This window comes from Sphingopyxis sp. Geo25, assembly GCF_949769135.1.
Taxonomy (GTDB): Bacteria; Pseudomonadota; Alphaproteobacteria; order Sphingomonadales; family Sphingomonadaceae; genus Sphingopyxis.
On record NZ_CATKOZ010000002.1, the window covers coordinates 475,727 to 529,424 of the forward strand.

The 53,698-nt window shown below is 65.7% G+C and carries 60 protein-coding genes and 1 tRNA gene (1 of these 61 only partly in view); 38 read left to right on the forward strand and 23 right to left on the reverse strand.

Annotated features, from left to right (window positions below; translation table 11 throughout):
- Positions 1–35: 35 nt before the first annotated feature.
- The 4 genes from QOL68_RS09490 to QOL68_RS09505 form a co-directional block, all read right to left on the reverse strand.
- Positions 36–185, reverse strand: coding sequence for a hypothetical protein (locus QOL68_RS09490; protein ID WP_282948623.1), 150 nt, complete (start codon positions 183–185; stop codon positions 36–38).
- A gap of 116 nt (positions 186–301) precedes the next feature.
- On the reverse strand, positions 302–991 hold the full coding sequence (locus tag QOL68_RS09495) for a response regulator transcription factor (protein ID WP_082657649.1): 690 nt from the start codon (positions 989–991) through the stop codon (positions 302–304).
- Positions 985–1,347: a response regulator transcription factor gene (locus QOL68_RS09500; protein ID WP_282948621.1), complete on the reverse strand. Its 363-nt coding sequence runs from the start codon at positions 1,345–1,347 to the stop codon at positions 985–987. The genes QOL68_RS09495 and QOL68_RS09500 overlap by 7 nt, the downstream gene beginning before the upstream one ends.
- Positions 1,348–1,458: 111 nt before the next feature.
- Positions 1,459–3,336, reverse strand: coding sequence for a PAS domain-containing sensor histidine kinase (locus QOL68_RS09505; protein ID WP_282948619.1), 1,878 nt, complete (start codon positions 3,334–3,336; stop codon positions 1,459–1,461).
- A gap of 162 nt (positions 3,337–3,498) precedes the next feature.
- On the opposite strand from QOL68_RS09505, the gene QOL68_RS09510 reads away from it, so the two are divergent.
- Positions 3,499–4,446, forward strand: a complete 948-nt coding sequence (locus QOL68_RS09510; protein ID WP_282948617.1) for an MBL fold metallo-hydrolase — start codon at positions 3,499–3,501, stop codon at positions 4,444–4,446.
- Between the two features lie 52 nt (positions 4,447–4,498).
- Here QOL68_RS09510 and ybaK read toward each other — a convergent pair whose 3' ends face one another.
- A complete protein-coding gene (gene ybaK / locus QOL68_RS09515) occupies positions 4,499–4,972 on the reverse strand; it encodes a Cys-tRNA(Pro) deacylase (RefSeq protein ID WP_282948616.1) in 474 nt (157 codons plus the stop codon).
- A gap of 200 nt (positions 4,973–5,172) precedes the next feature.
- On the opposite strand from ybaK, the gene QOL68_RS09520 reads away from it, so the two are divergent.
- The 6 genes from QOL68_RS09520 to QOL68_RS09545 all read left to right on the forward strand — a co-directional run bounded on the left by QOL68_RS09520 (position 5,173) and on the right by QOL68_RS09545 (position 12,773).
- Positions 5,173–6,369 carry a bifunctional alpha/beta hydrolase/OsmC family protein gene (locus QOL68_RS09520; RefSeq protein ID WP_282948615.1) on the forward strand — a complete coding sequence of 399 codons (1,197 nt, stop codon included), beginning with the start codon at positions 5,173–5,175 and terminating at the stop codon, positions 6,367–6,369.
- 638 nt (positions 6,370–7,007) lie between these two features.
- Complete coding sequence (locus QOL68_RS09525; RefSeq protein ID WP_282948613.1) at positions 7,008–7,910, forward strand: oxygenase MpaB family protein; 903 nt, start codon at positions 7,008–7,010, stop codon at positions 7,908–7,910.
- A 121-nt stretch (positions 7,911–8,031) separates the two neighbouring features.
- Positions 8,032–9,063, forward strand: coding sequence for a formylglycine-generating enzyme family protein (locus tag QOL68_RS09530; RefSeq protein WP_282948611.1), 1,032 nt, complete (start codon positions 8,032–8,034; stop codon positions 9,061–9,063).
- A gap of 248 nt (positions 9,064–9,311) precedes the next feature.
- Positions 9,312–10,088, forward strand: coding sequence for an SDR family NAD(P)-dependent oxidoreductase (locus tag QOL68_RS09535; RefSeq protein WP_282948609.1), 777 nt, complete (start codon positions 9,312–9,314; stop codon positions 10,086–10,088).
- The gene (locus tag QOL68_RS09540; RefSeq protein WP_282948608.1) at positions 10,085–10,876 is read left to right on the forward strand and encodes an enoyl-CoA hydratase/isomerase family protein; all 792 of its coding nucleotides are present in this window, start codon (positions 10,085–10,087) and stop codon (positions 10,874–10,876) included. Before QOL68_RS09535 ends, QOL68_RS09540 begins: the two co-directional genes overlap by 4 nt.
- 166 nt (positions 10,877–11,042) lie before the next feature.
- Positions 11,043–12,773: an arylsulfatase gene (locus tag QOL68_RS09545; protein ID WP_282948606.1), complete on the forward strand. Its 1,731-nt coding sequence runs from the start codon at positions 11,043–11,045 to the stop codon at positions 12,771–12,773.
- Positions 12,774–12,783: 10 nt separating this feature from the next.
- Here the strand turns inward: QOL68_RS09545 and QOL68_RS09550 are convergent, their stop codons facing one another.
- Positions 12,784–13,401, reverse strand: coding sequence for a TetR/AcrR family transcriptional regulator (locus QOL68_RS09550; RefSeq protein WP_282948604.1), 618 nt, complete (start codon positions 13,399–13,401; stop codon positions 12,784–12,786).
- A gap of 122 nt (positions 13,402–13,523) precedes the next feature.
- Between QOL68_RS09550 and QOL68_RS09555 the strand changes: the two genes are divergently transcribed.
- Together QOL68_RS09555 and QOL68_RS09560 are read left to right on the forward strand one after the other, a co-directional pair.
- Positions 13,524–14,183, forward strand: a complete 660-nt coding sequence (locus QOL68_RS09555) for a hypothetical protein (RefSeq protein WP_282948602.1) — start codon at positions 13,524–13,526, stop codon at positions 14,181–14,183.
- On the forward strand, positions 14,180–15,814 hold the full coding sequence (locus QOL68_RS09560; protein ID WP_282948600.1) for a sulfatase-like hydrolase/transferase: 1,635 nt from the start codon (positions 14,180–14,182) through the stop codon (positions 15,812–15,814). Before QOL68_RS09555 ends, QOL68_RS09560 begins: the two co-directional genes overlap by 4 nt.
- On the opposite strand, the gene QOL68_RS09565 is transcribed toward QOL68_RS09560, so the two are convergent.
- From QOL68_RS09565 to hutI, 5 genes are read right to left on the reverse strand one after another with little or no spacing between them, the layout of a single operon-like run.
- Positions 15,799–16,362: a HutD/Ves family protein gene (locus QOL68_RS09565; protein ID WP_282948599.1), complete on the reverse strand. Its 564-nt coding sequence runs from the start codon at positions 16,360–16,362 to the stop codon at positions 15,799–15,801. The two genes, QOL68_RS09560 and QOL68_RS09565, sit on opposite strands and share 16 nt — an antisense overlap.
- Positions 16,362–18,026: a urocanate hydratase gene (gene hutU / locus QOL68_RS09570; RefSeq protein ID WP_282948597.1), complete on the reverse strand. Its 1,665-nt coding sequence runs from the start codon at positions 18,024–18,026 to the stop codon at positions 16,362–16,364. Before hutU ends, QOL68_RS09565 begins: the two co-directional genes overlap by 1 nt.
- Positions 18,023–18,826: an N-formylglutamate deformylase gene (gene hutG / locus QOL68_RS09575; RefSeq protein ID WP_282948596.1), complete on the reverse strand. Its 804-nt coding sequence runs from the start codon at positions 18,824–18,826 to the stop codon at positions 18,023–18,025. The genes hutU and hutG overlap by 4 nt, the downstream gene beginning before the upstream one ends.
- A complete protein-coding gene (gene hutH / locus QOL68_RS09580) occupies positions 18,826–20,355 on the reverse strand; it encodes a histidine ammonia-lyase (protein WP_282948595.1) in 1,530 nt (509 codons plus the stop codon). Before hutH ends, hutG begins: the two co-directional genes overlap by 1 nt.
- Positions 20,352–21,551 (reverse strand): imidazolonepropionase, encoded by a 1,200-nt coding sequence (gene hutI / locus QOL68_RS09585; protein WP_282948594.1) that lies wholly within the window; start codon positions 21,549–21,551, stop codon positions 20,352–20,354. The genes hutH and hutI overlap by 4 nt, the downstream gene beginning before the upstream one ends.
- 86 nt (positions 21,552–21,637) lie before the next feature.
- Here hutI and QOL68_RS09590 point away from each other — a divergent pair, with 86 nt between their 5' ends.
- From QOL68_RS09590 to QOL68_RS09600, 3 genes are read left to right on the forward strand one after another with little or no spacing between them, the layout of a single operon-like run.
- A complete protein-coding gene (locus QOL68_RS09590; protein WP_282948593.1) occupies positions 21,638–22,993 on the forward strand; it encodes a formimidoylglutamate deiminase in 1,356 nt (451 codons plus the stop codon).
- Positions 22,990–23,694, forward strand: a complete 705-nt coding sequence (hutC, locus tag QOL68_RS09595) for a histidine utilization transcriptional repressor HutC (protein WP_058457105.1) — start codon at positions 22,990–22,992, stop codon at positions 23,692–23,694. The genes QOL68_RS09590 and hutC overlap by 4 nt, the downstream gene beginning before the upstream one ends.
- A 14-nt stretch (positions 23,695–23,708) precedes the next feature.
- The gene (locus tag QOL68_RS09600) at positions 23,709–24,800 is read left to right on the forward strand and encodes an alpha/beta fold hydrolase (protein WP_282948592.1); all 1,092 of its coding nucleotides are present in this window, start codon (positions 23,709–23,711) and stop codon (positions 24,798–24,800) included.
- A 5-nt stretch (positions 24,801–24,805) separates the two neighbouring features.
- Here the strand turns inward: QOL68_RS09600 and QOL68_RS09605 are convergent.
- A tRNA-Thr gene (locus tag QOL68_RS09605) sits at positions 24,806–24,881 on the reverse strand.
- Between the two features lie 18 nt (positions 24,882–24,899).
- The gene (locus QOL68_RS09610; protein ID WP_282948591.1) at positions 24,900–25,772 is read right to left on the reverse strand and encodes a hypothetical protein; all 873 of its coding nucleotides are present in this window, start codon (positions 25,770–25,772) and stop codon (positions 24,900–24,902) included.
- 63 nt (positions 25,773–25,835) lie between these two features.
- Between QOL68_RS09610 and QOL68_RS09615 the strand changes: the two genes are divergently transcribed.
- The 9 genes from QOL68_RS09615 (at position 25,836) to QOL68_RS09655 (ending at position 32,586) form a co-directional block, all read left to right on the forward strand.
- On the forward strand, positions 25,836–26,414 hold the full coding sequence (locus tag QOL68_RS09615; protein WP_282948590.1) for a NifU family protein: 579 nt from the start codon (positions 25,836–25,838) through the stop codon (positions 26,412–26,414).
- 21 nt (positions 26,415–26,435) lie between these two features.
- Complete coding sequence (locus tag QOL68_RS09620; RefSeq protein ID WP_282948589.1) at positions 26,436–27,029, forward strand: malonic semialdehyde reductase; 594 nt, start codon at positions 26,436–26,438, stop codon at positions 27,027–27,029.
- The gene (gene tsaB, locus QOL68_RS09625; RefSeq protein ID WP_282948588.1) at positions 27,022–27,648 is read left to right on the forward strand and encodes a tRNA (adenosine(37)-N6)-threonylcarbamoyltransferase complex dimerization subunit type 1 TsaB; all 627 of its coding nucleotides are present in this window, start codon (positions 27,022–27,024) and stop codon (positions 27,646–27,648) included. The genes QOL68_RS09620 and tsaB overlap by 8 nt, the downstream gene beginning before the upstream one ends.
- Positions 27,645–28,106 (forward strand): GNAT family N-acetyltransferase, encoded by a 462-nt coding sequence (locus QOL68_RS09630; protein WP_282948586.1) that lies wholly within the window; start codon positions 27,645–27,647, stop codon positions 28,104–28,106. Before tsaB ends, QOL68_RS09630 begins: the two co-directional genes overlap by 4 nt.
- Positions 28,107–28,241: 135 nt before the next feature.
- On the forward strand, positions 28,242–28,673 hold the full coding sequence (locus QOL68_RS09635) for a Ros/MucR family transcriptional regulator (RefSeq protein WP_058457112.1): 432 nt from the start codon (positions 28,242–28,244) through the stop codon (positions 28,671–28,673).
- Between the two features lie 123 nt (positions 28,674–28,796).
- Positions 28,797–29,219, forward strand: coding sequence for a Fur family transcriptional regulator (locus tag QOL68_RS09640; RefSeq protein WP_058457113.1), 423 nt, complete (start codon positions 28,797–28,799; stop codon positions 29,217–29,219).
- Positions 29,191–30,078, forward strand: coding sequence for a lysophospholipid acyltransferase family protein (locus QOL68_RS09645; protein ID WP_282948583.1), 888 nt, complete (start codon positions 29,191–29,193; stop codon positions 30,076–30,078). The genes QOL68_RS09640 and QOL68_RS09645 overlap by 29 nt, the downstream gene beginning before the upstream one ends.
- 49 nt (positions 30,079–30,127) lie before the next feature.
- Entirely contained in the window at positions 30,128–31,468 is a 1,341-nt protein-coding gene (gene miaB / locus QOL68_RS09650) for a tRNA (N6-isopentenyl adenosine(37)-C2)-methylthiotransferase MiaB (protein ID WP_282948581.1), read from the forward strand.
- 125 nt (positions 31,469–31,593) lie between these two features.
- Positions 31,594–32,586, forward strand: a complete 993-nt coding sequence (locus QOL68_RS09655; RefSeq protein WP_231729088.1) for a PhoH family protein — start codon at positions 31,594–31,596, stop codon at positions 32,584–32,586.
- On the opposite strand, the gene QOL68_RS09660 is transcribed toward QOL68_RS09655, so the two are convergent.
- Together QOL68_RS09660 and QOL68_RS09665 are read right to left on the reverse strand one after the other, a co-directional pair.
- Complete coding sequence (locus QOL68_RS09660; protein ID WP_282948579.1) at positions 32,583–33,554, reverse strand: hypothetical protein; 972 nt, start codon at positions 33,552–33,554, stop codon at positions 32,583–32,585. The genes QOL68_RS09655 and QOL68_RS09660 overlap by 4 nt on opposite strands.
- A gap of 1 nt (position 33,555) precedes the next feature.
- A complete protein-coding gene (locus tag QOL68_RS09665) occupies positions 33,556–34,530 on the reverse strand; it encodes a toll/interleukin-1 receptor domain-containing protein (RefSeq protein WP_282948577.1) in 975 nt (324 codons plus the stop codon).
- A gap of 425 nt (positions 34,531–34,955) precedes the next feature.
- On the opposite strand from QOL68_RS09665, the gene QOL68_RS09670 reads away from it, so the two are divergent.
- Positions 34,956–35,774 (forward strand): ferredoxin--NADP reductase, encoded by an 819-nt coding sequence (locus QOL68_RS09670; protein WP_282948576.1) that lies wholly within the window; start codon positions 34,956–34,958, stop codon positions 35,772–35,774.
- Here QOL68_RS09670 and QOL68_RS09675 read toward each other — a convergent pair.
- The gene (locus QOL68_RS09675; protein ID WP_282948574.1) at positions 35,771–37,183 is read right to left on the reverse strand and encodes a M20/M25/M40 family metallo-hydrolase; all 1,413 of its coding nucleotides are present in this window, start codon (positions 37,181–37,183) and stop codon (positions 35,771–35,773) included. The genes QOL68_RS09670 and QOL68_RS09675 overlap by 4 nt on opposite strands.
- Before the next feature lie 106 nt (positions 37,184–37,289).
- Here QOL68_RS09675 and QOL68_RS09680 point away from each other — a divergent pair, with 106 nt between their 5' ends.
- From QOL68_RS09680 to QOL68_RS09690, 3 genes are read left to right on the forward strand one after another with little or no spacing between them, the layout of a single operon-like run.
- Positions 37,290–37,907 carry a lysophospholipid acyltransferase family protein gene (locus QOL68_RS09680; RefSeq protein WP_282948572.1) on the forward strand — a complete coding sequence of 206 codons (618 nt, stop codon included), beginning with the start codon at positions 37,290–37,292 and terminating at the stop codon, positions 37,905–37,907.
- An 11-nt stretch (positions 37,908–37,918) separates the two neighbouring features.
- Positions 37,919–38,734 carry a DUF1295 domain-containing protein gene (locus QOL68_RS09685; RefSeq protein ID WP_282948571.1) on the forward strand — a complete coding sequence of 272 codons (816 nt, stop codon included), beginning with the start codon at positions 37,919–37,921 and terminating at the stop codon, positions 38,732–38,734.
- Positions 38,710–39,114, forward strand: a complete 405-nt coding sequence (locus QOL68_RS09690; protein ID WP_282948570.1) for a ribose-phosphate pyrophosphokinase — start codon at positions 38,710–38,712, stop codon at positions 39,112–39,114. Before QOL68_RS09685 ends, QOL68_RS09690 begins: the two co-directional genes overlap by 25 nt.
- A 6-nt stretch (positions 39,115–39,120) precedes the next feature.
- On the opposite strand, the gene QOL68_RS09695 is transcribed toward QOL68_RS09690, so the two are convergent.
- Positions 39,121–40,074 carry a YVTN family beta-propeller repeat protein gene (locus QOL68_RS09695; RefSeq protein WP_282948568.1) on the reverse strand — a complete coding sequence of 318 codons (954 nt, stop codon included), beginning with the start codon at positions 40,072–40,074 and terminating at the stop codon, positions 39,121–39,123.
- A 173-nt stretch (positions 40,075–40,247) separates the two neighbouring features.
- Here QOL68_RS09695 and QOL68_RS09700 point away from each other — a divergent pair, with 173 nt between their 5' ends.
- The 7 genes from QOL68_RS09700 to QOL68_RS09730 all read left to right on the forward strand — a co-directional run bounded on the left by QOL68_RS09700 (position 40,248) and on the right by QOL68_RS09730 (position 46,487).
- Positions 40,248–40,394, forward strand: coding sequence for a hypothetical protein (locus tag QOL68_RS09700; RefSeq protein ID WP_282948567.1), 147 nt, complete (start codon positions 40,248–40,250; stop codon positions 40,392–40,394).
- Positions 40,395–40,445: 51 nt separating this feature from the next.
- Complete coding sequence (locus QOL68_RS09705) at positions 40,446–41,426, forward strand: HEAT repeat domain-containing protein (protein WP_282948565.1); 981 nt, start codon at positions 40,446–40,448, stop codon at positions 41,424–41,426.
- Positions 41,414–42,292 carry a transposase gene (locus QOL68_RS09710; protein WP_282948563.1) on the forward strand — a complete coding sequence of 293 codons (879 nt, stop codon included), beginning with the start codon at positions 41,414–41,416 and terminating at the stop codon, positions 42,290–42,292. Before QOL68_RS09705 ends, QOL68_RS09710 begins: the two co-directional genes overlap by 13 nt.
- Before the next feature lie 44 nt (positions 42,293–42,336).
- Entirely contained in the window at positions 42,337–44,160 is a 1,824-nt protein-coding gene (gene lepA / locus QOL68_RS09715) for a translation elongation factor 4 (RefSeq protein ID WP_058457125.1), read from the forward strand.
- Between the two features lie 106 nt (positions 44,161–44,266).
- Positions 44,267–44,767, forward strand: coding sequence for a DUF488 domain-containing protein (locus QOL68_RS09720; RefSeq protein ID WP_282948561.1), 501 nt, complete (start codon positions 44,267–44,269; stop codon positions 44,765–44,767).
- Positions 44,730–45,518: a DUF8758 domain-containing protein gene (locus QOL68_RS09725; protein ID WP_282948560.1), complete on the forward strand. Its 789-nt coding sequence runs from the start codon at positions 44,730–44,732 to the stop codon at positions 45,516–45,518. Before QOL68_RS09720 ends, QOL68_RS09725 begins: the two co-directional genes overlap by 38 nt.
- Before the next feature lie 216 nt (positions 45,519–45,734).
- On the forward strand, positions 45,735–46,487 hold the full coding sequence (locus QOL68_RS09730) for a hypothetical protein (protein WP_282948558.1): 753 nt from the start codon (positions 45,735–45,737) through the stop codon (positions 46,485–46,487).
- Here QOL68_RS09730 and QOL68_RS09735 read toward each other — a convergent pair.
- The 3 genes from QOL68_RS09735 to QOL68_RS09745 form a co-directional block, all read right to left on the reverse strand.
- A complete protein-coding gene (locus QOL68_RS09735) occupies positions 46,484–46,783 on the reverse strand; it encodes a hypothetical protein (RefSeq protein ID WP_282948556.1) in 300 nt (99 codons plus the stop codon). The genes QOL68_RS09730 and QOL68_RS09735 overlap by 4 nt on opposite strands.
- A complete protein-coding gene (locus QOL68_RS09740; protein WP_282948554.1) occupies positions 46,780–48,072 on the reverse strand; it encodes a hypothetical protein in 1,293 nt (430 codons plus the stop codon). Before QOL68_RS09740 ends, QOL68_RS09735 begins: the two co-directional genes overlap by 4 nt.
- Positions 48,073–48,152: 80 nt before the next feature.
- Positions 48,153–48,845 carry a hypothetical protein gene (locus QOL68_RS09745; protein ID WP_282948552.1) on the reverse strand — a complete coding sequence of 231 codons (693 nt, stop codon included), beginning with the start codon at positions 48,843–48,845 and terminating at the stop codon, positions 48,153–48,155.
- On the opposite strand from QOL68_RS09745, the gene QOL68_RS09750 reads away from it, so the two are divergent.
- Both QOL68_RS09750 and QOL68_RS09755 read left to right on the forward strand, forming a co-directional pair.
- Complete coding sequence (locus tag QOL68_RS09750) at positions 48,844–49,038, forward strand: hypothetical protein (protein ID WP_282948550.1); 195 nt, start codon at positions 48,844–48,846, stop codon at positions 49,036–49,038. The two genes, QOL68_RS09745 and QOL68_RS09750, sit on opposite strands and share 2 nt — an antisense overlap.
- Before the next feature lie 35 nt (positions 49,039–49,073).
- Positions 49,074–49,685, forward strand: coding sequence for a GNAT family N-acetyltransferase (locus QOL68_RS09755; protein WP_282948548.1), 612 nt, complete (start codon positions 49,074–49,076; stop codon positions 49,683–49,685).
- 219 nt (positions 49,686–49,904) lie between these two features.
- On the opposite strand, the gene QOL68_RS09760 is transcribed toward QOL68_RS09755, so the two are convergent.
- From QOL68_RS09760 to QOL68_RS09770, 3 genes are all read right to left on the reverse strand, one after another.
- Positions 49,905–50,189 (reverse strand): hypothetical protein, encoded by a 285-nt coding sequence (locus tag QOL68_RS09760; RefSeq protein WP_058457133.1) that lies wholly within the window; start codon positions 50,187–50,189, stop codon positions 49,905–49,907.
- 154 nt (positions 50,190–50,343) lie between these two features.
- Entirely contained in the window at positions 50,344–50,643 is a 300-nt protein-coding gene (gene sciP / locus QOL68_RS09765) for a CtrA inhibitor SciP (RefSeq protein ID WP_041383255.1), read from the reverse strand.
- A gap of 10 nt (positions 50,644–50,653) precedes the next feature.
- On the reverse strand, positions 50,654–51,028 hold the full coding sequence (locus QOL68_RS09770) for a hypothetical protein (protein ID WP_058457134.1): 375 nt from the start codon (positions 51,026–51,028) through the stop codon (positions 50,654–50,656).
- A 144-nt stretch (positions 51,029–51,172) separates the two neighbouring features.
- Between QOL68_RS09770 and mnmA the strand changes: the two genes are divergently transcribed.
- The 4 genes from mnmA to QOL68_RS09790 form a co-directional block, all read left to right on the forward strand.
- Positions 51,173–52,309 (forward strand): tRNA 2-thiouridine(34) synthase MnmA, encoded by a 1,137-nt coding sequence (gene mnmA / locus QOL68_RS09775; protein WP_058457142.1) that lies wholly within the window; start codon positions 51,173–51,175, stop codon positions 52,307–52,309.
- Between the two features lie 54 nt (positions 52,310–52,363).
- Entirely contained in the window at positions 52,364–52,792 is a 429-nt protein-coding gene (locus tag QOL68_RS09780) for a hypothetical protein (protein ID WP_282948542.1), read from the forward strand.
- A gap of 89 nt (positions 52,793–52,881) precedes the next feature.
- Positions 52,882–53,022: a hypothetical protein gene (locus QOL68_RS09785; protein ID WP_204991735.1), complete on the forward strand. Its 141-nt coding sequence runs from the start codon at positions 52,882–52,884 to the stop codon at positions 53,020–53,022.
- Between the two features lie 61 nt (positions 53,023–53,083).
- Positions 53,084–53,698 carry the 5' portion of a DsbA family oxidoreductase gene (locus QOL68_RS09790; RefSeq protein WP_282948539.1) on the forward strand. Its footprint extends 75 nt past the window's final position, so 615 of the gene's 690 nt are visible here — the first part of the coding sequence; its start codon is at positions 53,084–53,086; the stop codon falls past the right edge of the window.

Genomic DNA, 53,698 nt, shown 5'->3' on the forward strand with positions numbered 1-53,698 from the left:
CATCATTCTTAGGTTTTAATTATCGCTCGGCGCGCTCAGTCGAAGATGTTCGCCGCGGGCGGGTCGCTCGCCGGAAAACTGTCTTCGAGCGCATGATCGATGCGTTCCTCGGTCACGGCACGCGGATCGGGTGCCGGCGCGGCTTCGGCGTCGGGGCGCTGGCTTGCGGTATCGGATTTCGACATGATCTGTCTCCACGGCGGACACGGCTGTGCCGCTTGCGGAGCGAAGATAGGATCGCCGCACGCCATGATGATTCACATCTTGGTATGACTGGACGGCCCTGACGCCGTGCGCAGGATCAGCGGTTGAAGCGGCTCGCCGACGCCTCGCGCGCGCCCAGCTCCTCGGCCATCCGGACGAGGTCGGCGAGCGAGTCGGCCTGCATCTTGCGGGTCATGTTTCCACGGTGGATCTTCACCGTGATCTCGCTGAGCCCGAGACGCGCGGCGATCTGCTTGTTCATCAGGCCGGCGGTCACCAGTCCCATGATTTCACGCTCGCGGTTGGTGAGCGCGTTGTAGCGCTGGCGGGTGCCGTCGAGTGCTGCGCTCGCGGCGCGCCGGACTTCGTCCTTGCGGATTGCATCCGAAACTGCTGCCAGAAGCACATCGTCGGAAAGCGGCTTGGCGAGGAAATCGAGCGCTCCCGCCCGCATGCCGCGCACGGTCATCGGGATGTCGCCATAGCCGCTCATCAGGATGACCGGCACGGGGATCTCGTTGCCGGCGAGCTCTTCCTGGAAGTCGAGGCCGTTGGCATCGCCGAGGTTGATGTCGAGAAGCAGGCACGCCGCACGATCGACGCTGTCGCACATGACGAATTCCGAGGTCGAGGCGTAGGTCTGGACCGAGAACCCCTCAGCGCGCAGCAGGCTCTCGATGCTGCCGCGGATATCGGGATCGTCGTCGAGCACGCACACGAGCGGCGGCAGCGGCGGCGCGTTTTCGGGCGCCGTCTCGGCGCCGCCGCGGTTTTGCCTGATCAGCATAACACATCCTCCAGCTTGTCGATGAGAAGGTCGCCGTCGATCGGCTTCACGAAGAAGCCGGCCACGCCCTGTTCCTTGGCGTCCTGGCGGACGACGTCGGTCGGAAAGGCCGTCATGAGGATCACCGGGAGAGACGGCCGGTCGCGCGCGATCTTCCGGTGGAGTTCAAGGCCGTTCAGCCCGGGCATATTGAAGTCGGTGAGAAGGCAATCGATGATGTCGCGGTGTGACGAGGCAAGGAAGCTTTCCGCGCTGCGAAAGCAGAACGGGCGATAGCCCGCCGATCGCAGCAGGCTCTCGATGCTGGTGCGGACATCTTCATCGTCGTCGACGACGCCCACCAATTTACTCGGCACGTCACTTCTCCTGACAGGAAGCCCCGCAACAGCAGCTGCGCGGCCCCGCCGCCATCATACCTAAGGATGATGTGGGCCCGGTATAGCATGGCTGCGGCGTCTCCCGCCCGCCTAAACCGCGACCGGGATGGTGAAGCTGATCGTTGCCCCGCCACCGGGATTGTTGGCGGCGGAAATGCGCCCGCCATGCGCCTCGACGATCGATCGCGAAATCGACAGCCCCATGCCCATTCCGTCGGGTTTCGTCGTGTAAAAGGCGTCGAACAGGGCATGCGGTTCGATCCCGACGATACCGCTGCCGCGATCCGCGACAGCGATGTGCGCCATGCCTTCCGTATCGATCGTAGCCGTAATCGATATGTCGCCACCCGGTTCGGCCCCCGCGCTCGCGTGGATCGCGTTCATGACGAGGTTCACCATGATCTGCTGGATCTGGATACGGTCGGCCGCGATGCTGATGTCCGAGGGCTCGATTTCGGTGCGGATCGTGATGCGCGCCGCGCACGCCTCGCGATCGACCAGCGCCAGCGCTTCGTCAACGAGCTCGGCGAGGGAGATCGCTTCGATCTGGGCGCTGCCCTTGCGCGCGAGGTTCCGGACCCTCGCGATGATCGTGCCCGCGCGCTCGCTGTTCGCGTCGATCCGCTCGATGCAGTTCGCCACTTCGTCAAGGTCGGGCGTGTCGCGCTTGAGCCAGCGGCGTGCCGATTTCGCATAGGTCATGATCGCCGACAGCGGCTGATTGACCTCATGGGCGATGGAGGCCGCAAGCTGACCGAGAATCGACACGCGCGACGCATGGGCGAGTTCGATCATGTTGCGTTCGAGCCGCGCGCGGTCCTCGTTTCGTTCGGTCATGTCGATGGCCATGATGAGGACGCGCGACCAGGGTTCGCCCTCGGGAACGAGTCTCACGCGCAGGACTACGTCGATCGGCTTGCCCTTGAGATTGGTTATCCGCGTCTCGACCTCGACCAAATCCTCGCCGCCTGCCAGCCGCGCGAAAAGCGTCGCAAGCGCGAGGCCGTTCGTCTCGGGATAGCGTGCGATGACATTCTTCCCGATCAATTCGCTCCGATCGGCAACGCCGAAGAGCGTCGCGGCCGCTTGGTTAGCCTCATGGATATGCGGCGTTGCCGCCACCTTCCGGAGCAGGTCCGGATTGGCGATGAGATAGGCTTCCAGATTTTCGCCATCGGGAGCGATCGTCGCGAGGAGCTGCCGCACCCCGGTCCAGTCGGTCTCCCACGCGGCGAACCCTGCGGCATCGAAAATGGCCTGGTAGCGATTTTCGGAGGCGCGACGAGCCGCATCGGCCCGGCGCTGCTCCGACAAATCGATGCTTGCCTCGATCAGCCCGTCGGGCGCGCCGGCGAGATTGCGACGGCGCACCATGCGCGTCGATACCACAAAAGGCGCGCAGTCCTTCCCCACGCCCGCCATCTCTTCGGTAAGGTCGCCGCTCTGCTCGAGCCGTTGTTTCGCGGCCTCGCGCGGGGCATCGAGCGTGATGAGGTCGTCATAGGCCCGGCCGACCGCCTCCTCCGCGGACCAGCCATAAATCCGCGCCGCGCCTTCGTTCCAGCCCGCCACGCGGTCATGACGATCGAGAACGATCACGCTGTCGTGCGTCAACGCGAGGATATTGGCCTGTTCGCTGCAAAGCTTCCTCGTGCTGAGAATGCCATAGGAAAGGATGGTGGTGACACCGATCGCGGCGAGGCTGACGCCGAGCCGGACATGCGCGGCGCCGACCGGCTCGCCCCAATGACCGGCAAGGAAGGCAATCATTGCCGCAATCGCGGCGACTATGCCGCCCAGCGCGACCATGACCGGTCTGCCGCCCCGCGTCAGCAGGATGATGCAGACCGTATATAATACGGCGATTGCCCCGCCGAGCGGGCTGAACATGTCGACCGCGAAGATGCCGATGCCGAGCGCCAATGCGAGCAGCGCGAACGCGGTTGACCCTGTAAGCCTTGTCCCCATCGGCCCCCTCCGGACGGACAGCATATGTGCTGCTGTCTGCCGCCATCGCACCGGACCCGAGCCCCGAGCAAGCGCAATCGGCGGGTCTAAACCTTCATATTAGTTACTCGCCCTCTCAACTGACCGATGATCGGCTCCTCGCAACAGCATCGGAGTCATATCATGAGCAATATTCTGATTCGCCGCCCGGGTCTGGCCTCGAGCGCCCTCCTTGCATTGGCTCTTGCCGTCGGCGCACCGGCGCATGCCGAAGAGGCTGCCAAAACTCCCTATGACATCATCAATACGGCGACCGCGGCCTCGCCGGTCACGCCCACCGCGCTGCGCGGCAATGTGACCGTGCTCGACGGAGCCGGCGGTTCGATCGTCGCGCTCGCGGGCCCGCAGGGGCTGCTGCTCGTCGACGACGGCATCGCGGTGTCGCGCGCGAAGATCGAAGAGGTGCTGACCGGCCTGCGTCCCGGTGGCCTCAACTTCGTCATCAATACGCATTGGCACTGGGACCACACCGACGGCAACGGCTGGGCGCATGAAGATGGCGCGACGATCATCGCGCATCGCAACACCGCCGCTCACCTCGATAAGTCGATCCGCGTCGTGGAATGGGGGCACACCTTCGATCCGGTGCCTGCGGGATACCGTCCGGCGATGCTCGTCGATCAAGAGAAGGTCATGACCTTCAATGGCGAGACCGTCGAAATCCGCCATTATATGCCCTCGCATACCGACGGCGACCTTTCGGTCTATTTCCGCAAGGCGAATGTTCTCGCGACCGGCGATACCTGGTGGAACGGCGTCTATCCGTTCATCGACTATGTCGCGGGCGGCAGCATCGACGGCATGATCCGTGCGGCCAACTGGAACATCGAGAAGTCCGGGGCGGAAACGATCGTCGTGCCTGGCCACGGCCCGGTCGGATCGCGCGCCGATCTCGTAGCCTTCCGGGACATGCTGGTCACGATCCGCAACCGTGTCGCGGCGTTGAAGGCACAGGGCAAGTCGCTCGACGAGACGATCGCCGCCAAGCCGTCGGCCGAATTCGACGCGAAATGGGGCGGCGGGGTGATCAACCCGGCGCTGTTCACCCAACTCGTCTACCGCGGCGTCTGAACCCTCTCTCCCCCCTGGGCGGCGACCGGAGCCGGGTCGCCGCCTTCTTTTTTCAAGCGACGAGTGGTGCGGCGATCCCTTTGATCGCCGATATTGCCGCCATGGGTTCGAGCCGAAGCTGAAGTCCGCGCTGGCCCCCATTCACATAGACATAAGGCTCGGCAAGCGCGCTCTCTTCGATCGCAGTCGGCACCTGCTTGCGCTGTCCGAAAGGGCTGATGCCGCCGACATGATAGCCGGTCAGGCGCTCGGCATCTGCCGGCGCCATCATCGCGGCCGATTTGCCGCCGAGCGCGGCGGCGAGCTTTTTCATCGACACCTCGCGATCTGACGGGACGATTACGCAGACCGGCTTGCCATCGACTTTCGCCATCAACGTCTTCAGTACCCGCCGGGGCTCCTCTCCAAGCGCTTCGGCAGCCTGGACGCCGATGCGATCCGCGCCCGGATCATAGTCGTAAGTGCGGGTCTCAAAGGCGATTCCCGCCTTTTCGAGCGCCCTCGTCGCTGGCGTGGTCCGTGCCATGCCCTCTCTCCATCAATGTGCCCACCGCGTGATTACGGTTTCTGTCGGTTGGCGCATCGGCGCCCGAACCGGGCAGCGCGGTTAGTCCAAGTCACGGTGCGGGCAAATTCGTACCTAGGTATGAATAGCGCCTCGGTCATCCGCGATGAACAATGATCGCACATCGGCCGCGCGCGGCGCGGCGGGAAGGAGCCCGACCAATGGCGCAACCCTTTGATTTTCACGGCGCGCGCGGCAACCACCTGTCGGGGCTTGTCGATCGACCCGCGGCGACACCGCGTGGATGGGCGATCTTCGCGCATTGCTTTACCTGCGGAAAGGACAGCCTTGCAGCAGTCCGGATCGCGCGCGCGCTCGCGCGGCAGGGAATCGGTGTAATGCGGTTTGACTTTGCCGGCCTCGGATCGAGCGAAGGTGCGTTCGGCGAGACACGCTTCGCGGACCATGCCGATGACCTGATAGCGGCCGGCGAGGCCATGGAAGCAGCAGGGATGCCGCCAGCTCTCCTCATCGGCCACAGCTTCGGAGGGGCGGCAGCTCTTGCCGCCGCGGGCGCGATGCCGGGGATCAAGGCGATCGCGACGATCGCAGCACCCGCAGAGGTCCGCCATGTGCTGCACGTCGTCGACCCGACAAGCCTTGAGCAGATCGATGCCGAGGGACGCGCCGACGTCCTTCTCGTCGGTCGGCACTTTTCCCTCGATCGCACCTTCGTGGCGGACGCGCGTCAGCAGGATTTGCTGCCGCGCGTCGCGACGCTGCACCGGCCGCTCCTGATTCTCCATGCCCCTCGCGACGAACTCGTCGGGATTGACAATGCTTCGGCGCTGTTCGGCGCCGCGAAGCACCCCAAGAGCTTCGTCTCGCTGGGCGAGGCGGATCATCTTCTCACCGGTCCCGGCGATGCGGAATTCGCCGCGGCCATGATTGCCGCGTGGGCGCCTCGATATTTGCCAATCCTGGAGGCCGACCTGGAAGCGCCCGACGGCGGCGGTGTTGTCGCTGAAGAAACTCTTGGTGGCAAATTTCAGCTGGCGGTGCGGAGCGGGTCGCACAACTTCTTCGCCGACGAACCGATTTCCGAAGGTGGACTGGATTCCGGGTTGGCGCCCTATGAACTGGTATCGGCAGGGCTGGCAGCTTGTACGACGATGACAATGCGTCTCTATGCCGATCGCAAGGGCTTCGGGCTTGCCAAAGCGAGGACGATCGTAATGCATGACAAGCGCAGCGGCCAAACCCCGCAAGACGTGTTCACGCGAACGATCGAGCTCGAAGGAAGTTTGTCGGAGGAGGAGCGCGAAAAGATCCTGGCGATCGCGGAGCGGTGCCCTGTAGATCTGACGCTGGTCCGCGGATCGGAAGTCGTCACACGCCTGGCCACGGGGCGATACTGACGACGCACCGACGTTCATCAGGGATGTCGGCAGACCCTCACCGGCGCCGCGTGGAGAGTATTTTCCCGCTCGGTTTGTTCCAAACTGGTCGGTCCTTCTGGCGCTCCGCAGTGGAAATTTATGGTCGAGCGATAGGCTTCGCTTTGTCGGAGTTCCTCCTGCCGTGAGAGGTGAACGCCTTGTCGATTTTGGACACGCGGTCGCAAAATGCCTCGCTGAAGCCCACAAAAATTAGGGCTAAAGCACGGGTATACTCACTAAGTATCGACACAATATGATTTTTTAACAACGGTTTAAGTTGGCCGAAAACATCTGCCGCCCCAGCCAGCCGGTGTTTTCAGAAGCGCGCTTCAGTTCTCGCGGCTTCTCAGTAAATCAACGAAAACAGTTCCTTACCTTGATATGGAATCGCAGCTCCGTTCAGGCTGTCCTCTTTCAGCCCGTCAATACCAGCCAGGGGGCGAAGAGCGAGGGCGGATGGTCGGCGTCGCTGTGGGCGAAGAATCTGTTCAACGGCAATATTGGTCGGTGGTCGCGAGCAATGCCATGTCGTGGTACGTTCCCCGAACCCGCCGCGCAGCTATGGGCTGAGGCTGGGCTTCGACTTCTGAGCCATCGCGGGAAGGGCGCGGGCGGCTATGCAGGACAAGTATCTGGGCACGACAATCGACTTCGCATCTCCCGCCGGGGAGCCGGCCCTGCTTGCCCCCGACAGCGTCCAGTGGCGCGTATACAAGAACCCGGTCGCGCTCGGCATCGGTGGTATAGCGGCGGTGCTGCTGGAATTTGCCGAGCCGCGCATCCGGACGGGCGTCTGGGATCATTCGACATACAAGGCCGATCCGATCGGTCGCTCGCGCCGCACCGGACTCGTCGCGATGCTTGCCTGCTACGGTCCGGCGAGCATGGCGAAAGAGGTCATCGGCAAGGTCAATCGCATGCACGGCGCGGTGAAGGGCGCGACCCCGGCCGGCGAAAAATATCGCGCGCTCGACCCAATCCTGCTCGATTGGGTCGCAGCCACCGCCTCCTACGGCTTCCTGACGGCCTATGATCGTTTCGTCCATCGGCTGAGCGCCGCCGACAAGGATCGCTTCATGCGCGACGGCGACGCGATCGGCCGCGAATTCGGCGCCCGGCGCCTGCCGCAGACGATCGATGCCTTCATGGCGATGATGGCGCAGCTTGCACCGCGCTTCGAACCGCACCCGATCATCTTCGAATTTCTCGACATCATCGAGTCCGGCTGCGCTGCACCGGGCGTGCCGCGCTTCCTGCACCGCGCGGTAGCCCGCGCGTCGGTGTCGCTGCTGCCCGAGTCTGTCCGGCAGCAGCTCGATCTTGGTCCTCGCTATGATCTGACGCCGATCGACCGCCTGATGCTCAGGGCCGCGGGTCGCCTTGCCGACCGGCGCATCGACCGCAATTCGCCCGCGTACCAGGCGAGTATACGGCTTGGCCTGCCCCATGATTTTCTCTTTCGATCGAACGGCGAGAAAATCCGGATGCTGGCAAATCAGAAAGTGGAGCCAGGGTCCTGACCCTGGGCGTTACCGGCCCGTCGTCGCGCGCTGCGGTCGGTTTTGGCGGCATCCGCCCATTGACCGGTGCGCGCGGGGCGTTCAGCTTCGCTTGCTGCGGCAACTCGATCAAGGTTTACCGATGGCGATTTCCATTCTCCGACGATCTTCCCTGCCCATCGGTACGCTCGGCACGGCGCTTTTGCTGCTTGCGCTCGCCGCCTGCAACGATGGTGCGCCGGGCGAAAAGGCCGCGGCGGTCGGCGCGCCGCGCCAGTGCCCCCGAATCGCGGACGCGCCCGTGAAGCTGGCGGGCGGCACCTTCGATATGGGCGAGGATGATGTGTATGACGAGGAAGGGCCGGTGCGGAGGACGACGGTCCACGGCTTCTGGATCGACCCGCACGAGGTGACGAACCGCCAGTTCGCGGCGTTCGTGAAAGCAACCGGCTATGTCACGGTGGCCGAGAAGCCCGTCGATCCCAAACAGTTCAAGGTGCCCGCCGACCGGATTCCGCCCGACATGCTGAAGCCAGGATCGGCGGTCTTCACGCCCCCCGACTTTCCATCGAACCGCTACACCGACTGGTGGAAATATGTCCCCGGCGCGAGCTGGAAAAAGCCCTATGGGCCGCAGGGCCCCGATCAGGTGCCGGACGAGCCGGTCGTCCATCTCGCGTGGGATGACATGATCGCCTACGCGAAATGGGCGGGGGGACGCATCCCGACCGAAGCCGAATGGGAATATGCCGCGAGCGCGGGGAAGCGGTCGAAGAATGTCCAGCCCGACGAGGCGAACAGCTGGCAGGGTGCCTTCCCGAACTACAATGCCGAAAGCGACGGCTTCAAGGGCGTTGCGCCCGTCGGCTGCTACAAGCCGAACGCCAACGGCCTGTACGACATGGTCGGCAATGTCTGGGAAGTGACGGCCGACTTCTTCCGTCCGGGTCACGACCCGAAGGACAGCGACGACCCGAAGGGACCCGACGAGGGCAGCGCCTATGACCCGCTCAATCCGGGGATGCCATCGCGCACGGTAAAGGGCGGCAGCTATTTATGCGCCCCAAATTACTGCCAGCGCTATCGCCCCGCCTCGCGGCAGGGGCGCGATCCCGGGATGGGCACCAGCAATGTCGGCTTCCGCCTGGTCTATGACAAGGCACCGGCCGGCTGATGCCGGGCAGGCCGGTCCGCGCGTTACTCTCGATGTCGGCGAAAGGAAGGGCGATCCGAAATACCGCGCCTTTATCCCCCGTCCGCCGCGCTTGGCGGCCGCGACGGGGGAACAGGTTGTTCGTGCACGAAAAGAACAATAGGTGAACAAAACTCCTTTGTCAACAGGGCTTGATGGCTCGCGAGCCGGTTGACGGTACCCGCACTATGCTGCCTAGCTGCAGTGAATGCCAAAAGAAGGGATGAGGAATGACGCCGCAAATCAGTTTCGATCTTACGGGGCGCGTCGCGCTCGTCACCGGCGCCTCGTCGGGTCTCGGCGCCGGCTTTGCCAAGGTGCTTGCGGCGGCCGGCGCCAAGGTGGTCCTCGCGGCGCGCCGCGCCGACCGGCTCGCCGAACAGGTGGCCGAGATCGAGGCGGCCGGCGGGGAAGCGATTGCCGTCAGCCTCGACGTTACCGACGAAGCGTCGACGAAAGCGGCTTACGACGCCGCCGAAGCCGCGTTCGGGACGGTCGACACGATCATTGCCAATGCGGGCGTCGCAACCGAAAAAATGGCGTTCGGGCTGAGCGTCGAGGAGGTTGACGGGCTGTTGGCGGCGAACGTCCGCGGCGTTTTCCTGACAGTCACCGAGGGCGCAAAGCGGCTCGACGCCGCAGGCAGCCGCGACAAGCAGAACGGGCGCATCGTCATCATCGGATCGATCACCGCGGAGAAGGTTTTTCCCGCGACCTCGGTCTATGGCGCGACCAAGGCGGCGGTGCGGCATCTCGGCAAGGCACTGGCGCGCGAATGGGCGCGGCGCGGGATCAGCGTCAATGTGATCCAGCCCGGCTATTTCGAATCCGAAATGACCGCCGCGCTCTTCGAGAGCGAGGTCGGGGCGCAGATGGTCAAGAGCTTCCCGCGTCAGCGGATGCGGCCGCCGAGCGACCTGCATGCGCCGCTGTTGATGCTCTGCTCGGACGCGGCGCTCGGGATCACCGGCACCGTGATCACCGTCGACGACGGACAGACGCTGTGAGCGGCGAACTGCTGATTGAGGCGCGGGGGGCGGTCGAGATCGCGACGCTGAACCGGCCCGAACGGCTCAATGCGCTGAACGAGGGACTGGTCGACGAACTGAACGCCTATTTCGGCGGGCTCGCCGACCGCAAGGATGTGCGCGTCGTCATCCTGCGCGGTGCGGGGCGCGGCTTTTGCGCCGGGCTCGACATCCAGGAGGATCGGTCGAGCGAGGAAACCCCGGTGCTGCGCACGCTCCGCACCCAGACGAACATCGGCAATATCTATCGCAAGATGCGTGCCTGTCCGCAGCCGATCGTCGCGCTCGGGCACGGCGCCGCGGCGGGCGGCGGATTGTCGCTGCTGCTCGCGTCCGACGTGCGCTATGCGACGCCCGATTTCCGCTGCAACGCCGCCTATATCCGCATCGGGCTTGGCGGTTGCGACATGGCGTCGAGCTATTTCCTGCCGCGCCTTGTCGGCGCCAGCCTCGCCTCGGAGATGATCCTGACCGGACGCTTTATTGATGCCGAGCGAGCCCTGCGCGCGGGACTCGTTAGCGAGATCGTCGGGCGGGACGAACTGCTGGATCGCGGGCTGGCGCTCGCCGACGAGATGCTGGCGACAAGCCCGTACGGACTGCGGCTGTCGAAGCAGGCGCTGAACCTCAATATCGACGCGCAAAGCCTCGACGCCGCGATGGCGATCGAGGACCGGCAACAGGTGATCCTCTCGGTAACCGAGGACCATCGCGAGGCGCTGGCTGCCTTCCTCGAAAAGCGCGCCCCCGAATATCGCGAACGCTAGATCGCGCCCATTGACTCCCCGATATATTGACATATCAAGTGCCAATATAAAGGCGGGGAGAGAAGCAATGGCGGTGCCTGTCCGGGCCAGAGGGGTGCCGGGTCGCAAAGGCAGGTCCGGATACGCTGCCAGTGTCGTTTCAGCTGCCCTGCTCGCGGCGGCGCCGATGGCGGTCCATGCCACTCCGGCGCCGCCGCGCCATCCCAATATCGTGATCCTGCTTGCCGACGACTGGGGGTTCAGCGACGTCGGTTCGTTCGGGGCCGAAATCGCGACCCCGAACATCGACGCGCTCGCGATGGCAGGGATGCGCTTCTCGAACTTTCACGTCGCCGGATCCTGCTCGCCGACGCGCGCGATGCTGCAGACGGGGGTGATGAATCACAGGAACGGCCTCGGCAACATGCCCGAGACGATCCCCGACGCGCATCGCGGCAAGCCCGGCTACGACACGGTGATGAATTTCCGCGTCGTGACGGTCGCGCAATTGTTGAAGGCGGCGGGATATCGCACCTACCTGACCGGAAAATGGCATCTCGGCAGCGATGCGAAGCGGTTGCCGCACGCCCGCGGCTATGATCGCGCCTATAGCCTCGCCGATGCCGGCGCCGACAATTTCGAACAGCGGCCGATCGAGGGTATGTACGCGACCGCGGCGTGGACCGAAAATGGCAAGCCCGCGACTTTGCCCAGGGATTATTATTCGTCGCGCTTCGTCGTCCAGAAGATGATCGATTATATCGAGGCCGACCGGGCAAGCGGCAAACCCTTCCTCGCCTCGGTCAATTTCCTCGCCAATCATATTCCGGTGCAGGCGCCCGACAGCGACATCGCGCGCTATGCCGCGATGTACAAGGAGGGCTGGGCCGCACTGCGCGAGGCGCGGGCGAAGCGCGCGGCGGCGCTCGGCGTCGTGCCGCACGGCGCATCGATGGTGACGATGGCCACCACGGCCGACTGGGCGAAGCTCGACGCAGAGGAACGCGCCGCGCAGGTCCGCGTGATGCAGGCCTATGGCGGCATGGCGACCGCGATGGATCGCGAAATCGGCCGACTCGTGACCCATCTCAAGGCAACGGGCGACTATGAGAATACCATCTTCGTCTTCCTGTCGGACAATGGTCCCGAGCCGACCAATCCGTTCGCGCGGACGATCAACCGGCTGTTCCTCAACAGCAAATATGACACCTCGACCGCGAATATCGGCAGGCGGGGCAGTTTCAGCGCGATCGGACCGGGCTGGGCGAGCGCATCGGCTTCGCCGCTGTCGGGCTATAAATTCACCGCGTCAGAGGGCGGGCTTCGCGTTCCGCTGATTATCGCATGGCCCGGCCATCCGCAAATTCGCGCGGGGACTATCAACGACGGCTTCGCGCACGTCACCGATATACTGCCGACCTTGCTCGATCTCGCCGGCGTGGCGGGGCCGCAGGGCACATGGGAGGGCCGGCCGGTGGAGAGCATCGTCGGACGCAGCCTGGTGCCGATGCTGGCGGGCACCGAGGGCAGCGTCCATGGCGACACGCCGCTCGGTTATGAACTGTCGGGCAATGCCGCGCTGTTCCGCGGCGATTACAAGCTGGTGCGCAACCTCGCGCCGACCGGGGACGGAATGTGGCGATTGTTCAACCTCAAGGCCGATCCCGGCGAGACGAACGACCTGTCGGCGGCGATGCCTGACCGCTTCGCCGCGATGCGCGCCGACTATGCCAGCTATGCCAAGGCGAACGGCGTGCTGGAGATGCCCGCGGGCTATACCGCCGACGAGCAGATCAACCGCTATGCGTTCGAACGGCAGGGCAAGCCGCGCCTCATTCGCTTTGCGACATGGGCGGGCGGGATCATTGTCCTGCTCGCTGCATTGCTGTGGTGGCGGCGCCGGCGGCGGCGTGTCTAGGGACCTGACCCTAGGCCAGGCTCGCGACCAGCGCTTCGACCGTCCGCTCGACCACTGCGCTCGCATCCTCGACCGAGAGTGCCTGGTCCTGCCGGATCGCGCGCCAGCTCTGGAACGACAGCGCCGAGCACAAAGCCTCGACGAAATAGCGATCGCCACTCACCTCGGCGGGCAGCAGGCGCAGCACGAACTCGCGCTCCAGCGCCACCACTTGCCCATATTGCGCCATCAGATAGGGCGATTGGTAGCGTTTGATGTTTGCGGCGAGGCGGAAGGGCAGCATCAACTCGAACACCCGCGCGCGCCGCCGCGTCAGATCGCGCAGCTTGGCGCGCCAGTCATCGCCGCGATGGGGTTCGCTGATGACCGGCCAGATGCGCTCGCCGACGATCTTCGAAATCTCGCGATAGAGCGCGTCCATATCGTCGAAGTGACGGAAAACGGTGCGCAGGCCGACGCCCGCCTCTTCGGCGACGCGCGCCGCGCTGGGGGTCAGGTCGCCGCTTTCGATAAGCGCCATCATCGCGGCGACGATCCGCTTGTGGTTCGACCGGCCGCGCTCGCGCCGGCCATCGACGCGCGGTTCGGCCGCGCCGACGATCCGTTCGATTTTGGTCCTGTCCCCCATGCCTCCTCCGCTGGACCAGCTTGAACAGCGGGTCAATGGCCGTGTTTAACCATCTTGCGCGTCCATTAATATAGTGACACATATAGTGCCATAATATTCTGAACAAGACCAGCGGGTGGGAGATGGACGGACAGGGGCTGCTCTTCGCGGCGATTTGGGGCGGCGCCTTGCTGCTTTGGCTTGCCTTTCTGGCCTTCTATGATGGCCTGCGCCGTCCGTTGCGGCGCGACGAGATCGACGCCTTCCTCGCCACGCTCGGCCCGCGCATGGACGAAACCGGCAACGACAGCGCGCAATTGCGTGCCTTCCTCGAGGCGGACGACGGACGCGAGTTCGTGATGCTCAATCTTGTGCGCACCCGCCCCGGCCCGGTCACCGATCCCGCCAGCGGCGAGACGCGCGAGGGTAGCGAGTGGCTGCGGCGCTATTCGGACCCCTTCGTGCTCGGCCTCATCGCGCGCGGCGGGCACCCGCTGTTCGTCGGGCGCAAGGTCGGCGGCTATATCGACGCGTGGAACGCCGGCGAAGACCCGGGCTGGTCGCTGGTCGGCACGATGCGATACCGCAGCCGCCGCGATCTCGTGCGCATGGCCAGCGATCCCGCGTTTCGCGCGGTGCATCCGAATAAATCGCTGGGGATCGAGAGCACATTCTCCTTCCCGACCCAGCGGCAGGTTGCTTTCTACGCCAGCCCGCGCGTGACCATGTTTCTGGCGCTGATGCTTACGGCCGCACTGCTGCACATCGCGGTTCTGACGTTCGGTTGGGGAGGGACGGCATGAAGAAAAGATGGCTGGCGCTCGGGCTGGTCGCGCTGGTCGGCGCGGGCGGCTATTGGACATTTCAGGAGAATAAATACCGTCTCCCCGGCCTTTTGCAGGACTGGCGCGATCCGGTGCAGGACAATCGTCCGGTCGTCTGGCAGCAGGGACCGAAGGCCGCGCCCGCGGGCACGCGGCCGCCGAACATCGTCCTGATCGTCGTCGACGACATGGGCTGGAACGACATAAGCCTGAACGGCGGCGGGGTCGCCGGCGGAATCGTCAAGACCCCCAACATCGACGCGATCGCGCGGCAGGGAATGAACTTCACCACCGCCTATACCGCGAACGCGACCTGCTCGCCGTCGCGCGCGGCGATGATGACGGGGCGCTATGCGACGCGCTTCGGCTTCGAATATACCGCTGTGCCCGTGCAATTTTCGGAGAACCTCGCCCATGGCGACGGCGTCGGGCCGTTGAAGGCGGTGTTCCACAAGGAGCTGATTACCCCCGACATCCCCGATTATCCGGACATGGGCGTGCCCGCGAGCGAAGTCACGATCGCCGAGGCGGTGAAGGCGGCGGGCTATCACACGATCCATATCGGCAAATGGCATCTCGGCGAGGCGCCCGGGCTGCAGCCGCAGGCGCAGGGCTTCGACGAGAGCCTTGCCATCCTTGCGGGTGGCGCGATGTTCCTGCCCGAGGACGATCCGGATACGGTGAATGCGAAACTGCCGTGGGATCCCATCGACCGCTTTATCTGGGCGAACCTCCGCCACGCGGTGACCTTCAACGGCAGCAAGCGCTTTCACCCGAAGGGGCATATGACCGACTATTTCGCCGACGAAGCGATTGCCGCCATCGAGGCGAACAGGAACCGGCCCTTCTTCATGTATCTCGCCTTCAACGCGCCGCACACGCCGCTGCAGGCGACGAAGGAGGATTATGCGAAGCTGCCGCAGATCAAGGATCACAAGACGCGCGTCTATGGCGCGATGATCGCGCAGCTCGACCGGCGGATCGGCGACGTGATGGCCAAGCTTAAGGTGGCGGGGATCGACGACAACACGCTCGTTATCTTCACCAGCGACAATGGCGGCGCCTGGTACACCGGCATCCCGAACCTCAACGCACCCTATCGCGGGTGGAAGGCGACCTTCTTCGAGGGCGGCATCCGTACCCCCTTCTTCATGCGCTGGCCGGCGAAGATCGCACCGGGATCGACGCGCGCCGACATGACGGGGCATATCGACATCTTTTCGACGATCGCCGCGGCGGCGGGCGCGAAGGTGCCGACCGACCGCGTGGTCGACAGCGAGAATATCCTCGGCGGTCCGGCGAAGCGGGCGGCGCTGTTCTGGCGCTCGGGCGATTATCGCGCGGTGCGGATGGGGGACTGGAAGTTGCAGGCGACCAAGCGGCCCGAAAAGGTGCGGCTCTATAATCTCGCCGCCGATCCGACCGAGCGGCAGGATCTTGCAGCCAGCGATCCCGCGCGCGTGGCGCAGCTTCGCGCGATGCTGGAGGCGCAGAACAAGGGGATGGCGAAGCCGATCTGGCCGGGACTCATCGAGGGGCCGGTGCGGATCGACGTGCCGCTCAACGCGCCGTGGAAGGACGGCCAGGACTATATCTACTGGACGAACTGATCGCGGATGAAGGCCGCGACCAGCGGCGCGTCTGCCGATGGCGGATTGCCCGCCGGCCGGTCGATCAGGAGCGCGTCGTCCTTTGCCAGGTGGATCGTATCGGCGCCGACGGTGACCGGGGCGGTGCCGGTCGCCAACAGCAGCAGCCTGTCCACCGCCCTCGCGCCTGACCATCGTTCGAGGATTGCCGAAGCCCTCCCGCGCCGCGTCATGATGTTGAGCGCGGAGCATGAGCCGCCAAGCGGCTCGGCGCCGACGCTGTCTTCGCCGCCGAACAACAAGGCCGGCGAGCCGGGGCGGAGCCGTTGCTCACCCCGGTCCCCGACCTCGATCCGCAAGTCACCGCGAAGCAGCAGGAAGGCGCGATCGACGCCCGGAAAGACCGAGAAGGGTCCCGCTTTCTCTATCGTCGCGATGCTCGCGCGCCACAGGAAATCGGCGTCGCCCGCGCCATCCGGAAAGACCGCGATGTCGCGCGTGACCCCGCCGCCATTCTTCCACGGCCGGGCGATGCGGTCGTTCGCGCGCAGGAGCCGGACGCCCGTCATCAGAGGATGCCGGGGAGGTCCAGACCCTTCTCGCGCGCACAGTCGAGCGCGATGTCGTAGCCGGCGTCGGCGTGGCGCATGACGCCGGTGCCGGGGTCGTTCCACAGCACGCGCTCAAGCCGCTTGGCCGCTTCGGGGGTGCCGTCGGCCACGATCACCATGCCCGAGTGCTGTGAATAGCCCATGCCGACGCCGCCGCCATGGTGGAGCGACACCCAGGTCGCGCCGCTGGCCGTGTTGAGCAGCGCGTTGAGAAGAGGCCAGTCGCTCACCGCGTCGGATCCGTCACGCATCGCCTCGGTCTCGCGGTTGGGGCTCGCGACCGATCCTGAATCCAGATGGTCGCGGCCGATCACCACCGGCGCGCTCAGTTCGCCCGACGCGACCATCTCGTTGAACGCTTGGCCCAGCCGGTGACGGTCGCCGAGCCCGACCCAGCAGATGCGCGCGGGCAGGCCCTGGAACTTGATCTTCTCGCGCGCCATGTCGAGCCAGTTGTGGAGGTGGGCGTTGTCGGGCAGCAGTTCCTTCACCTTGGCGTCGGTCCTGTAGATATCTTCCGGATCGCCCGACAGCGCCGCCCAGCGGAACGGCCCGATGCCGCGGCAGAAAAGCGGGCGGACATAGGCGGGGACGAAGCCGGGGAAGTCGAAAGCGTTTTCGACGCCCTCGTCCTTCGCCATCTGGCGGATGTTGTTGCCATAGTCGGTTGTCGGAACCCCGACCGCTTGCAGGTCGAGCATCGCCTGCACATGCACCGCCATCGACGCCTTCGCGGCCTTCGCGACCGCGGCCGGATCGCTCTCGCGCTTCGAAAACCACTCGTCTAGGGTCCAGCCGGCGGGAAAGTAGCCGTTGACCGGATCGTGCGCCGATGTCTGGTCGGTGAGCAGGTCGGGGCGGATGCCGCGGCGGACCATCTCGGGCAGAATTTCGGCGGCGTTGCCGAGCAGGCCGACCGAGATTGGCTTACCCTCTGCGTGAGATGCCTCGATAATCGCGATGGCTTCGTCGATGGATGAGGCCTGCTTGTCGAGGTAGCCGGTGCGCAGGCGCATTTCGATGCGGCTCGGCTGGCATTCGATCGCGAGACACGAAGCGCCCGCCATCACCGCGGCGAGCGGCTGCGCGCCGCCCATGCCGCCGAGGCCGGCGGTGAGCAGCCAGCGGCCCGCGAGGCTGCCGCCATAATGCTGGCGGCCCATTTCGACGAAGGTTTCGTAGGTGCCCTGAACGATGCCCTGGCTGCCGATATAGATCCAGCTCCCGGCCGTCATCTGGCCGTACATCATCAGGCCCTTCTTATCGAGCTCGTGGAAATGCTCCCAATTCGCCCATTCGGGCACGAGGTTCGAGTTGGCGAGCAGCACGCGCGGCGCATTTTCGTGCGTGCGGAAGACGCCGACGGGCTTGCCCGACTGGATCAGCAGCGTCTCGTCGCCCTCGAGCCGCTTCAGCGTCTCGACGATCTTGTCATAGCTCTCCCAGTCGCGCGCGGCGCGGCCGATGCCGCCATAGACGACGAGTTCGTGCGGCGCCTCGGCGACGTCGGGGTGCAGGTTGTTCATCAGCATTCGCATCGGCGCTTCGGTGAGCCAGCTTTTCGCGCTGATCTCGGGGCCGGTTGCGGGGCGGATCACGCGGCTGTTGTCGAGGCGGGTCATGTTTGTCCTTTCGCAAAGTCGAGGGTCGCGGCGATCACCTGCTCCAGCACCGGGCGGATCGCGGGATCGGGGTCGAGGGGCGAGGGCCAATTGGCGTGGGTGATCGCTTCGGGCTCCGCCATATAGCCGCGCTGCGCGAGCTCCATCTGGATCGCGTGGATGCCGTCGTCGGGACGGCCATAGTGACGCGTCGTCCAGCCGCCCTTGAAGCGGCCGTTGGCGACATGGCTGTGGCCGCTCGCGACGCAGATGTTCGCGACGATCGTTTCCAGCTCGGGCGCGCAGGTCGCACCGCCGTTCGTCCCGATGTTGAACTGCGGCAGTTCGCCATCGAACAGACGCGGGACATGGCTGCGGATCGAATGGGCGTCGTAGAGGACGGCTCGGCCGTGCACGGCCCGCAGGCGGTCGAGTTCGGCGGCCAGCCTATCATGATAGGGTCGGTGGTAAGAGCTCAGCCGCTGCATGATCTCGGCCTCATCCGGGGCGTCGAAGCGATAGAGCGGGTCGCCGTCGAAGGTCGTCGTCGGACACAGCTCAGTCGTTGCCTGCCCCGGATAGAGCGAGGCACCCGACGGATCGCGGTTCATATCGATCACGCTGCGCGAAATATCGGTGGCGACCAGTGTGGCGCCGAGGTCGGCGGCGAAGGCGTAGAGATCGGCGATCCACCAGTCGGTGTCGATCTGCGCGTGCCAGGGCGAGACGAATTGCTCGTCGAGACCCGCGAGATCGGTCCCGCCGTGCGGGAAGGCGATGACGAGCGGCGCGTCGCCGCGGTGGACGCGCAGCCAGTCCATCAGCCGACGCCCGGCAAGCTGGCGGGCACGGCAGCGACGAGGCTGCCGGTGCGGACCAGCGCGGTCGCGGCCTCCATGTCGGGATGGAAATGCCGGTCGTCCTCCAGCGTCGGAACGACGGCGCGAAGATGCTTATGCGCGGCTTCAAGCGCATCGCTCGATTGGAGCGGTGCGTGGAAGTCGATGCCCTGGCAAGCCGCGAGCAGTTCGATCCCGATCACCGCGCTGACATTGTCGGCCATGTCGAGCAGGCGCCGCGCGCCGTGCGCGGCCATCGACACATGGTCTTCCTGATTGGCCGAGGTCGGGATCGAATCGACGCTGGCGGGATAGGCGCGCTGCTTGTTCTCGCTGACGAGTGCGGCGGCGGTGACCTGCGGGATCATGAAGCCCGAGTTGAGGCCGGGGCGCGGGGTCAGGAAGGCAGGGAGGCCCGACAGCGCGGGGTCGACGAGCATTGCGATGCGGCGCTCGGAGATAGAGCCGATCTCGCACAGCGCCATCGCGATCATGTCGGCGGCGAAGGCGACGGGCTCGGCGTGGAAATTGCCGCCCGAGAGCGCCTCGTCGGTGTCGGCGAAGATCAGCGGATTGTCGGAAACGCCGTTCGCCTCGATGCCGAGCGTTGTCCCCGCTTGCCGCAGCAGGTCGAGCACCGCACCCATCACCTGCGGCTGGCAGCGCAGACAATAAGGGTCCTGCACGCGCGGATCGCCCTCCGCGTGCGAGGCGCGGATCGCCGATCCCGCCATCAGGGTGCGCAGCGCGTCACCGACCTCGCGCTGCCCGGCATGGCCGCGCAGCGCATGGATTCGCGCATCGAACGGCGCGTCGGACCCCTTGGCGGCCTCGGTCGAGAGCGCGCCGGTGATGAGCGCCGAACGGAAGACCGTCTCGACGCGAAACAGGCCCGCGAGCGCGTTGGCGGTCGAGAATTGCGTGCCGTTCAGCAGCGCGAGGCCTTCCTTGGGGCCGAGGTCGAGCGGAGCGAGCCCCGCCCGCGCGAGCGCATCGGCAGCGGGCAATGTCTTTCCGACGACCTCGATTTCGCCGACGCCGATCATTGCGGCGGCCATGTGCGACAGCGGCGCGAGGTCGCCGCTTGCCCCGACCGAACCCTGCGAGGGAACGACCGGCGTCAGCCCGGCGGCGAGCATCGCCTCCAGCATCGCGACCGTCTCACGCTTTACGCCCGAGGCGCCCATACCGAAGCTCGCGAGCTTCAGCGCCATCATCAGCCGGACGATTTTCGCGGGCGACGGCGCGCCGGTACCCGCTGCGTGGCTGAGCACGATATTGCGCTGGAGCGTCGCCAGATCGTCTTCGGCGATCCGCACGCTGGCGAGCTTTCCGAAGCCGGTGTTGATGCCATAGACGGGGGCGCCCTTGGCGACGATCCGCGCGACCGCGGCGGCGCTGGCGTCGATCGCTACCCATGCCCCCGTATCGAGTGCTGCGCTCGCACCCTCATAGATTGCGCGCCAGTCCGCCAGCGTCATGGCGCCGGGGGTGATTATGACCTTGCTCATTGTCCCATCCAGATTCGTGTGTGCAGCGGATTGAAACCGATCCGGCCGATCAGATCGGCAGGGCGTTCGATGTCCCAGATCGCGAGGTCGCAATGTTTGCCGACCTCCAGCGTCCCGGTCTCATTTTGCATGCCGAGCGCCGTCGCCGCGCGGCGCGTCACCCCGAGCAGGCATTCGTCGACGGTCAGCCCGAATTGCACCGCCGCCATGTTCATCGTCAGCAGGATCGAGGTGAGCGGCGAGGTGCCGGGGTTGCAGTCGGTCGCGATCGCGATCGGCACCCCGGCGGCTCGCAGCGCGGCGACAGGAGGAAGCCTGGTTTCGCGGAGGAAATAATAGGCGCCGGGCAGCAGCATCGCGACCGTCCCGGCTTCGGCCATCGCGGCGATGCCCGCGTCGTCGAGATATTCGAGGTGGTCCGCCGACAGGGCGTGATGGCGCGCGGCCAGCGCGGCGCCGTGCTGGTTCGACAACTGCTCGGCATGGAGTTTCACCGGAAGGCCATGCTTCTTCGCGGCCGCAAACACCCGCTCGGTCTGCGCCGGGGTGAAGCCGATAGTTTCGCAAAAGGCGTCGACCGCGTCAGCCAGCCCTGCGTCCGCAATCTCCGGCAACATCGTTTCGGTGACGAGGTCGATATAGCCGTCGGCGTCGCCCGCATATTCGCCCGGCAGCGCATGCGCGCCGAGGAAGGTCGTGCGCACCGTCACCGGTCTTACCTCGCCGAGGATGCGCGCGGCGCGGAGCATCTTCGCCTCGTCGTCGACCGACAGGCCGTATCCCGACTTGATCTCGATCGTCGTGACGCCCTCGGCGATCAGCGCGTCGAGACGGGGGAGGGCGCTCGCGACAAGTTCGGCCTCGCTCGCCGCGCGCGTGGCGTGGACGGTCGACACGATACCGCCGCCCGCACGGGCGATCTCTTCGTAGGAGGCGCCCTTCTGGCGTAGCTCGAACTCGGCGATGCGGTCACCGGCGAAGACCAGATGCGTGTGCGGATCGATCAGCCCGGGGGTGATCCAGCGCCCCTCGCAATCGATCGTCTCGCGCGCCGCCGGCGCATCGACCATCGACCCGGCGTAGGTGATCGTCCCTGCCGCCATACCGACCGCACCATGCTCGATGACGCCGAGGCCGGGCACGCCACCCTGCATCGTCGCGAGCCGGGCGTTGGTCCAGAGCCTTTCGCACTTCATGCCAGCCTCTCCTGCTTGCTGACGGCGACTCAATTATGTATATACATTAATGGAAGACGCGGTACGATGTCCAGATGGGATGTGCGATGGCGCTTTGGTGCGAACAGGCATGGCTGGCGGAAGGTTGGCGGAACGATGTCCGCCTGAGCCTTGATAACGGGCGCATTTCCTCGATCGAGATCGGAGTGGACGCCGCGCCGGGCGACGAGCGCCACGCGATCCTGCTGCCGGCGCTCCCCAATCTGCACAGTCACGCCTTTCAGCGCGGAATGGCCGGCCTCGCCGAGCGCGCAGGGACGGGCGACGACAGTTTCTGGACCTGGCGCGAGGTCATGTACCGCTTCGTCGACCGGCTCGATCCCGATGGGATGGAGGCTATCGCCGCGCTCGCCTATGCCGAGATGCTCGAGAGCGGCTTTGCCCGGGTCGGCGAATTTCACTATCTGCATCATGACCCCGACGGCCGTCCCTATGGCGATCTCGCGACGATGGCGCAGGCGATCGCGGCGGCGGCGGGAGAGACCGGGATCGCGCTGACGCTGCTTCCCGTCTTCTACGCCCATTCGGGTTTCGGCGGCGGCGCGCCGACGCATGGCCAGCGGCGCTTCATCAACGATGTCGACGGGTTCGGGGCGCTGCTGGACGGATGCCGAGACGCGGTGGCGGGGCTGGACGACGCGGTGGTCGGCGTCGCGCCGCACAGCCTGCGCGCCGCGACCGCCGGCGAACTCGCCGAGGTGGCGGCGATGGCGGCAGGGGCGCCGATCCATATCCATACCGCCGAGCAACTGCCCGAGGTTGAGGCCTGCCTTGCGTGGAGCGGCGCGCGCCCTGTCGAATGGCTGCTCGATCACGCCGACGTCGGCCCCGACTGGTGCCTTGTCCATGCGACCCACATCAGCGAAGCCGAACGGCGTGCAGTTGTCGGGAGCGGCGCGGTCGTCGGCCTTTGCCCGATCACCGAAACGAACCTCGGCGACGGGCTGTTTCCCGCGCGCGAATTCATCGCCGAGGGCGGACGCTTCGGCGTCGGGTCGGATTCGAACGTCGAGATCGACGCCGCTGCCGAGCTGCGTCTGCTCGAATATGGCCAGCGCCTGGCGCATCGCGGGCGCAACCTGCTCGCGGGCGGTGCCGGCCAGTCGACCGGCGCCAGCCTTTATCGCGGCGCGCTTGCGGGCGGCGGGCAGGCGCTCGGGCACCCGTCGGCGGGGCTTGGCGTCGGCGAGCCAGCGGACATCGTCAGCCTGAAGGCGGACGATCCCACATTCGCCGGGCGCAGCGGCGACGCGATCCTCGACAGCTGGATTTTCGGGGGCGGAGCGCGGCTTGTCGATTGCGTCTGGCGCGGCGGCGTCAAGCGCGTTGCGGGCCGGCGCCATGTCGCGCGCGAGGCGATCGACGCGCGCTATCGCGCTGCGATGGACAAGCTGCTCGCATGACCGAAAGCGGCGCCATCCACGCGCGTATCCGCCGCGATATCGAGGCGCGGATCATGTCGGGCGAATGGGCGCCGGGGACGCGCATCCCCTATGAACATCAGTTGATGGCGACCTACGGCTGTTCGCGGATGACGGTGAACCGCGCGCTGCGGATGCTGATGGAGGCCGGGCTGATCGAGAGCCGGCGGCGTGCGGGCACCTTTGTCTCGCACCCGCGCGTCCAGCGTGCCGCGCTCGAAATTCCCGACATTCGCGACGAAGTGGCGGGGCAGGGCGAAAGCTATCGTCTCGACCTCGACCGGCGCGAAATCCGCGCCGCGAGCGAAGAGGACAAGCGCCTGCTTCAGATCGACGGCGGTTCGGTCCTCGCGCTCGAATGCCGCCACCACGCCGGCGGCCGCGCCTACGCGCTCGAACGCCGCCTGATCAACCTGGCCGCGGTGCCCGAGGCCGCCGAGGTCGATTTCGCTATCGAACCGCCAGGGTCGTGGCTGCTCTCGCACGTTCCCTGGACCGAGGCCGAGCACCGGATCACCGCGTTCAACGCGGGCGGCAAGGAGCTTGTCGCGCTCGGGATTTCGGCGGGGGCGGCGTGCATGGCGCTCGAACGCTGGACATGGCGCGGCGAGGAACGCATCACCTATGCGCGGCAGGTCTATCCCGGCGACCGCTATGCGCTCGTTGCGCGCTTCCGCCCCTGACGAAGGAAAGCATCATGGATTTCTCGCGGCTCGAAACCAGCAGCAAGATCGGCGACGGCTGGATCTATGCCGCGGCCGAAGCGCGCAGCAGCGGCTGGCTCGCGGTCGACGCCGAGGCGGGACACCGCATCTATTGGGAGGATTATGGCGCCGCCGATGGCGAACCCGTGATGTTCCTGCATGGCGGGCCGGGCGGCGCATGCGCCCCCGATATGGCGCGCTTCTTCGATCTGTCGCGCTACCGCGTGATCCTGTTCGACCAGCGCGGCTGCGGCAAGAGCGAACCCAATGTCGCTGCGGCCGGCCCGGCGGCGGCGCTGCGCAACAACACCACCGCCGACCTCATCGGCGATATCGAGAAACTGCGCGATGCGCTGGGCATTACCGGCAAGATGCACGTTTTCGGCGGTAGCTGGGGCTCGACGCTCGCCATGGCCTATGCGATCGAATTTTCGGGGCACTGCGCAAGCCTGATCCTGCGGGGCATCTTTCTCGGCGCGTCGGAGGATCTTCTCTATCTCTATCAGGGCAATGCCGCGACCTGGCATCAGGCGCCGCACGCGTTGACCGCGCCCGGCGCTTATATCAGCTATCCCGACGAGTGGGGCGAGCTGTTGTCGGTGCTGACCGTCGAAGAGCGCGCCGACGTGATGGCGTCGTACAAGGCGATCTTCGACATGGTCCCGGCGACCGAGGGAGAGCGCGCGAAGCAGTTGCACGCGGCGCTGACCTGGTCGCTGTGGGAAGGGGTGATCTCGAACATGATCCCCGAGGATGCGGCGGCGGGCAAGTTCGGCGACGCCGATTTCGCGCTCTGCTTCGCGCAGATCGAGGCGCATTATTTCGCGAACAACCTGTTCATCGAGCCGGGCCACCTGCTTGGCAACGCCGCGATCCTTGCGTCGATCCCGGTGCATATCGTCCATGGCCGGTTCGACCAGGTCTGCCCGCTGACGCAGGCCTCGCGCCTCGTCGATGCGCTGCGCGGCGTAGGGGCGGAACCCGCGACCTACGTCATCACCAACGCCGGGCACAGCGCGATGGAGCGGGAAAATGCTCTCGCGCTGACGGCGATCATGGACGGATTGCCGCCTATCGCGGGATGAGGGACTGGTGCCGGCTGTCAGACTCGAACTGACGACCTACCGCTTACAAGGCGGTTGCTCTACCAACTGAGCTAAGCCGGCGCTGTCCGGCCCTTTGCGTCAAATTATGCCGAAGGTCCAGCCTTCGGTTGCGGCGAGCGCGGTCGACAGCGGCGCGGGCGACCAAGGCGCGGCGTCGCGGGCGATCGCGCGCAGCCACGCGGCCGTGAGCAGCGCGTCGGCGGCATGGTCGCTGACCGGGCCGGAGAGGCCGGTCCCCCGCGAACCCAGCGCGGCGAGCGCTGCGTCGAGTGCCGCGCCGTCGCGGATCTTGCTCCGTCCCGCCGCCATTCCCGCCGCGCGGGCGGCGAGGCTGGTGTAGATTTCGACCAGCAGTGGCCCGCCTGCGGGCACCGGGTCGAGCGGCCAGAGCGGCAGTAGCCCGCGCAGCCGGTGCAGGACGCGCATTCCCGCAAGGCTGGCCTTGCCGACCTGCGCCGCGCCGACGAGGTTGAAGTTGCTGACGCTTGCCGCCTGTTTCGTGTCACGCTGATGGCGTTCGACACGGCGCAGCCGACCCGCGCCGCCCTCGAACAGGTCGCCGACGTTGCCCTTCGCATGGCGGAAATGCCGCCGCGCTTCGGGATGAGACAGGAAGCCGTCGATCCCGAAATGCGGATCGCGGGCGCATAATTGCTCGACCAGCGCCCACAGCTCGGGCAGGTCGGCGGGGCTTTCGCTCCAGTCGGGGAAATAGGCGCCATGATCGGCAAAGGCGAAGGCAGCCGAAAAATCGAAACCGATCAGCATGTCGGTCCCCGCCGCCGCGACGTCCAACAGCCAGCCCAAGATTTCGGCGCGCGACCAGATATGCCCGGGGCGGACGAGTTCGGGCGCGCCCGCGCCGCTCGCCACGGCCAGCGCGATCCCGCGCTGCCGCTCGCCGCGCGCGCCCGACCAGTCGATGGCGGCGAAATGGGTGAAGCGGCGCATGACGCCCTCCTAGCCGACGCGACCGACCTTGCACAAAGCCGCATTGCGTCCCACATGCGGCCCATGCTGATCGAAACCGAATCGACGCCCAATCCGGCGACGCTCAAATTCCTTCCCGGCCGCGCCGTGATGGAGGCGGGAACACGCGATTTCGCGAGTCCCGAAGAGGCCGAGGCCTCGCCGCTGGCGACCGCGCTGTTCACGCTCGGCGATGTGACGGGGGTGTTCTTCGGCCGCGATTTCATCTCGGTGACGATCGCGCCGGGCGCCGAATGGGCCGACGCGAAGCCCGACGTGCTCGGCATCGTGATGGACCATTTCCTTGCCGACATGCCGCTGTTCCACCCGGCGAGCGCCGCCGGTTTCAGCGTCCCGGGCGAGGATGAAGGCGGGTTCGCCGACGATCCCGCCGACGCCGACATCATCGACCAGATCAAGGAACTCATCGAGACGCGCGTCCGCCCTGCGGTCGCGAACGATGGCGGCGACATCATCTATCGCGGTTTCGACAAGGGCAATGTCTATCTGAAGATGCAGGGCGCGTGCGCCGGCTGCCCGTCGTCGACGGCGACGCTCAAAAACGGCATCGAATCGCTCTTGAAACATTATGTGCCGGAGGTAACGGCGGTTCACGCCGTCTAACTGTTTCAGGAGATCAAGCCGATGAGCGAGCCGCTTCCCGACAGCGCCCTCGACCAGCTTTTCCGTGCCGCGCGCACCTATAATGGCTTTCTCGAAAAGCCGGTATCCGAAGACCAGCTGCGCGCGATCTGGGATCTGGTGAAATATGGCCCGACCAGCGCCAACGCCCTGCCGGCGCGGATCGTCTGGTGCGTGTCCGTGCAAGCGAAGGAAAAGCTCGCCGCGCTCGCCATGCCGGCGAACGCCGAAAAGATCCTGAAAGCGCCGGTCACCGCGATCATCGCGATGGACACCGAATTCTATGAGCATCTGCCCGAACTCTTTCCGCACACCGATGCGCGGAGCTGGTTCGTCGGTAATGAAGCGCTCGCGCAGACCACCGCCTTCCGCAACTCGAGCCTGCAGGGCGCCTATTTCATCCTCGCGGCGCGTGCGCTCGGGCTCGACACCGGGCCGATGTCGGGCTTCAACAATGAAGCGGTCGACCAGGCCTTCTTCGCCGATACGCCCAAAGTGAAGAGCAATTTCATCTCGACGCTCGGTTATGGCGATCCCGCGAGCATCTTCGAGCGTAGCCCGCGCCCCGATTTTGAGCGCTTCAACCGCATTGCCTGACGGCCGATGCCTCGTCATCGACAGCGCCAGCGAGGCCTGTTCGGTCGCGCTGGTCGATGACGGCGTCGTCGTCGATTTTCGCCACGAGCTATTGGGCCGCGGCCATGCCGAGCGCCTTGTCCCGCTGATTGCCGAGCTGGCGGACGGCGGGCGTGCGACTTCGATCGCGGTCGGCTGCGGTCCGGGAAGCTTTGCCGGCGTGCGCATCGGCGTCGCGGCGGCGCGCGCGCTTGCCCTTGGATGGCAGGTGCCCGCGCACGGTTTTTCGAGCCTTGCGCTGGTTGCGGCCGCTGCGGCCGACGATATCGCGGCGGCGGGCGGCGCGCTGGTGGTGATGGAGGGCGGCCATGGGCAATGGTTCGTCCAGCGCTTCGGTGCCGACCTTGTGCCGCAGGGCGATCTCCGTTCGCTCCTTCCCGACGAGGCCGTGCGCGAGGGCGATGCGCTGGTCGTCGGCAACCGCGCCGAGGCTTTTGTCGCACGCCGCGGCTTGGGAACCGCCGTTTCCGCGCTGCCCGACGCGCGCGCCTTTGTCCGCCTGCCGACGCGGGCGCTGTTCGCCGAACCGAGCCCGATCTACGGCCGCGCGCCCGACGCCAAGCCGATGACTTCGGCATGAGCCGCGCCATCCGCCTTGCGCCCGCCCGCGTCGGCGATATTACCGCGGTGATGCGCGTGATGGAGGCGGCGTTCGACCCCGCCTATGGCGAGGCGTGGAGCACCGCGCAACTCCTCACCCTCTTTGCCCTGCCGTCCGCGCGCGTCGCGGTCGCGTGGGATGGCGACACGCCCTGCGGCTTTTCGGCGGCACGCGTCGCGGGACCGGAGAGCGAGTTGCTGTTGCTCGCGGTCGATCCGGCCCGGCGCGGGCAGGGGATCGGCAAGCGGCTCATCGACGATTGGCTTGCGTGGGCAAAAGAACAGGGCGCCGACGACTATTTCCTCGAAATGCGTGCCGACAATGATGCCGTGCATTTATACGCCCGCACCGGTTTTACCGAGTGCGGACGCCGGCCCCAATATTACCGTGGCGGCGATGGCGTGGTGCGCGACGCGATCACGATGCGGCGAACCTGACAGTCCAACGATATAAGCCGCAAATCGGTGATTGCGGAATTATAACCATAATGGCATGAACCGCCTATTGCCGAAGATAAGGCCCAATATTCGGCATCCTTCTCTTTTGGGGTAGCAGATAAGGAAATTGCGATCATGTCGGATCAAGCAGATGCCAATGAAATGCTCGTGACGTTGACTGCCGATATTGTTGCTGCGCATGTCAGCAATAACAGCGTCGCCATTTCGGACCTCGCCCTGCTGATCAACAATGTCCATGCGGCGCTGTCGAACCTCGGCAACCAGCCCGTCGTCGAGGAAAAGCCCGTTCCCGCGGTGTCGATCCGCGCGTCGGTGAAACCCGATCACATCGTCTGCCTCGAGGACGGCAAGAAGCTGAAGATGCTGCGCCGCCACCTGATGACGCATTATGGCATGACCCCCGACGACTATCGCGCCAAATGGGGCCTGGCGGCCGACTATCCGATGGTCGCGCCCGACTATGCCGAACGGCGCCGCGCGCTGGCAAAGGAAATCGGCCTCGGCACCAAGGGGCGGGGTGGCGGACGCAAGCGCCGCAAGCCCTGATCCGGTCGCTTTTTGCAATCAGGCGGGGCGGGACCGGCGGGTGCCGCCTTGTTCTATTTGCGGTGCGTGCCTATACAGTTGGCGAAAGAACAGAAGCGACTGCGCCCGGCAGGAAAGGCCCGCATGACCGGTACTATCGACCTTGAAGCATTGTGCCACGAAAAGGGGCTTCGCATCACCGAGCAGCGGCGCGTCATCGCGCGCGTGATTTCGGATTCGGAGGATCATCCCGACGTCGAGACGCTCTATGAGCGCGCGTCGAAGATCGACAGCGGCATCTCGATCGCGACCGTCTATCGCACCGTGCGCCTGTTCGAGGAGGCCGGGATTCTCGACCGCCACGATTTCGGCGACGGCCGCTCGCGCTACGAAGCGGCGCCCGAGGCGCACCACGACCATCTGATCGATGTCGAGACCGGCAAGGTCATCGAATTCGTCGATCCCGAGCTCGAGGCATTGCAGCGCGTCATCGCCGAGCGGCTGGGCTATCGCCTCGTCGACCATCGCATGGAGCTTTATGGCGTCCGGCTCGACCGCAAGGACTGACCCGGCCGAACAGCGCGCCGCGATCGCGGCAGGGCATCCGGCGCCGATTTCGCTGAGGGGGAAGGCGCGCATCCTCTGGCGGGTGCTGTTGCTCGTGCTCGCGCTGCTGGTGCTGGTGCCGCTCCACTATCTCTATCGCATCTTCCGCTACGGCTCGCCGTTCCCGAAACTGTTCCTGTTCCTCGCCGCATGGATCGTCGGTGCGCGCGTGACCACGTACGGGACGCCGCTGCGCCGCGATGTCTTCTTCATCTCGAACCATGTGAGCTGGGTCGATATCCTCGCGCTCGCGGGCGCGAGCGGAACTGCCTTCGTCGCCAAGGCCGAACTGGGGAGGGTGCCGGTAATCGGCTGGCTCTGCCGCCTCAACCGCACCGTTTTCGTCAGCCGCGAGGATCGCGGCGGGGTTGCCGACCAGATCAACCTGCTCCGCGAGGCGCTGGCCGACAACTGGTCGGTGACGGTCTTTCCCGAAGGGACGACGACCGATGGCCAGTCGTTGTTGCCGTTCAAGACCTCGATGATGCAGGTGCTCGATCCGCCGCCGCCCGCGGTGCTCGTCCAGCCGGTAATGCTCGACTATGGTCCGATTGCCGAATGGATCGGCTGGATCGGGGTCGAGCAGGGGATCGACAACGCCAAGCGTATCCTCGCCCGGCCCGGCACCTTCCGCCTCCACATCCATTTCCTCGAGCCCTTCCACCCGCGCGACTTCCCCGGTCGCAAGGCGATCACCGCGGAGGCGCGGCGCCGGATCGAGGCGGCGCTGGTCGGCGCGCTTGGCAAGCCGCTCCGGTCCTTTCCGCATCATGTCGCGCCGGTGCGCTACCAGCCGGCAACGCCGGAAGGCGACGGATGACGGGTCGAATCCCCTTCATTTCCGCGGCTCCTTCCTCTATCGGGGCCGCATGACCGCTACCCCTCCCGCAAAGACGTTTCACGTCAAATCCTTCGGCTGCCAGATGAACGTCTATGACGGCGAACGCATGGCCGAGGTGCTGGGCGCCGAGGGCTATGTGCCCGCGGCCGACGGCGCCGATGCCGATCTCGTCGTGCTCAACACCTGCCACATCCGCGAAAAGGCGGCGGAAAAAGTCTATTCGGATATCGGGCGGCTGAAGCGCGAGGACGGCAGCACGCCGACGATCGCGGTCGCGGGCTGCGTCGCGCAGGCCGAGGGCGCCGAGATCGCGCGCCGCGCGCCGAGCGTCGATGTCGTCGTCGGCCCACAGGCCTATCACCGCCTGCCCGAGCTGATCGCACGCGCCGAGCGGGGAGAGAAGGCGATCGACCTCGATATGCCGCTCGAAAGCAAGTTCGGCGCGCTGCCGAAACGTGCCGGCGGCCAGCGCCCCACCGCCTTCCTGACCGTGCAGGAAGGCTGCGACAAATTTTGCACCTATTGTGTCGTGCCCTATACGCGGGGCGCCGAGATCAGCCGGCCTTTCGTGGACCTGATCGCCGAGGCGCGCGCCCTGGTCGCGGGCGGGGTGCGCGAGATCACCCTGCTCGGCCAGAACGTCAATGCGTGGGACGGGGAAGACGCGAAGGGCCGGGCAATCGGCCTCGACGGCCTGATCCGCGAACTCGCGCGCGAGGATGGGCTCGAACGCATCCGCTACACCACCAGCCATCCGAACGACATGACCGACGGGCTGATCGCCGCGCATGGCGAGGTCGAGAAGCTGATGCCCTTCCTCCACCTGCCGGTGCAGGCAGGCAGCGACCGCATCCTCGCCGCGATGAACCGCAGCCATAGCGTCGAAAGCTATCTCATGGTCATCGAACGCGTGCGCGCCGCGCGCCCCGACATCGCGATCTCGGGCGACTTCATCGTCGGCTTTCCCGGCGAGAACGAAGCGGATTTCCTCGCGACGCTCGATATCGTTCGCGCGACCAATTACGCGATGGCGTACAGCTTCAAATATTCGCGCCGTCCCGGCACGCCCGCCGCGACGATGGGCGACCAGATCGACGAAGTCGTGATGAACGACCGCCTCCAGCGCCTGCAGGCCCTGCTCAACGAACAGCAGCAGGCGTTCAACGAAGCGACCGTCGGCCGTACGACGCGCCTGCTGCTTGAACGCAAGGGCAAGCTTGAGGGGCAGCTGATCGGCAAGTCGCCATGGCTCCAGTCGGTGCACGTCACCGCGCCGGGCCTCGCGATCGGTGACATGATCGACGTGCGGATCACCTCGGCTGGGCCGAACAGTCTTGGCGCCGAGCCGCTGGTCGAAGCGGTCGCCTGAATGGGCCGCGGAGTTTTCTGCTCCGTCCGTCGAATTTCGCGAGCATCGGTGATGGACTCCCGCCTTTGCGGGAGTAGAGTTATGCTGTCCTTTGAAGGAGACCTGCCCACGTGTCGAAACGCCCCCTGACTGCCGCCACCCCCGCCGAACCCGGCGACCGTGTCAAACTGACCGCGGAATTCGAGCGAACGCAGCTGTTGGGCATTTTGTTCGGGGAGTTCGACCGTAACCTCGTCGCGATCGAGAACCGGCTGGGCGTCTATATCTCGGCGCGCGGCAATCGCGTGCAGATCGAGGGCGAGGCGGAAGCGGCGGCGCGGGCGCGCGACGTTCTGACCGAGCTTTATGGTCGGATCGAGCGCGGCGAAGAGGCCGACGCGGGGCTGGTCGACGCGGTGATCGCGATGTCGGCGCAACCGACACTGGCGGGCATCATCCGCCATGACGTCAGCGAAGCGCCGACGGTGATGATCCGCACGCGCAAGAAGACGATCGTGCCGCGCGCGCCTTCGCAGGTTCCCTATATGCATGCGCTGGCGCGCGACGACGTGATCTTCGCACTGGGCCCGGCGGGCACCGGCAAGACCTATCTCGCGGTCGCGCAGGCGGTCGCGCAGCTCATTACCGGTAGCGTCCAACGGCTGATCCTCTCGCGCCCGGCGGTCGAGGCGGGCGAGAAGCTCGGCTTCCTGCCCGGCGACATGAAGGAAAAGGTCGATCCGTACCTCCGCCCGCTCTACGACGCGCTCCACGACTGCCTGCCCGCCGAACAGGTCGAGCGCCGCATCGCGAGCGGAGAGATCGAGATCGCGCCGCTCGCCTTCATGCGCGGCCGGACGCTCGCCGACGCCTTCATCATCCTCGACGAGGCGCAGAACACGACGATACCGCAGATGAAGATGTTCCTGACGCGTTTCGGCATGAACAGCCGAATGGTGATCTGCGGCGACCCGAAACAGGTCGACTTGCCGGTGCCCGCAACCTCGGGTCTTGCCGACGCCGTGGCGCGGCTCGAAGGGCTGGAAGGGATCAATGTCAGCCGCTTCACCAGCGCCGACGTCGTCCGCCACCCGATCGTTGGGCGGATCGTCGAGGCATACGAAGGGCCGGGAAGCTAGCTTCCCGTCTTCTTGAAGGTGACCGTAACCTTCGGTTCGTCGTCATAGCTCGGCACGATTTCGCGCGTCCCCTTGCGCACCGTGCCATCGGGCCATTTGACCTGATAGACGTACCGGCCCGACAACGTCTGGTCGACGCCGGTCTCGATCTCGTTCCACTTGCACGCGAAACGGTCCCACGGATCGGGCTTCTTGCGCGTGCAAACCTTGAAGGCGAAGGCGTTGATCATCAGCACCTCGCCCTGCGGCGGGCTGGTGCGGACGATCACCGGATTGCCCTCGCCCGCACCGCAGCCGCCGTCGGCGACGACCTTCGGCAGTTTCGGTGCGAGCCGCGCACGGTTCGCCTCGACCGCCTGGGCGAGCCGGAAATAGGGATCGTTTTCAAAACCGCCCCCGTCGGCGGGCTCCGCCGCCGCATCCGACGCGTCGCCTTCCATCGCGGCGTCGGCGGCGGCACTCGCCGCGGCGTTGGCGTCGTCGTCGGCTGCGAGCGCGGCGGCATCGGCGGCGGCGATGTCCGCCTCGCTCATCGGTTCGGGTGCGGCCTTCGCATCCTCGATCATCGCCTTCTCGAACGCCAGCAGGGGTTCGGCATAGACCGCGACGGGATATTTCATCCGCTCGAACTCGGCGCGCAGCCGCGCGACCTCGAGCGCCACCCCGCCATAGCGCGCGGTCAGCGGGTCGGTCTCGTCGAGGCTGACATATTCGGCGTTGCAGTCGATCACGTCATAATAGGGCGGCTGGCCGTCGCCCCAGTCCATCGTCAGAGTGTCGCGCGGGAAATCGGCAATCTGCCCCTCCGCGGCAATGCGGATGTCGTAATAGCCGTCGGGATACCAGCCTTGCGGCGGCACCTTCGCTTCGATCGCCTTGAGCCCCGCCGCGCCGATCGGCTCCTTCGCGCCAGCCGCGACCGGCGACGCGAGCGCCGCGACCAGCATCAGCATCCGGATCCTGCGCATCTCAACCCTCCTGTTTCAGCCGCCGCGGCCCGCCCAGCCAGCCCGTGACGAGCAGGCTGGCGGCTGCCGCGATCAACGCCCAGCTTCCCCCCAGCATCCATTTCACGCGCCCGATCGACGCCGCGGTCCACAGCGTCGCCGGATCATAGGCGGCGTCGGCGAGCGCGTCCGACGGCAGGTCGGGGCATTCGCTTTCATACACCAGCTTCGCATCGGGCGTGCATTCGGTGCCGCGTACCAGCGGCGCGCCCTGCTCGCCCGCGATGACATAGGACGACGACGCCCAGCCATAGACGCCCGCTGCGACGAGCAGCAGCGCAAGCAGTGCCCCCCGCATGGCGCGCGTCGTCCACATTGTCACCTGGCCACTCCCGGCGACGCCGGCCGGGATCGCGAGCGCAAGCAACGCCGCGATCCAGCCGACCGGCGAGGCGGGCGGCGCCAGCCCCCCGAGCCACGCGGCGAGCAGCAACACCGCGAGCGCCGCCCCGCCCGCGACCGCGCGCACCAGCCCGTTGTTCCACGACAGCCGCTTCGCCCCGCGCGGCTTGCCGGGGATATAGCCGGTCTTCGGCCCCGCGATCAGCATCGCGACGACGTCGGCCAGCTTGTCGACATGATCCTCGACCGGCGGCGACAGCGCGTCGAACCAGTGCGGCACGCTCATGAAATATTCGAGGCTGCGTTCGGGCATCACATCCTCGATGCGGAAGGGGAGGATCGGCATACCAAGGTGCACCGCGCGCTCGACCTCGCGCAATATCTGCGGCGACTCATTGGCGTGGCGCGAGAAGACGAGGACAAAGACGGTCGAGGATTTGAGCGCATCGATGATCGCCTCGCCCCACGACGTCCCGGGCACGATATCGCGCGGCGCTATCCAGCAGCGATGCCCGCGTTCCTCGAGCAGCGCGCACAGCATGTTCGCGATCGTCCGGTCTTTTGACGAATAGCTGATGAACACCTGCGCCGGCATCGGTCCCTGTCCCCCTGCCGCCATCATGCCGCGCGGGGGAGGGCGGGGCAATCGCCGAGTTTCGCGGCCGCCCCGATCTCCTGCAGCACCGCCACATCGGTATTTCAACGCGTGACGCATTGTTATTGCAAATGCCTCGCAATAACATATAAACCCGCCCACGGCGCGGTCCGGCAACTCGCGCTCGCGCCGATGCCATGCCTCCAGATTTCAGAGGATCAAGCAATTCTGCTTGGACTCGGGCACCGGTTTTCGCTTGGGAAGGGTGCCCGGGCATGCGCGACACGCGCGCTGCTCGCCGACGGTGACAGCGTCGGCCCGATCGCGAAGGCGATGCAAACCAGGGCCCGCCGGTTGATCGCGGCGGGGTTCGACATGCCGGTCCTCGCGGCCGGTGCCATGACCTGTCAGGAAAGTTCAAAGTGATGAGTGACCGTATCGCCGCCGCCGCCAAGCTGGCCCCCTCCGCCTCGCTGACCGTCGAGGAGGTGCTGCGCGTCCGCCACTGGAACGACCATCTGTTCAGCTTCTCGATCAGCCGCCCGCCGAGTTTCCGCTTCCGCTCGGGTGAGTTCGTGATGATCGGCCTGCCGGGCGGCGAGGGGCGGCCGCTGCTGCGCGCCTATTCGATCGCCAGCCCCGCTTGGTCGGACGAGCTTGAATTTCTGTCGATCAAGGTGCCCGACGGCCCGCTGACCTCGCGGCTGCAGAAGATCCAGCCCGGCGACCCCGTCTATCTCGGCCGCAAGCCGACCGGCACGCTCGTCGCCGATGCGCTGCTGCCCGGCAAGCGGCTCTTCCTGCTCTCGACCGGCACCGGCCTCGCGCCCTTCCTCAGCCTCGCGCGCGATCCCGACATTTACGAGCGTTTCAGCCAGATCGTGCTCGTCCATTGCGTGCGGCAGGTCAGCGACCTCGCCTTCCGCGAAGAGCTCGAAAGCCAGCTCGCGGGCGACCCGCTGGTGCAGGATCAGGCGTTGCTGCAGTTCCACTATCTGCCGACCGTGACGCGCCAGCCCTTCCGCAACGAGGGCCGTATCGACGCGCTGATCGACAATGCCCGGCTGTTCGGCCCGCCGTTGACCGGCCCGCATCATTTCGACCCGGCAAGCGACCGCATCATGATGTGCGGCAGCATGGCGATGATCCGCGACCTGCAGGCGCGGTTCGCGGCGCTGGGCTTCAAGGAAGGATCGAACGCCGCGCCCGGCGACTTCGTGATCGAACGCGCTTTCGTCGGTTAGGGCTTGCTGGCATAGGCCTTCACCAAGTCGAACATGAAGTCGCGCCCGACATAGAGCGATTTCACCTCGATCCGCTCGTTGAGCCCGTGGACGCCATTGCCGTCGGGATCGCCCCAGATGCCGGGGATGCCATAGGTCGGGATGCCCGCGGCGCCGAGGAAGGTCGCGTCGGTATAGCCGTTCGCCATCGACGGGATGACCTTCAGCCCCGGCCAGTATTTCGCGACCAGCTTTTCCATCGGGCCGATGATCTTGGGGTCGAGCGGCGGCTGCGGCGGGGTGGGGCGCTTCGGGGGCAGCTGCGTGATCGTGACGCCGGGATCGCCGATCACCGTCGCCAGCTCGTCGCGGATGCTCTCGATGCTGTGGCCGGGGAAGATGCGGCAATTGACGTTCGCCCCGGCGCGCTGTGGCAGCGCGTTCGGCGCATGGCCGCCATCGAGCAAGGTCGCGACGCAGGTGGTGCGGATGTTGCCGTGCAGGAAGCGGTCGGTGTTGACGACCGCCTCGGCGGTCTTGTCCGCCGGGTTCTTCGCCAGCGCGACCATCGCCGCGCCGATCGCGTCGCCGCGGGCGGCCCCGGCCTCGGTGAAGAAGCGCCGCGTCGTGTCGGTCATTTCGACCGGAAATTCATGTTCGTCGATCTTTGTCAGCGCCCGCGCGAGCTGGTAGATCGCATTGTCGCGCACCGGCACCGAACTGTGCCCGCCGGGGTTGCGCGTTTCGAGGCGGAAGTTGGCGAAGGTCTTTTCGCCGACCTGCACCGACTGGCCGAGCACTTTCCCCTTGCCGTCGCTGTCGCCGCCGCCGCCTTCGTTGAGCGCGAATTCGGCGTCGATCAGGTCGCGCTTGTTCGCGGCGAGCCATTGGGCCCCGTTGAACGCGCCATTGGTTTCCTCGCCGCAGGTGAGCGCGAGCTTCACGGTGCGTTTCGGCTTGTACCCCTCTTTTTTGAAACGCAGCAGCGTATCGACCCACACCGCGGCCTGCGCCTTGTCGTCCAACGTGCCGCGGCCATAGAAATAGCCGTCCTCCTCGATCAGCGTGAAGGGATCGCGCTCCCAATCCTCGCGCTTCGCCTCGACGACATCGATATGCGCGACGAGCAGGATCGCTTTCGCCTTAGGGTTCGTGCCCGGATAGACGACGACGAGCCCGCCTTCCTCGCGGTGCCCTTCTTCCATGAACAGGATGAGCTGGTCGCCCGGAAACTCCGCCGCCTGAAAGCGTTTGAGCATCCGCTGCGCGGCGAGCGTGCAACTGCCCGACGACAGTGTCGTGTTGGTTTCGACGAGCTCCTTGTAGATGTCGCGGAAGGCGAGCTGGTCGGGGCGCGGCGACGTCTCCTTCGCCGCGGCGGGTGCCGCAACCAGCAGCATGGAGGTCAGCAATGCGGTCAGCGTTTTCATGCGGCTCGTCTCCCCTGTCGAGGCGAAGGGAGCAGAAAGCGGGCCCGCCCGCAAGCCGCTTGCGCCCGGCGCGGCTTTCGCGCAAGTGCGGGTCAGGGAGAGAATTTTGACGAGTATCGAGGACGATCCGCCGGGACTGGTGGCGCGCGCCGTGCGGCGCCTGCTGCTGCTGCTCTACCGGCTGCGCGGCTGGAAGGCGGTGGGCGAGGTGCCCGAGCCCCGGCGCTTCATCATCATCGCCGCGCCGCACACCAGCAACTGGGATTTCGTGAATTATCTGGGGCTCACCGCCGACCTTGGCGTGCGCCCGCATTTCATGGGCAAGCTGTCGCTGTTCCGATGGCCGATCGGCGGCTTCATGAAACAGATGGGGGGCGTGCCGGTCGACCGCCGCCATGCCAGCAACGTCGTCCAGCAGATGGCCGACGAATTCGCCCGCCGCACCGAATTCATGCTGACCGTCGCGCCCGAGGGGACGCGCGGCAAGGCGAAGAAATGGCGCACCGGCTTCTACCAGATCGCGATGGCGGCCAAGGTGCCGATGGTCGTCGGGCTGATGGATTATGGCAGCAAGACCGGCGGGCTCGGGCCGCTGATCTGGCCGACGGGCGACTTTCGCGCCGACATGATGAAGGTGTTCGACGTCTATAAGGGATGTATCCCGAAATTCCCCGAGCGCGCGGTGCGTTCGATCGACGATATATTGGGAAGCGACGAGGCATAAGGAGCGCACCGATGAGCGAAGGGCTGACGCTGCTCGCACTCAATTTCGCCGGGCTGATCGCGGTGATCCTGATCCTGTGGGGTATCGCCGCCGCGATCCGCGACGTCTCGTTCATCGACGCCTTCTGGGCGTTCGGCATGGTGCTGCTCGCATGGGGCAGCGCCTTGCAGGTCGGCGTCGAGGGCGTGCATGCACAGTTGCTCCTCGGGCTCGTGACGCTCTGGGGGCTGCGGCTTGCGATCCATCTGTTCCTGCGCTGGCGCGCGCATGGCGAGGATCCGCGCTATGCGAAGATTTTGGGCGGCGTCATGAAGCAGCGCGGCTGGAACTGGCCCGTCGCGGCGCTGGTGATGGTATTCCTGATGCAGGCGCCCTTGCTTTTCATCACCTGCCTGCCCGCGCAGCTCGGCATCTGGGCGAGCGCGACCGGCATCGATCCCGTCGGTCCGCTCGCCTGGGCGGGCGCCGCGATCGCGCTCGCGGGAATCGCGTTCGAGAGCATCGGCGACGCGCAACTGAACGCCTTCCGCCGCGATCCGGCGAACAAGGGCCGCGTGCTCGATACCGGGCTCTGGCGTTACACGCGCCACCCCAATTATTTCGGCGACGCGCTGACCTGGTGGGGGCTGTGGCTGATTGCCGCCGACATGGGCTGGGGCATCGCGCTCGCCACCGTCATCGGCCCGATCTTCCTCACCTTCACGCTCACCCGCTGGTCGGGCAAGGCGCTCCTCGAGCGGGGCCTGCACAAGAGCCGCCCCGGCTATGCCGACTATGTCCAGCGCACCTCGGGCTTCCTTCCATGGCCGCCAAAGACCGGGGCCTAGGCGTCGCCGAAAGCGCGGCGGACGTTGGCGCGCTCGGCGATGCGCCCCGGATCCGCGCGATCCTGACCGAGGCTGCACGCGAGGGACGCAGCGTCAGCTATTCCGAACTGCTCGGCGACCTCGGCTTCCGTTTTACGCGGCCCAAGATGCGTGCGGTCTGCCGCACGCTCGAAGAGGTCGACCGGCTGTGCGCGATCGACGGGGAGCCCGACCTCGCCGTGCTGGTGGTGCGCGAGAGCGACCGGCTGCCGGGGCAGGGCTGGTGGGTTGGCGGCACCGCGCTGCTCCTCGGCTATGACGGGCCATGGGAAGGCGCCGCCGCCGCGCGTTTCATCCGCGAGCAGCAACAGGCGGTGTTCGACTTTTGGGAGGGGCGCTAGAAAAGGTCAGGGCGCGATCGCCAGTCCGTCGCCATTCGTCCCTGCCGCGATCCGCCGCAGCACCTTTCCCGTAGCGACATCAATCTCCGCGACCTTGTCGACCCCCGTTTCGGCCGCGTAGAGCCGCTTCGAATCGCGGCTCCACAGCAAGGTAACCTGCCGCGCCGCATCGCCTTCCGACACCGCGATCAGCTTTACAGGCGCGCGCGTCTCGGCGTCGAACAGGCTGATCGTGCCCTTGCCGATATTGCTCGTTGCGACCAATTTGCCGTCGGGGCTCGCCAGCACGCGGATCGCGACCGGATCGACCGCCAGCTCGGTGATCTTCTCGCCCTTCGCCGTATCCCACACCTGCACGCGCGGTGCCGACAGGTCGCCGACCCACAGCTCGCGCCCACCCTTCGTCAGCGACAATCCCTCGGGCTTGCCGCCCACGGCGAGGTCGCGCAGCTTCTTGCCTTCCTTGAGGTCGAGCACGCTCACCGTCCCCGACGCGATATTGGCGGTGTAGGCGGTGCGATTGTCGGGCGCGACGACGATCATGTGCGTGCCCTGTTGTCCTGTCGCGATCGACGTCACCGTCCCGCCCGGCGCGATCACCGCGACCGACTGGCTCCCCTCGGCGGTCGCGACGAGCCGCCCGTCGGACAGCCAGACAAGGCCGTGCGGTCGCTGGTTCGGGCTGAGGTCGATCGTCCGCAGCTTCACTCGCTTCGCAATGTCGACAATGTCGATCGTCGTCGCACCATAGGCCACGACCGCCGCCTGCTTCCCGTCGGGTGAGACCGCAATCTCGTGCGGCATCTTGCCGATCGGCACCCGCGCCAGTTCCTCCCCCGAGGACAGCGTGATCAGGCTCAGCGTGTCCTCGCCCTTATTGCCGACGAGCAGGGTCTCGGCGGCGGCAAATGACGGCGCCAACATCAACATGCCAAGGGTGGCGGCAATCGTGCGGCGCATGGCTGTTCTCCCCGTTTCGATCGTCGCACCCTAAGCGGCGCTGCCCATGGGGCAACCGCGCTTCGACCAGCGACATGGACGGAATTACGAGAAGTTAACTGTGCGCGCACCGCGCCCTTTCCTAGCCCGTCACCGGCGGCACCTCTCGCCGCCGTCCCGCACAGGAGCCTCATATGGACGTACCCGCCATCGACATCGACGCCCTACCTTTGCTCGACACCCATGTCGGGCTTTTCGGATCGTTCGCCGGTGACAGCAATGCGGCGAACGCCTCGGTGTTCGAGGTCGGCGTGACCGTGATCATGATCATCCACGATTGATCGGGACGCGGGCGGCCCATCGCGCCGCCCGCACCCTTGCCGGAGCAGCCTATGACCGCCCAGCCATCCCGCCACGACCATTACCCGCGCGCCGACACCGCGCGCCGGACCCGCCTCGGCGCCGCGGCGGCCGGGCTCGAGGCCCGTTGGCGGGCGGAGGATACGCTGCCCGGCGGCCTCATTGCCGCTATCGAGGCCGCCGCTGGCGCGTCGCCCGACGAGGCCATCGCCGCGCTCGCGCCTTGGCTCGCCGATACCGGCTGGCTGACCGATCGGCTCGATACGGCGCTGGCGCTGATCGCCGCCGATCCTTTCGCGCGGGTTCCGATGCGTGTCGTCGGCGGGGGCGAGGCGGCCGGCGGGCTCATCCTTGCCGAACGCGGCGCGATCCGCCTGACGTTGCAAATCCAGCCCGCGCACTTTGCCGCGCCGACGAAGGCGCTCTTCATTCCCGGCCGGTCGGTCGTCCGCATCCTCGGCGACGGCGGCGCGGGGGTTCGCTTCCACCATGTCTCGCTGACGCCGGGCGAGGCGGCGGGGGCATTCATCGCCGCCGCGGCGTCGCGCTGCCACAGCGACCCGCCGCGTGCCGTCGCGGCGGGCGAGGTCTGGACACTCGACACCGCGCAGACCGCCTTCACCCTGTCGGACGCGCACCTTGACGTGCTGCTCCTCGAACTCGCGGTCCAGCCGCCGTCGCCGCTTCCGGTACGCAGCTACGACATCGCGAGCGGCACGCTCGTCCGCACCGCCTCCGCGCGCCGCGACAGCAGTTTCCGCCAGATGGCGCTGACCTTGCTCCGTCACCTCGGCCGGCGCGACGCCGCGCCGCTCTTCGCCGCCGAGACCCGCAGCGAGGATTTTGCGGCGCGCTGGTCCGCGATGCGCGAGTTCGTCGCGCTCGAACCCGCCGCGGCGCACCCGCATCTCGCCGATATGGCGGCCGATGATCCGCACCCCGAGGTCCGCCGCGCTGCCACGGCAACCCTCGCGCTCTACCCGCCAGCCAAGGCCGACCCATGCCCCGCCTGATCGATCCCCCCGCCGGTCCCGAGCTCGACCTCGACGAAGTCGCCGCCCGCCTCGACGAAAGCGGCGTCGACCTCGGCGACGAGGCCAGCGTCGCGCGCTGCGCTGCCCTCCTCGCCGGGCTCCAGCGCAACCGCAGCTTCCTCGCCGATCGCATCATCGACGCGCTCAAGGCGAGCTACGCCGACCAGCTTGCCGCGAACCGCTATTCGGCGCAGGTCTTCCTGCTCCACCGCAGCCCGCGCGGGCATTTCCTCCGCGCCAATCTCTGGCCCGCCGCGACCGACGCGGTGTACGCGGCGAGCGGCCCCGCGGCCTTCGCCTACGGCCTGCCGCACGACCATAATTTCCACTTCCTGACCACCGGCTACTGGGGCCCCGGCTATGTCAGCGACTATTATGAGTATGACGCCGAAGCCGTCGACGGCCGCGTCGGCGAGCCGCTGAACCTCCATTTCGTCGAGCGCAGCGCCCTCGGCGAAGGCAAGATGATGCTCTACCGCGCCCACCGCGATGTCCACAGCCAGCTCCCGCCGGAAAGCCTCTCGGTCAGCCTCAACATCATGGACGAGGGCGAGCATATCCCCTGGCGCGACCAATATATCGTCGATCTCGAGGCCGACACGATCGCGCGGCGCCCGACGCTGACCCCCACCGAAATGCTCCTCCGCTGCGCCGTCCACCTGACCGACAACGCCAAGGACATCGCCGAGCATTTCGTGAAAGCCCACCCGGTACCGAGAGTGCGTGCAAACGCGATCGCCGCGCTGGCGGCGGTGGCGGATGATCGCGAGGCTATATTGGAGTGCGGTTTGGCCGATCCCGACGCGCGTGTCCGCGAAGATTGCGTTCGCTGGCTCACGCGATAGCCAAGCCTGCTGACAGCGCGGCTTTCCGCTGCTAACGGGCCGCGATGACCACGCCTCTCTCGCATATCCGCAATTTTTCGATCATCGCGCACATCGATCACGGGAAATCCACGCTCGCCGACCGGTTGATCCAGTTCACCGGCGGGCTCACCGCGCGCGAGATGTCGGCGCAAGTCCTTGATAACATGGACATCGAGAAGGAGCGCGGGATCACGATCAAGGCGCAGACGGTGCGCCTGAAATATACCGCGAAGGATGGCGAGACCTATGAGCTGAACCTGATGGACACGCCCGGCCACGTCGACTTCGCCTATGAAGTGTCGCGGTCGCTCGCGGCGTGCGAGGGCGCGCTGCTCGTCGTCGATGCCGCGCAGGGGGTCGAGGCGCAGACGCTCGCGAACGTCTATCAGTCGATCGAGCACGACCATGAGATCGTGCCGGTGATCAACAAGATCGACCTGCCCGCGGCCGATGTCGACAAGGTGAAGGCCGAGATCGAGGACATCATCGGGCTTCCCGCCGACGAGGCGGTGCTCGCGTCGGCGAAGTCGGGCATCGGCATCGAGGAATGCCTCGAGGCGATCGTCGCGAAGATCCCGCCGCCGAAGGGCGACGCGGCCGCCCCGCTCGTCGCGATGCTCGTCGACAGCTGGTACGACCCCTATCTCGGCGTCGTCATCCTCGTCCGCGTGGTGGACGGCGTGCTCAAAAAAGGCCAGCAGATCAAGTTCATGCAGGCGGGCACCACCCACCTGATCGACCGCGTCGGCTGCTTCACGCCGAAGCGCGAGGAGCTGACCGAGATCGGCCCCGGCGAGATCGGCTTCATCACCGCGCAGATCAAGGACGTCGCGCAGGCGCGCGTCGGCGACACGGTGACCGACGCGAAAAAGCCCGCCGCGAACCCGCTGCCGGGGTTCAAGGAGGTCCAGCCGGTCGTCTTCTGCGGCCTGTTCCCGACCGACGCGAACGATTTCGAGAAGCTCCGCGAAAGCATCCAGAAGCTCCGCCTCAACGACGCATCGTTCAGCTTCGAGATGGAGACGAGCGCGGCGCTCGGCTTCGGCTTCCGCTGCGGCTTCCTCGGCCTCTTGCACCTCGAGATCATCCAGGAGCGGCTGACCCGCGAATATGACCTCGACCTGATCACCACCGCGCCGTCGGTCGTGTACAAGCTGAAGCTCACCCGGTCGAAGGAGGGCGGCCCGACCGAGATGGAGCTGCACAACCCCGCCGACATGCCCGACCCCAACCGCATCGACGAGATCGAGGAACCGTGGATCGAGGCGGTGATCTATGTCCCCGACGACTATCTCGGCGCGATCCTGAAGCTCTGCCAGGACCGCCGCGGCATCCAGAAGAACCTGACCTATGTGGGCGGCCGCGCGCAGATCACCTACGAACTGCCGCTCAACGAAGTGGTGTTCGACTTTTACGACCGGCTGAAGAGCATCAGCCGCGGTTACGCATCGTTCGACTATCACCAGATCGGCCACCGCGCCGGCGATCTCGTCAAGATGAGCATCCTCGTCAACAACGAGCCGGTCGACGCGCTGAGCATGATCGTCCACCGCGGCAGCGCCGAAAGCCGCGGCCGCGGCATGTGCGAGCGGCTGAAGGACCTGATCCCGCGCCACATGTTCAAGATCCCGATCCAGGCCGCGATCGGCGGCAAGGTGATCGCCCGCGAAACCATCGCCGCGCTGCGCAAGGACGTAACCGCCAAATGCTATGGCGGCGACGCGACCCGCAAGAAGAAGCTGCTGGAAAAGCAGAAAGAGGGCAAAAAGCGGATGCGCGAGTACGGAAACGTCAACATTCCGCAGGAGGCGTTTATTGCGGCGCTCCGCATGGGGGATGATGCTTAAGCTGTCGCCCATGTTGTGACATTTTTGACTCGCCAGCAATATATTTTGTGCAGCATAGCCAGTCTTGCGTTGACGCTGCCGCCACGTTCACGAAAGAGAAGCGGCCATGACGCGGCAAATTTATACTATCGGTTACGAGGGCGCATCGCTTAGCGATTTTCTCGATACGCTGGTCGACGCTCAGATCGATAGGGTCGTTGATATTCGGGACGTGCCGGCCTCACGCCGTCCAGGCTTTTCGAAAAATAGCTTACGAGAAGCTCTTTCGGAACATGACATACAATATACGCATTTGAAGCAGCTTGGTGATCCGAAGCCGGGCCGAGAAGCTATGCGGCGTGGTGATGTAGAAGCTTTTAGAAAAATATTTGGAACTCATATCGAGTCCGAAATGGCGCAAGAGGCGCTTAGAAATGCAGTTGATCTAGCTAAAGAGGAATCGATCGTCCTTCTTTGCTTCGAACGTGACCCCAAACATTGTCATCGGACTATTGTCGCGACCCTCATGTGTGAGCTATCTTCCTTCGAGACCAAGCATATTGGCGTGCAAAAGCGGAGGGGTGCTGCAATTGGGCGAGAACGAGACGTCGGCGCAACGATCGGGTGAGGCAGAAGCTGTAATTCTCGTCAAGGCGCTCCCTCAGGTCGGGGAGAAGCACGGCGAGACCGTCTGTGTCGCCGCTATAGATGCATACCGGAACTGGCTGCGCCTTTATCCTATAGCATTTCGTCAGCTTGAGGCTTCCCAGAAATTTACTCGTTGGGACCGGGTAAAGTTCAAATGGCGTTTGCCTGAGACTAATCGTGACAATCGAATAGAGTCGCGCAATGTCAATCAGCAGAGCATTGAGGTGATCGGAGATCTTCGAAAGGAGAATAGAGCGGCCTTCCTTGATCCGATGGTGGTTCATAGCACGAAGAAAGAGCGAGCTGAGGGGCGAAGCCTTTGTCTGATCCAGCCTGAGAGTCCCCACTTTTTCTGGCGCCGTAGATCGGCAGAGGTGATGCAGCAGCGCGAAGCTGAATATGCCAAGCTGCTCAGGTCACCCGATCTTTTCGCGGCCAAAGAGTTGATCCCGCTTCAACCGGCGCCGTATGAATTCGGCTATCGGTATGAAGATAACGATGGGAAACATGAGTGTCTTTGTCACGATTGGGAGATTGAACAGACCTACCTTAATTGGTCTCGTAAATATGGAGAGCAAGAGACACTCGATAAGTTGCAAGAACAATTCGGAAGGCGTTTCCCCGGTGAAGGGATGATGCTAGCGATGGGCACTCACTCACGATATCCTGATATTTGGATGATCATCGGCGTTGTCAAAATTGGTCGCCCAGATCAAGGCGTGCTGATCTAGTTGCGATTTCTAATCGCCACTCCCTCTTTCTATCGCAGGGCATCAACCTATTGACCGCAATAGAATGCCGTGCAATCCATCGAAGTGGGTGATGGTGTAATGGAAACACGCCTTCGGGAGTATAGCCGGGTTCGATTCCCGGTCACCAAATCGCTCTTTTCTAGTGCGGTTTGGTGACCGGGCATCTAGAATGTCCGTCTGAAGCGGATTGGTAAGATGCCTGCGAGCGATGCGGATCTCTACAAAGCCCACGTCCGGAATCTCCGAGCAGTTGAAAAGGGAATCGCTCAGATTGAGCGAGACCTAAATAGAGCTATCTCGGAAGAGAATACTTCGCTCGCTGATACTCTGAAGAATTTATATCTATTATTGGCGGGCGCTTGGGCCGAGTGTCGTCTGAAGAAACTCATATATGAAGATCAGGGGTTTAATAATTCAGATCGATCGCTGATCAAGTCGGAGAGAACTCAATCCGATCGTTGGAAGAAGGCGTTGGAGCTCGGATATCGTAAGCGATATAAAATTCCCAAGGCGGCACTCTCCGAAACCACCCTACCGGCGACCGCATGGTTCAGACTAAGCGCAATCCGGCAACTCTTAGCAGAAGAATTGGAGCCGCTGATTGAGCTGAGAAACACGCTGGCTCATGGGCAGTGGGACAGACCGCTAAATTCAGAAGAGACTGAAATTTCGGGGCCGCTGATTGCTAGAATTAATCAAGAAAACGCGCTTTCGATTAAATTCAAAATGACACTCATTGGTAGTATGTCGAGTTTAATACACGATCTTGTATCAGCGACCTCTTTCGAGAGGGACTTTGATGACCACTACAAGATTGCTGTTATGGCGCGCACCAATCTGCAACGGCGTTCGTATCAAGATTGGAAGCAAGAGATGATCGACAAGCGCCAGCGGGGAAAGGCGAAGCGAGATGCGGCTATCGCTGGTGCAGAAGCCCCGCTGATCTAGACCTCCTCCAACCGCACGATCCGCACCACGCACCGCGCCGGAAATTCGATGATCCCGCTCAGCATGATGCGCTCCTCATCCCCGACGATCATCGCCGAGGCGGCGAGGATCTTTACGCAGTCGTCGTCGCGGACGAGGTGGCCGACCGAGGTGCAGGTCTGGGCCGGCTCGGGTTCGAGATGCGCGGCGTCGGTCCAGCCGCCATAGGGCTCGCGCGGCTGGATCCAGTCGATCCGGACGATGCGGCCGAAGCGGGCACAGATGCGGTTTTCGTCGAGGGCGCGTTCGAGGCTCATTGCTCGCCTCCCGCGCTGTCGGTCTTGGCGGCGGCGCCATCGCCCGCCTTCCACGCCGCCCAGCTTTCCTCGCTGTAGGCGGCGTTCCATTCGCGTTCGAGCTCGGCGATCGTGCGTTCGATGCGGCGGCGGGCGGTGTAGCGTTCGATTCCCGTGGCGCCGCCGTATTGGCTGGTGTCGGCGAGGAAGCCGTGAGGGTGCTGGTACACCGGACGACGCGCGGCTTGCCAGGCTTCGGCGCGGTCGCGCAAGGTGCGGGCGGCCCGGCGGAGGTCGTCGCGGGTCACTCCGGGGGTGGCTGTTGCGGGGGCGGCGGCGGGGTCGGGGTCGCGGGCCTCGCCCTCGACGATATGATCCTCATAGCGTTCGAACCAGAATTCGTCCTCTTCGCCGCCCTCCGCCCCGGGGACGTAAGCGGCGGGGGGCGGGTTCGGGTGCGACAGGTCGCCGCCTTCGTGCGCCTGCCAGTCGATATGGCCCGCGCCTGCGGCGAAGGGGAGGATCATGTCGGGGTGGTATATGTGCCACTCATGCTTTTGCGGGTTGGTGTAGGCGTCCTCGCGGCGGAGCGCGTCCCAGTCGGTGCCGGGGCCGGCGAGCATGTCCCACGCGGCGCGCTTGACCGGGTCGTGCGAAATCCCGCGTTGATATCCGGTGCGGATAGCGCGGAGGCGGTCGTCCAGTTCGGATTCCTGCCGACGCGCGCGCTCCGCATGGTCGCGCATTTCGGCCTGCTGCGCGGCTTGCCGCTCGGCCTCCCACTCGGCGCGCCATGTCTCACGCAGGCGGCGGACCGCGTGCGGGATCGCGGTGGCGGGGCGGCCGTCGGCGGGGTCGATGCCGCCGAAATTCGCGGGAAAGCGGCTGGCGGCGATATGCTGCATCGCGCGGACATTCGGGCGGCGGCGCTCGAGGATCACCCGACCCCGCTTCGAGATCGTCTCGGGCACGCCATAGATGGCATATTCCATGAGCAGGTCGGCGACGCGGCGCGCGCCCGCCTCCACCGCGCGGTCCCACGCCGCGGCGAAACTTTCCGCGCCGTCGCGCTTGCGGAGCTGGTAGAGCGCGGAGGTGCTGTGGCCGATCGCCTTTGCCGCGATGCTGACCGCGCCGGTCGCCGCGAGCTGCGCGATGAAGAGGCGCTGTTTATGCGCGTTGATGCCCGACCAGCGCTTCGCCTGTTGCTCGACGGGGGTGAAGGCAAGCTCTTCGGGGAGCTCGTCGTTCGCGAATTCGTCCATCGCTTCGGGGTCGGCGGGGAGGGGCGGGAGAATTTCCTGTCGCATGACGATGCTCCTTGGTTTGTGACTTGGTTATCACGAACCATATTGGAACATTGTAGGAAAGCGGATTCCGGTGCCCGGGCTCAGCCCGCGAGTCGGCCGCGCCGTGCCGGCTGCCGGTCGGCGGCGAGAAGCTGGCCGAGCGCCGTTTCCATGAAGTGGACGAGATCCCGCTCGGCCATGGTGTCGTCGCCGGCGCTGGCGATGGGCGCCTCGGCGCTGTGGTGCATCAGCGCGCCGTCGGCAGAGGGACGGTCGAGCGTGCGCGCGACGATCGAAATGTCGAAGGCGCCGAAGGAGAGGCGCGCAAGGGTGGCGGGGGCGAGATCCCCCGATGCGGCCAGTTTCTGCCCGCGATGCGCGACGACCGAATAGCCAAGGCTGGCGGCGTGTGGATTATAGTCGGCGATGGCGAGATCGCGGTCCGACGGCGCGCCCTTGAGGTCGTAGGCTTTTGCACGAAGATCGGGAGCGAGGCGCGAGAAGACCGGCCAGGCGCGGACGGCGGAGTTTTCGTGCGAGAAGGCCGCGAAGGCGACGATCCGCCTGTCCGAAAGGCGGAGCGAATGTTTGACCGTAACGTGACCCGACACCGGGTCGATGTGGAGCGAATAGCGCTGCTCGACGACGCGGTGCATCTTGCCGCCGATCGCGATCGGATATTCGCTGCCGCGCAGGACGAGCAGCAGGGTGCCGCCGCCAAGCTCGCGGATCGCGAACAATAGTTTCGGCACGCCGTTGCACGACGCGGTGACGCGGCACTCTTTTTTAGCCATGGAATTTCTGCGCGACCTCGGCGCGGCGACGGGCCGCGAACGACCGATCATGCTGGAAGTCCTGGCGGCTGGCAAGGTCTTCGGCATGTTCGGCAATTTGCCCGGCGGGCCGGTCGCCCGACAGCGCATAATTATTCGGGCGCGAGGATCGCGACCCAGCAACGGGATTGCGGGCGGATCGCGCCCGGATTAGCTTCGCTTCCGTCCCATCCGTAAAGAGCGTCCGTTATGACCGAAGCCCGTGCAAGGCCGATCGACGGCATCGTCATCCACAGCGCGTTGACCGACGGGACGCGCGTGTGCCTGCGCACGATCAAGCCCGACGACGAGGAGCGCATTCGCGACGGGATCGCCAGGCTGTCGGCCGAATCGCGCTATTTGCGCTTTTTCTCGCCCGCGCCGGCTTTGCCCGACGAGGTCGTCCACCGGCTCGCCGACGTCGACGGGCATGATCATATCGCCTGGGGCGCGATCTGCAGCGAATGCCCCGGATGGCCCGCGATCGGCGCGGTCCATGCGGTGCGCAACCAGCCCGATGGCCGCGTCGGCGAATATTCGGTCGCGGTACTCGACGAGTTCCACGGCAAGGGACTGGCACGTATGATGACTGCCGCGCTGCTCGTCGACTGCCATGCCGAGGGTCTGACCGGGCTCGATGTCCACACCTTGTCGGAGAATCGCGCAGCGTCACGCCTCGTTCATGCATTGGGCGGGACATGGAAAGGCGAGAGCGCCGGGGTTGCCGAATATTGTCTCGATGTCGGAGCGGCGATCGCGGCGCTGCGCGCCGACACCGATGCGCCGGGCGTACAGCATGTGTTCGAGCAATTGGGGGTTTGAAGATTTGGGGCTAGTCCCGCCCGCCGCGGCGGGTCGCAGACCGCGGCGGGAGGGAGCGTGACGGAGCGGAGATCGCCCCCTCGCGAATCCCTTCTAGCCGCGACGGCATGACGTCGCGGTGACGTGGCGCACAGGGGGATGAATTCGGCGGGCGGCGGACAAGCAAAGGGCGCCGCGGCTTTCGCCGGGCGCCCTTCCGCGACCCAATCGCGGAGCTCCTTATTTCTTTTCGGCGGGAGCCGTCGTGGCGTCCTTGACCTCGGACGGGGCGATTTCGCCGTTATCGTCCATCGCGTTCGCCTTTTCCTCGCCCGCGGCTTCGACGGCGTCGGCCTTGGCTTCGGTGGCTTCCTTGGCGGCGCCCTCAGGCATTGCGTCGGCCTGGGCATCGATCGCGTCGGCCTGGGCTTCGGCCTGGTCCTCCACCTTGTCGGCTTCCTTGCTCTGGCAGGCGCCGAGCGCCAGGGCCGATGCGGCGGTGAGGGCGATGATCATCTTGCGCATATCGAGTTCTCTCCAAAATTGACTCGGGGGCTTAACGCCCGGTGAATGGCAAGGTTGCATCGAATTTTCGAAGCCGCGGAAATCGCGGGATTTTGGGCAAAAAGAGGGCGCCCGCAGGCGCCCCCTTCATGACCCCTTCGGGCGCGTCCTTTTATCAGAAGCGTTGCTGGCGCTCATAGAGGTCGCGGTAGTGCTGGATGCGCGTGACGCGGAGACCCGGCATACCGCTGCGGTCGATCGACCGCTGCCAGCCGGCAAATTCCTCGAGCGTCAGGCCATAGCGTTCGCACGCTTCATCGACAGTCAGCAGACCGCCGTTGACCGCGGCGACGACCTCTGCCTTGCGGCGAACGACCCAGCGGGTGGTCGTCGGCGGCGGCAGCGAGTCGAGCGTCAACGGTTCGCCGAGCGGACCGATGACCTGTGCGGGCCGGATTTTCTGATTCTCGATCATATTCATTCCATTAATCTTCGTCGTGGGGGATCGGGCGAGCCGACAAGAGGGGATGTAGATCGGCGGGACTCAACATCGGCTGAAACCCTCTGGTAAACAGGTCATTCACAGTTTCGGACAGGGCGTTCGCGGGGTCCGACAAGTCGAAGAAGCGCGCCGGCCGGACGCCCTCGGACGCCGCGGCGGGGGCGGTGCCGAGCAGCATGTCGCGCAGCGCGCCGATCTTTTCCGCGTGGCGTTCGCGAGTCGCCTGCGCGCGCACCATGCGCACGGTTGGCAGCGCCGACTGGCGTGCTTCCGACACGGCGAGCAGGATGTCGAAGCCGGGGTTCGACAGGCTCGTCGCGGCGGAAAGCTGCGGGATATTTGACGGGCTGGCGTTCATGCAGCCTGTCTAGATCAGAGGAGCTAAGGTCCAGTAAATGCCCGTTTCAGCCCCTGTTAGCGAAGCTTAACCGGCGTCAATATCTTGACGCACAGCGCGGAAAAGCTGGTATTTTGAGGTTCGCATCCCTAGATGGCGCCGACCATGATCGAGACGATTTCCGCCCCCGACGGCCTCGCCCGCGCCGACTTCCAGCTTGCCGAACCGCTGAAGAACCGGCGAGTCGTCGTCGCGATGTCGGGCGGAGTCGATTCGAGCGTCGTCGCCGCGCTCGCCGCACGGTCGGGCGCCGAGGTGATCGGCGTGACGCTCCAGCTCTACGATCATGGCGCGAAAGCGAAGCGCGTCGGGGCGTGTTGCGCCGGGCAGGATATCCGCGACGCCCGAGCGGTCGCCGACCGGCTGGGTTTCGCGCATCACGTCCATGATCATGAAAGCCGCTTCCGCGACACGGTGATCGACCAGTTCGCCGACGAATATCTCGCCGGACGGACGCCGATCCCCTGCGTGCGCTGCAACATGGGGGTGAAGTTCACCGACCTGTTCCAACTCGCGAAGGACCTGGGTGCCGATTGCCTTGCGACCGGCCATTATGTCCGCCGCGTCATGGGCCCGGCGGGCGCCGAACTGCACCGCGCGGTCGATCCGGCGCGCGACCAGAGCTATTTCCTGTTCGCTACGACACAGGAGCAGCTCGACTTCCTGCGCTTTCCGCTCGGCGGGCTGGAAAAGAGCGTGGTGCGCGACATCGCGCGCGAGCTCGGTCTCGGCGTTGCGAGCAAGCCCGACAGCCAGGACATCTGTTTCGTCCCCGACGGCGACTACGCGACCCTCGTCCGCAAGCTGCGCCCCGACGCCGACGATCAGGGCGCGATCGTCCATGTCGACGGCACCATACTCGGCGCCCACAAGGGGCTGATCCACTATACGGTCGGCCAGCGGCGCGGGATCGAGATCGGCGGGCAGGCCGAGCCCCTGTATGTCATCCGGCTCGATGCGGAGACAAAGGAAGTCGTCGTCGGGCCGCGGCGGGCGCTCGCGGTATCGGGCGCGCGGCTCGGCGAAACCAACTGGCTCGCCGACGTCGAGGGACGTGCGGTGCTCGCGAAGGTGCGCAGCATGGCGAAGCCGGTGCCCGCGCTCGTGACAGGCGACCGGCTGGTCTTCGCCGCGGCCGAATATGGCGTCGCGCCCGGACAGGCGGCGGTGCTGTACGACGCGGCGGACGAGAGCCGCGTGCTGGGCGGCGGCTGGATCGAAGAGACGTTCGCCGCGGAATAGATTGCGCTTTTCCTCCCGATGCCGCAGCCTGCAGGAAAATCAGGGAGAAAAGCGATGGTCAACTGGGTCTTGCGCGGCGCCGTCCTGCTGTGGGCGGTCTTTTTCACCATATTGGGCGCGCAGGGGCTGCTCGATCCCGCGACCTATACCGAAACCTTTGGCATCGCGGTCGACGGGGCTGCGGCGAACACCGTGCGCGCCGACCTGTCGGCCTTCTTCCTTGTCGCTGCGGGGAGCGCCGCCATCGGTGTGCTGGTGCGCGGCTGGACCGGCGCGCTGCTGGTGCCCGCCGCGCTCTATGGCACCGCGCTGGCCGGTCGGCTGATCGGGGCGGCGTTGGGCGATGCGGTCGGCGCGGCGATCGTGCAGGCGATGATCATCGAGGCGCTGACGCTGTTGCTGATGGCCGGAAGCTGGTGGGTGCTTTCGGGGCGTGCGTCGCGCGGCGATACTATTGCCGCGGCCGCCGACACCCTGCATTAAATTGGGCTTTCCTTGTCTTTTGGCCGATAATGTGAGTTACTGGCGGCAGGGTTGCTTCTGATTTCCTTTTTACGGGAAGGGGGGCTGTTATGTCGGGCGAGAAGACGCGTAGGCCGGCGGATCGGCGGCGGGAGGATCGGCGTGTCGTCGACGATCCGGCCTATGACGGTCCCGAGCGCCGCGAGGGCGAGCGCAGGACGGGCAAGGACCGGCGGTCGCCGACGAAGTGACGCGATGGTATAGGGGCGGCTCGGGCGACGCGACGGTCGCCGTGCCGGTTGGAGATTTGCCGTGACCGAAGTGCTGCCGCGCCTGTCCGTCGACATCGTGTCCGATGTAATGTGCCCCTGGTGCATCATCGGCTGGCTGAAGTTCGAAAAGGTGATGGCGCATTTCGAGGGGCGGCTGGCGTTTCGGGTCCAGTGGCACCCGTTCGAGCTCAATCCCGATATGCCGCCCGAGGGCGAGGATGCGGCAGCGCATGTGATGCGCAAATATGGCATCAGCGCCGACCAGAGCCGTGCGAACAGCGGACGGCTGGCAGATATCGCGCGCGAGCTGGGCTTCGCCTTCAACCGCGGTCCGGAGTTCCGGATGCGCAACAGCTTCGACGCGCACCGGCTGCTGACCTGGGCGGGGGCGCTCGAGGAGCCCGAGCAGGCGGCGGCGACGGGCGTGCAGACCGCGCTGAAGCTGGCGCTGTTCAGGGCGCATTTCACCGATAATCGTGATGTTTCCGATCATGCGGTGCTCGCCGATGTGGCGGCATCGGTCGGGCTCGACCGCACACGCGCTGCCGCGATCCTCGCGGGCGACGATTATGGCGAGATGGTCCGCGTCGAAGAGGCCTATTGGGCCGACCAGAATGTGACCGGGGTTCCCGCGTTCATCCTCGGCGGCCGGATG

Excerpts from the sequence above, each read along its gene's own strand:
- QOL68_RS09590 (WP_282948593.1), top strand. The coding sequence starts at position 21,638 with ATGGCGCTTTGGTGCGAACAGGCATGGCTGGCGGAAGGTTGGCGGAAC.
- QOL68_RS09640 (WP_058457113.1), top strand. The coding sequence starts at position 28,797 with ATGACCGGTACTATCGACCTTGAAGCATTGTGCCACGAAAAGGGGCTT.
- QOL68_RS09555 (WP_282948602.1), top strand. The coding sequence starts at position 13,524 with ATGGACGGACAGGGGCTGCTCTTCGCGGCGATTTGGGGCGGCGCCTTG.
- QOL68_RS09620 (WP_282948589.1), top strand. The coding sequence starts at position 26,436 with ATGAGCGAGCCGCTTCCCGACAGCGCCCTCGACCAGCTTTTCCGTGCC.
- QOL68_RS09505 (WP_282948619.1), bottom strand. The coding sequence starts at position 3,336 with ATGGGGACAAGGCTTACAGGGTCAACCGCGTTCGCGCTGCTCGCATTG.
- hutI (WP_282948594.1), bottom strand. The coding sequence starts at position 21,551 with ATGAAGTGCGAAAGGCTCTGGACCAACGCCCGGCTCGCGACGATGCAG.
- QOL68_RS09745 (WP_282948552.1), bottom strand. The coding sequence starts at position 48,845 with ATGGCTAAAAAAGAGTGCCGCGTCACCGCGTCGTGCAACGGCGTGCCG.
- hutU (WP_282948597.1), bottom strand. The coding sequence starts at position 18,026 with ATGACCCGCCTCGACAACAGCCGCGTGATCCGCCCCGCAACCGGCCCC.
- QOL68_RS09520 (WP_282948615.1), top strand. The coding sequence starts at position 5,173 with ATGGCGCAACCCTTTGATTTTCACGGCGCGCGCGGCAACCACCTGTCG.
- QOL68_RS09690 (WP_282948570.1), top strand. The coding sequence starts at position 38,710 with ATGGCCGCCAAAGACCGGGGCCTAGGCGTCGCCGAAAGCGCGGCGGAC.
- QOL68_RS09760 (WP_058457133.1), bottom strand. The coding sequence starts at position 50,189 with ATGCGCAAGATGATCATCGCCCTCACCGCCGCATCGGCCCTGGCGCTC.
- miaB (WP_282948581.1), top strand. The coding sequence starts at position 30,128 with ATGACCGCTACCCCTCCCGCAAAGACGTTTCACGTCAAATCCTTCGGC.
- sciP (WP_041383255.1), bottom strand. The coding sequence starts at position 50,643 with ATGATCGAGAATCAGAAAATCCGGCCCGCACAGGTCATCGGTCCGCTC.
- QOL68_RS09565 (WP_282948599.1), bottom strand. The coding sequence starts at position 16,362 with ATGACGGGCGTCCGGCTCCTGCGCGCGAACGACCGCATCGCCCGGCCG.
- hutC (WP_058457105.1), top strand. The coding sequence starts at position 22,990 with ATGACCGAAAGCGGCGCCATCCACGCGCGTATCCGCCGCGATATCGAG.
- QOL68_RS09615 (WP_282948590.1), top strand. The coding sequence starts at position 25,836 with ATGCTGATCGAAACCGAATCGACGCCCAATCCGGCGACGCTCAAATTC.
- QOL68_RS09560 (WP_282948600.1), top strand. The coding sequence starts at position 14,180 with ATGAAGAAAAGATGGCTGGCGCTCGGGCTGGTCGCGCTGGTCGGCGCG.
- QOL68_RS09695 (WP_282948568.1), bottom strand. The coding sequence starts at position 40,074 with ATGCGCCGCACGATTGCCGCCACCCTTGGCATGTTGATGTTGGCGCCG.
- QOL68_RS09530 (WP_282948611.1), top strand. The coding sequence starts at position 8,032 with ATGGCGATTTCCATTCTCCGACGATCTTCCCTGCCCATCGGTACGCTC.
- QOL68_RS09550 (WP_282948604.1), bottom strand. The coding sequence starts at position 13,401 with ATGGGGGACAGGACCAAAATCGAACGGATCGTCGGCGCGGCCGAACCG.
- QOL68_RS09670 (WP_282948576.1), top strand. The coding sequence starts at position 34,956 with ATGAGTGACCGTATCGCCGCCGCCGCCAAGCTGGCCCCCTCCGCCTCG.
- QOL68_RS09635 (WP_058457112.1), top strand. The coding sequence starts at position 28,242 with ATGTCGGATCAAGCAGATGCCAATGAAATGCTCGTGACGTTGACTGCC.
- ybaK (WP_282948616.1), bottom strand. The coding sequence starts at position 4,972 with ATGGCACGGACCACGCCAGCGACGAGGGCGCTCGAAAAGGCGGGAATC.
- QOL68_RS09630 (WP_282948586.1), top strand. The coding sequence starts at position 27,645 with ATGAGCCGCGCCATCCGCCTTGCGCCCGCCCGCGTCGGCGATATTACC.
- QOL68_RS09720 (WP_282948561.1), top strand. The coding sequence starts at position 44,267 with ATGACGCGGCAAATTTATACTATCGGTTACGAGGGCGCATCGCTTAGC.
- QOL68_RS09700 (WP_282948567.1), top strand. The coding sequence starts at position 40,248 with ATGGACGTACCCGCCATCGACATCGACGCCCTACCTTTGCTCGACACC.
- QOL68_RS09750 (WP_282948550.1), top strand. The coding sequence starts at position 48,844 with ATGGAATTTCTGCGCGACCTCGGCGCGGCGACGGGCCGCGAACGACCG.
- QOL68_RS09685 (WP_282948571.1), top strand. The coding sequence starts at position 37,919 with ATGAGCGAAGGGCTGACGCTGCTCGCACTCAATTTCGCCGGGCTGATC.
- hutG (WP_282948596.1), bottom strand. The coding sequence starts at position 18,826 with ATGGACTGGCTGCGCGTCCACCGCGGCGACGCGCCGCTCGTCATCGCC.
- QOL68_RS09495 (WP_082657649.1), bottom strand. The coding sequence starts at position 991 with ATGCTGATCAGGCAAAACCGCGGCGGCGCCGAGACGGCGCCCGAAAAC.
- QOL68_RS09705 (WP_282948565.1), top strand. The coding sequence starts at position 40,446 with ATGACCGCCCAGCCATCCCGCCACGACCATTACCCGCGCGCCGACACC.
- QOL68_RS09735 (WP_282948556.1), bottom strand. The coding sequence starts at position 46,783 with ATGAGCCTCGAACGCGCCCTCGACGAAAACCGCATCTGTGCCCGCTTC.
- QOL68_RS09710 (WP_282948563.1), top strand. The coding sequence starts at position 41,414 with ATGCCCCGCCTGATCGATCCCCCCGCCGGTCCCGAGCTCGACCTCGAC.
- QOL68_RS09545 (WP_282948606.1), top strand. The coding sequence starts at position 11,043 with ATGGCGGTCCATGCCACTCCGGCGCCGCCGCGCCATCCCAATATCGTG.
- QOL68_RS09665 (WP_282948577.1), bottom strand. The coding sequence starts at position 34,530 with ATGCCGGCGCAGGTGTTCATCAGCTATTCGTCAAAAGACCGGACGATC.
- QOL68_RS09730 (WP_282948558.1), top strand. The coding sequence starts at position 45,735 with ATGCCTGCGAGCGATGCGGATCTCTACAAAGCCCACGTCCGGAATCTC.
- QOL68_RS09645 (WP_282948583.1), top strand. The coding sequence starts at position 29,191 with ATGGCGTCCGGCTCGACCGCAAGGACTGACCCGGCCGAACAGCGCGCC.
- QOL68_RS09535 (WP_282948609.1), top strand. The coding sequence starts at position 9,312 with ATGACGCCGCAAATCAGTTTCGATCTTACGGGGCGCGTCGCGCTCGTC.
- mnmA (WP_058457142.1), top strand. The coding sequence starts at position 51,173 with ATGATCGAGACGATTTCCGCCCCCGACGGCCTCGCCCGCGCCGACTTC.
- QOL68_RS09600 (WP_282948592.1), top strand. The coding sequence starts at position 23,709 with ATGGATTTCTCGCGGCTCGAAACCAGCAGCAAGATCGGCGACGGCTGG.
- QOL68_RS09785 (WP_204991735.1), top strand. The coding sequence starts at position 52,882 with ATGTCGGGCGAGAAGACGCGTAGGCCGGCGGATCGGCGGCGGGAGGAT.
- QOL68_RS09780 (WP_282948542.1), top strand. The coding sequence starts at position 52,364 with ATGGTCAACTGGGTCTTGCGCGGCGCCGTCCTGCTGTGGGCGGTCTTT.
- QOL68_RS09525 (WP_282948613.1), top strand. The coding sequence starts at position 7,008 with ATGCAGGACAAGTATCTGGGCACGACAATCGACTTCGCATCTCCCGCC.
- QOL68_RS09740 (WP_282948554.1), bottom strand. The coding sequence starts at position 48,072 with ATGCGACAGGAAATTCTCCCGCCCCTCCCCGCCGACCCCGAAGCGATG.
- QOL68_RS09610 (WP_282948591.1), bottom strand. The coding sequence starts at position 25,772 with ATGCGCCGCTTCACCCATTTCGCCGCCATCGACTGGTCGGGCGCGCGC.
- QOL68_RS09675 (WP_282948574.1), bottom strand. The coding sequence starts at position 37,183 with ATGAAAACGCTGACCGCATTGCTGACCTCCATGCTGCTGGTTGCGGCA.
- QOL68_RS09770 (WP_058457134.1), bottom strand. The coding sequence starts at position 51,028 with ATGAACGCCAGCCCGTCAAATATCCCGCAGCTTTCCGCCGCGACGAGC.
- QOL68_RS09490 (WP_282948623.1), bottom strand. The coding sequence starts at position 185 with ATGTCGAAATCCGATACCGCAAGCCAGCGCCCCGACGCCGAAGCCGCG.
- lepA (WP_058457125.1), top strand. The coding sequence starts at position 42,337 with ATGACCACGCCTCTCTCGCATATCCGCAATTTTTCGATCATCGCGCAC.
- hutH (WP_282948595.1), bottom strand. The coding sequence starts at position 20,355 with ATGAGCAAGGTCATAATCACCCCCGGCGCCATGACGCTGGCGGACTGG.
- QOL68_RS09660 (WP_282948579.1), bottom strand. The coding sequence starts at position 33,554 with ATGCGCAGGATCCGGATGCTGATGCTGGTCGCGGCGCTCGCGTCGCCG.
- QOL68_RS09510 (WP_282948617.1), top strand. The coding sequence starts at position 3,499 with ATGAGCAATATTCTGATTCGCCGCCCGGGTCTGGCCTCGAGCGCCCTC.
- QOL68_RS09755 (WP_282948548.1), top strand. The coding sequence starts at position 49,074 with ATGACCGAAGCCCGTGCAAGGCCGATCGACGGCATCGTCATCCACAGC.